We start from the raw sequence: 57671 nt of genomic DNA, 5'->3' as shown, positions 1-57671 counted from the left end.
GAATTCATTGCCGGGTTCTGGGGCCTGATGCTCTACACCGCCGCCTTTATTGCAGAAGAGTTCCGCGCTGGCGTCAGCTCGGTGCGGCTCGAACAGCGGGCGGCCGGTCTGGCCCTGGGCTTCACCCCGGCCCAGGTGTGGCGCTATATCGTGTTTCCCCAGGCAGTACGCACGGCCTTGGGACCGCTGCTGGGGCAATACATGAATGCGCTGAAAAACTCTTCGCTGACCATGGCCATCGGCCTGGCCGAGCTGTCCTACGCCTCACGCCAGGTCGAGACTGAGACCTTCAAGACATTCCAGGCCTTTGGTTTCGCGACCCTGCTGTATGTGGCCAGCATTGCGCTGATCGAGGTGATCGGCCAAGGGCTGGCCCGCAGCAAGTGGTACAAACAGGGAGTGTTGTAGGCCATGGACTTTTCGGTAATTGGCGACAATCTGTCGTACTTTCTGCTCGGCGCCTACCCCGACGGCCCACTGGGCGGCGCGGCACTCACACTGCTATTGAGCCTGCTGTCGGGGCTGATCTCGGCGGTGCTGGGGCTGGTGTTGGGTATCGCCCTGGTGTTGATTGACGGCAAGGTGCGCTGGCTGCTGCTCGGTGTGCTCGGGTTTTTGCGGGCGATCCCGGTGGTCATGCTGATTTTCTGGAGCTACTTCCTGCTGCCCATCCTGTTCAAGGTTGACGTGCCGGCCCTGGCCACCGTGGTGTGTGCCCTGTCGTTGATCGGTGGCGCTTATCTGGCGCATTCGGTACATGCCGGCATCAGCAGCCTGCCCCCCGGGCAATGGGCGGCGGGCAAAGCGCTGGGGCTGAGCACCTGGCAAGTCCTGCGCCTGATCATCCTGCCCCAGGCCTTGCCGATGATGCTGCCCTCTTTCCTCAACCAGTGGATCACCCTGATCAAGGACACGTCGCTGGCGTATGTAATCGGCGTGGGCGAGTTGTCGTTCGTCGCCACCCAGGTGAGCAATCGGGTGATGGTGCATCCCACAGAAATCTTCCTGTTTGTGGGGCTGCTGTACTTCGTGTTTTGCAGCAGTCTGGACCTGATTGCCAACCGCTGGGTCAAGCCCGGAGCCAAGACCCGCTAACCCTGTAGGAGCGAGCTTGCCTCGCGAGCTCTTCGTTGGCCGCTCAAAGGCTCGCGAGGCAAGCTCGCTCCTACCAGGGTCAGGTCAGGGTGCTGATCACTGCCCACACCGGGGCAAATCCCAGGGGTAACCACACCGCCAGCCGCGGCCGGTATGGCAACAGCATCAGCAACCCGAAACCACTCAACGAAAGCATGCCGAACCAGCCGACAGGCCCCATGGCCCAGCCCCAGGCTTGCGCGCAAAAGTACAGGCTCAGCCCCAGGCTCAACCAGCCGGCCCCACGCAAGCCACGGCGCAATCCGGCCGGGGGCAGTTTGTGCCACAACTGCTTGTAGTGGCGTTCAAGGCCCTGACAGAGCGCGAGCATGCCCAGGTAGGCGAATGCCCATCCAGCAAAAAAATCAGCCAGCATTTCAATTCACCTCGGCCATGACTGCAGTCTTTTTACGCGGCACCCGCTCCACCACCGGTTGCGAAACTTTCCAGCACGCCCACAGCAGCATCGCCCCCAGCGCCATGGCCGTCAGTTCGACCCCCATGCGGCTGGGCAATGCCCATGGCCGGTCTACCGTCAAGACACTCAATAACGGCAAGCCCAGGCACATCAACCCGGCCAGCCCCAACTGCTCGCGCCAGGCCTGCATGCGCGGTCTGAGCAAGGCATGCACCAGACTCAAGGCCCATACCCCGAAGAACACGTTCAGCTCTGCATCTGCCCGCTCCTTGAGCCCCACCGGCAACAGGTGATTACCCCACAGCAAGCTGACGCAGGCCAGGCTCAAACCGGCCATGACCGTGACGTTGATGGCCTCCACCAGGCGATAGAACACCTGCCCGGCCCGGCTTTCACTGGCGTATTTACGTCGCCGCTTGACGGTGAACAACACCAGGCCGCTGGCGATCATGGCGCTGCTGATGAGCCCGCAAATGAAGTACAGCCAGCGCATCGGGTAGCCGCCAAACTGGGCGAAATGCAGGCCGGAAATCACCCGATGGGTAAGCACCGTCGCACGCATTTCGGTCGGCCCGGACAGTTGCTCACCGGTGACGCCATCAAAGCGCATGCCCTGGCCCTTGGTCAGGGCAATCCGATTACCCAGAATCGGCCGGATCTGGATCTGGGCATTGCTCTGCCCGGGGTTGCTGATGTTTACCCCGCTCAATGGGCCCATTACCTCACGGGCCTTGGCCAGCAATGGCCCGATTGCCACCAGCGGCGCTGGCCCGGCCACTTGTGGGCGCTGGATCTCAAGGGCCGCTGGCGCAGAGTCCTGAGCCTTGAAAAAAGCTTCACGGTTGCCATCGAACAGCGCGTCCATGGCCGCAGGCATGTAAATCACCAGGAAAATCGCCAGTCCGCTGTAGGTGATCATCAAGTGGAACGGCAACAGCAGTACGGCGCTGGCGTTGTGGGCGTCGAGCCACGAACGCTGGCCCTTGGCCGGGCGGAAGGTGAAGAACTCCTTGAAGAATTTTTTATGAATCACGATCCCGCTGACCAGCGCCGCCAGCATGCCCATCGCCAGAGCGCCCACCAGGTAGATGCCGAGCATGCGCGGCATATGCAACGTGAAGTGGAACAGGAAGAAAAAACGACCACCCACCGTTTCGCGCACCGGCAAGACCTCGCCGGTCACCGGATCAAGGGTCACCGAAACTCCGTCCCGGCGCCCGCCCGTGGAGGCCTGCAACTGTGCAGAACGTTCGTAGGGCAAGCTGATGCCCCACTGTTTGGCGTCGGGCTTGTGGGCGCGCAAGTAATTCAGTGCGGTGTCCACCGCCTGCTCATTGCTCAGGTGGTGGGCGGGTAATTCGGGGTGCATCCAGTTGTCGATTTCCTGATCGAACACCGCGAGGCTGCCGGTCAGGAAGATTACGAACAATAACCAGCCGACCACCAGGCCGCCCCAGGTGTGCAGCCAGGCCATGGATTGGGTCAGAGTCTGCTTCATCCCAGGCGCTCCAGCAGTTGTGGCCAGAAACCGATAGCGCCCAGAGGGACCGCCAGTACGGCGCCCATCCAGGCCGACCATTGCTGGCGGGCAGCAAACGCCCAAAGGATGGCAAAGGTGTAAATCACAAACGACAGCAGGCTGGCGACGACCATCGAGTCCACGTTATCCAGCGGCAACAGGCGCGCCAGTGCCGCAGTAAAGGCATAGGTAAAGACGTAGCCGCCGACCAGTGCCGCCAGCGTACGAGACAGGATCGGCACCCAGGCCGACGTTGTGATGTTCATGTTTTAATCCTTGATCGAACCCCGGGTTTTCACCGGCACCAGATGCGACAACGGCGCGGCACCCGCGTGGGTGTCGCGCCTGTTAATGCCTGCTCGTGCCGAACAGGCCCGGGTTGTTATCAGAACGAACTGGTCACCGAAGCGAAGTAGGCACGGCCTGCCTCGTTGTAGGTTTGTGCGCCGGCTTCGTCAGCGTTGCCCTTGCGGTACAACTGCTTGTCGAACAGGTTGTTGATGCCCACCCGCACGCTGAAGTTTTTGTTGAATTCATAGCCGCTGCTCAACCCCACCAGACCATAGGGATCAACCGGTTGCTGGACCGACTTGTCCAGTTGTTCGTTGGCCCGGTTGTTGCGCTTGGGCGCTTCCTGTTTGCCGTAGTAAGTACCGCTGACCTGGAACGACAGTGCTTCGGTGGCGTACCAGTCCAGCGTGGTGTTGAGCGTGTACTTGGGGATGATGCTCAGCGGGTCGCCGGTTTCCTTGTCCTTGCTTTCGATCATGTAGGTCAGGTTGGTGTTCCAGTCCAGATCCTCGCGCAAGTTGACGAACAGATTGCCTTCGACCCCCTGAACGATGGCCTTGCCACTGTTTTCCCATTGCAGCACGCGACGCCCGTTGGGCAGGCGGAACGCCGACTCGTTGCTGGCGTTGATCTTGTTCTGGTAGTCGTTACGGAAATAGGTCGCGCTGGTACGCCAGGTACCTTTGTCGAACGCCAGGCCGATTTCTTTGTTGATGCTGATTTCCGGCTTCAGGTCCGGGTTGCCCACCAGGTAGCAGCCACCGATGTTGGCCTCGACCACGCTGCAACCGTTACCCCGGCTGTACAGCAGGTAGTTGGGGTTGGACTGGTACAGGTTCGGGGTTTTGTAAGCCCGGGCGATACCGCCCTTGATGCTCAGCTCGTCAGTGATCTGGTGCGAGGCGTTCAGGCTCGGGCTCCAGTTGCCGCCAAACTCATTGTGGTGATCGAAACGTACGCCCGGGGTGACGATGGTTTTGGCGCCGACTTCAATGTTGTCCTCGACGTAGAACGCGTAGCTGTTGGCGGTGGTTTTGGTCTGGCTACGGTCCTGGCCGGGAATCGCAGCATCGCCGTTGGCACCCGGGTCCCAGCTTTGCGGACGCAACGAGCCCGGATCATTCAGTGACTCGTACAGGTATTCGCCACCCACCGTCAGGACCTGGGCGGTGCCCATGGTCAGCGGCAAGTTCACTTCGCCGGTGGCGCGGGTATTGCGCAGGCGTGATTCGAACCGGCCGGCGCTCTCTGAAGGAGCGCCTTCACCATAACCGGCCAGGCCTTCGTTAAGGCGCGCGTTACGGGTCAGGTCGTGGCTCAGCGAGGCGGTGGTTGAGCCCCAGTCAAACGAGCCATTGTGGGTCGCCGAGAAGGTACTGCGCTGCAGCACGCTGGTTTCTTTGCCGGTGAGGCTGTTAACGAAGTCGCCACCGCTGTTGAGCATGGTGTCACCGGCAAAAATATTGCCCTGACGGCTGTAGCTGGCTTCCAGGTCCAGGCTTTGTTCCGGAGTGAACTGCCAGCTGAGCAAGCCGTTGACGTCCTTGTTGCGCACACCTTCGCGCCCCGCTACCACGCTGTCAGGCGAGGCCTGGGCGGCCGTATTGATGCCCGGATCATCGGCGTCGGTCTTGTTCACGCCGCCGTATACGCGGAACACCAGATCATCGGTGATCGGGCCGCTGAGGTTGAAGTTGGTACGCTTGCTGATGCCTTCGGAGTCGTCTTCAGGTGACAGGTAGTAGGCCGTGAGTGAGCCGCTGAGCTTATCGGACGGGCGCTTGGTAATGATGTTGACCACCCCGCCCATGGCCCCGGAACCGTAGCGGGCAGCTGCCGGGCCACGCAGGATTTCAATGCGTTCGACTTCTTCGGCCGGTACCCAGTTGGTTTCGCCCCGGGTGTCACGGTCGCCGCTCCAGCCGTAGCGCTGGGCGTTGCGCGAAGAAGACGGCTTGCCGTCAATCAGGATCAGGGTGTTCTCCGGGCCCATGCCGCGCAGGTCGATCTGGCGGTTGTTGCCGCGACTGCCGCTGGAGCTGTTACCGGTGAGGTTGACCCCGGGCTCTCGGCGGATGATGTCGGAGAGGTCGTTGGCCGGAGGACGCTTTTTGATGTCCTCTGCGGTAATGATCGAGACGCCTGGCGCCTGCTTCAGCTCTTGTGCAGCGGTACCCAGTACCCGGGTTTCCTCCAGTTGCACTGCTTGCCGGGTGCCATCGACCGGCAGGTCGCTGGCTTGCACCGGGACCTCATCGCGATCACGCTCCAGCGCGTCGGCGAGCAAGGTTGGCGAAGCAAGTGCGGCGACTATAGCCAGAGAAAATTGACTGCGTTTGAATCGAGACGACATGTCCAGTTGATCCCTTAACAATGGAGTGTGCTCAGCAGGCCAAAGGCTGGGATCGCGTGTGAACGGTCCGGATGGACCCGTGCTCGATTAGCGCTCCCCGGCACTGCCAGGGTCGCAATGATAAACAATCTCATTTAAGAGTAAAGCGCATTTGATAGTGATACTCATTAAAAAGTTCCCTTGGGCCTTTGTTTTAGAGCCTTTGGCGGACAAAAAATATTAAATCGATTGCCGGATCCCTACCCTCTACAGGGCCAACAGTGCTCATTGCAGCGCCAAGAACATCACGGGCAAGCTCGCTTGGGCAGGGTAAACTGTTGCCCCTCTTCACTTTTTGAGTCCCGCATCATGGCTGACGAACTAAAGATCAATGACCTGGTACTGGGCGATGGCAAAGCCGTGGTCAAGGGCGCCTTGATCACCACCCAGTACACTGGCTGGCTCGAAAATGGCACAGTGTTCGACTCATCGTTCGAACGCGGCAAACCGTTCCAGTGCGTGATTGGCACTGGACGGGTAATCAAAGGCTGGGACATCGGTCTGATGGGCATGCAGGTCGGCGGTACGCGTACCCTGCAGGTTCCGGCACACCTGGCCTATGGTGAAAGAAGCATGGGCGCACACATCACGCCGAACTCGAACCTCAGGTTCGAGATCCAGTTGCTGGAAGTTCTGACCCGGGACGATTAAGTACCTTGCGCCGGGCCATTTTTTGAGGAGTCAAACCCTGTTGAACCGAGTCTTCCTGCAGTATTTGCTGCTTGCTCCATTAGCCGTGCTTGCCGGTTGCAGCAGCCAGGGCACTCAATCATTACCCGACCGGTCCCCGGAGCAGGTGCGGGCCAGGGTCGTGCAGTTGCTGCCGGCCAGCATTGCCGATCGCCAGGGCTGGGCCACTGATATCCAGGCCGCCTTTGCTGCGCAGGGCCTGGCCCCCAGTGATGAAAACCTGTGTTCGGTACTGGCCGTGGCCGAGCAGGAATCCAACTTCCAGGCCGACCCGCCGGTGCCGGGGCTGGCGAAAATCGCCCGCACTGAAATCAATCGCCGCGCCAGCAAATTGCATATCCCCGAATTTGTGGTGCGCAGCGCGCTGAACATCAGCTCGGCAAATGGCAAAACCTACAACCAGCGCCTCGACGCAGCCCGGACCGAGGGTCAACTGAGCGCCATTTTTGACGACTTCATCGGCATGGTGCCGCTGGGTAAAAGCCTGTTCGGCAATCTGAACCCGGTGCACACCGGCGGCCCGATGCAGGTCAGTATCGCCTTCGCACAAAAACAGGCGCGGGATTATCCGTACCCGGTTGCAGGCTCAATCCGCCAGGAAGTCTTCACCCGCCGCGGCGGTATGTATTTCGGTATTGCCCACTTGCTGGACTATCCGGTGGACTACACGCAATCGCTGTACCGCTTTGCCGACTTTAATGCCGGCTGGTACGCCAGCCGCAATGCAGCCTTTCAAAACGCCGTGAGCCAGCTCTCCGGCATACCTCTGGCCCTGGACGGTGACCTGACCGTTCCCGGGTCCTATGCCCTGGGTTCTACCGAGCGGGCGGCGCGCGCACTGGGCAAGCAGCTCGACCTCAGTGACAACGCCATCAGAAACCAGCTGTTAAAAGGCGACCGCCTTGAATTTGACCAGACCGATCTGTACCGCAAGGTGTTCGCCATGGCCGACCGCCAACAGGGCAAACCCCTGCCCCGCGCCGTACTCCCGGGCATTACCCTGCAAAGTCCGAAAATTACCCGCACCCTGACGACTGCCTGGTTTGCCAAACGGGTGGACGAGCGGCGCCAGCGCTGCATGAACCGGGCAAGCGCCTTGAAATCCTGAAGGGCCACGGGAGACTTGTCTCAGCCTGCAGCAGCAAGCCCCCAGACCAATTCGCTTGCGAACATAATGATTGAAAAAGTTCATATGCGGAGTAAGGTAAGTATGACCTTATCCCAGGAGAGCGCCATGGGTCTCGCCGCCAGAAACACCGAACCCGACATCACCACCGGTGATGCCGGCCGCGTCGCCCTGACCTTTTTCTTCAATCTCATGGAGCATTGGGGTTGCAGCAAAGAGCAGCAATGCACGTTGCTGGGGGCAATTGGCAATACCACCTATTTCAAATACAAAAAGCTGCCCAACGTGCGCTTGCCCCACGACACCCTGGAGCGTATTTCGTATCTCATGGGGGTGCACAAAGCCTTGCGCATCCTGTTCAGCAACCAGCCTGAGCGCGCCTACGAATGGGTGCACAAACCCAATGCCGCGGCGCCGTTCAATGGCCTCACGGCCCTGAGCTACATGCTCGGCGGTAAGGTTGTCGACCTGGCTGACGTACGCCGCTACCTCGACGGGGTGCGCGGCTGATGCCCGGGGTTTTGCCCGACTGGGACAAAGCCTGGCGCCTGATCAACAGTGCGTTCCCGCCGATCTCGGTGTTTGAAGACACCCTCGACCCGGCAGACCTCGAACTCGCCTATGCCCTGGAAGGGCTGACCAATGACCGCCTGCGCGATGAAGCTGGCCTGCTCGCCCGGGTCAGGCCTGAAGACCGGCTGTCTGGCCAGGGCTCAACCCCGGTGATGGCGGCCTTTACCCATATCGGCCGGGCCAGCCGTTTTACCGATGGCAGCTACGGGGTGTATTACTGCGCCAGCAGCCTTGAAGCGGCGATCGCCGAGACCTGCTTTCATCAGGAGCAATTCTGGCGAGCCACCCGGGAAGCCAGTATTGAAATCACCCTGCGCACCTATATCAACAAGGTGTGCCGGCCAATGCTCGACGTACGCGCAGAACCCTCCCTGCATCAGCCCTCTCCCGCCACTTACGGCATCCCCCAGGCCTTTGCCCGGCCACTACGGGAAGAAGGGGCATGGGGCTTGCTGTACAACAGCGTGCGCCTCGAAGGCCACGAATGCGTGGCCGCGTTTCGCCCGCCGGCACTGACGTTGCCGGTGCAGGGGCCGCATTTTCGTTATGTGTGGGATGACAAGAAGCAGGCAATCGCCTGGGTATTGCAGGTCAGCGAGGTGGTGTTTTAAACCGCCGGGGGTGACATCCCCCCGGCGTATTCACTTACAAGCCATCGCCAGGCTTGAGGGTGCGCTCGGCAACAGCTTCGGCGCTCTTTTCCTGCCATACCGGCCAGTACTCGGCACGTTTTTTCTCAACGCTGGCCTTGACCCGCTCGTACCAGGCCAGGGACTTGGGCGAGTTGGTCACCAGGTCAGTGTCTTCAACCCAGTCCTTGAAGTTTTTCGACTTCAGACTGTGGGACGCATCCGGGTCGTTGCTGACCGGCCACAGAGAGAAACGGGCTTTCCACAACCCCATACGCGGTGTTACCAGGGCGTAGTAGGTTTTGCCGGCCACCAGGTCAGCTTCCATAAAGTCAGCCGCCTCGGACACCACCATAAAGGTGTGCTTGCCCGCTGTGACCGGGTGCGCGATTTTCGTACCGTTGGCCATCACCCCAATAAATCGGGTCTTGCCATCCGTCACGTCATACAGCGACGAGGTAATCGCCTTACCGGTAAAGGCGTCGCGCATAAAGACCACTTGTGCCATGTCCGGGGCAGCGGCTGGCAGCGTCTGGTCGGCCACCGGGGTCATCGGGTTGCCGGCGCAGCCGGTCAACAACAGGGTGCCCAACAAGGCAAATACATATAACGCGCGCATCTACAGCTCCTTTGAGTCGCTATTTCCTTACCCGGCGTCTGCTAGGCCGGCGGCATTATCGGTACTCGTTGCCTTGAAGGGAACCTGTGAACTCTTCAGGCCGTCGCAACCCGGATCAACGGAGCCAGGGTTTAGGTGATCGCATTCAAATACTGCCCCGTATGCCACTGAAGCCTGCACCCACGGTCGGATTTGCTTTTTCATCCGAAACGTCCGAATAACTGAGCAGCCGCCTACTACGTCTATAGAAACCGTAGTTAATTGTGAACATAGCTATTCAAAAGACTTCCGCGTCTGGGACGAGGGGGTGGATACAGCAAAAAGCAGGTCGAGGAGCCGTTGAATAGAAAGCGCTTATCACTCGCGCTCACAAAACATCGACCCCTGCCATCTTAAACTTACCTGCGTGCAAACCAACGCTTCGACGGTGTCTTTCCGGGAACACACGCGACTTGCAGAACAGCGCCAACAAAAGCAATCCACCTGACTATAGAGTCACCCTCAAAGCAACCCTTGAAAGGCAAATACAATAAAATATAGCCATCGCGTGCCACACCAAGCTGGATGCCTCCCCAAAGTACGAGAAATATAAAGAAAAACCAAAACCTTCGAGGTGTAAGATTAGCACCCGAGAGGCTTCGTGAGATTGAGTAAAAGATCAGAAAGGCGCCCAGGGATAAAAGAAAATACACGACCACTGCAATGAATTGATTACTGGTCACGACTGCTGGCCTCCACAGACAGGGTGTTTATTGTTGTGGCGTTGGAAATAACTTCAAATGTGAGTGCCGCCTTACTTGAGTGTTAATATCCACGCACAAAATCGGCGCGTACATACCTAAACAAGTGCCATGCTTACAGACGGCCGAATAATCGCAGCGACTGGATTTAGAGGTATCCTTTAGTTGACCCATCTTTCACTCCAAACAACGGTACCCGGCGCTCCCTGTCTGACAACCTTATGGTATCGAACAGCAAAGTATTCCTGCAGATTGACGTCATTAGCCAAGAGTGCGTGACCTTTACCGTCGATCGTCATGTAACATTCATTATCCATATGCACCACGTCTTTTAATCAGCGGAGCATTCTATGACACGCAACTCATTCAGACCGTAGGATACATCCGAAAAACAACCTGCATAGTTCGAGATCAATAACAGCATATTATTGAAAGACCTGACCCGGTATTTTGCGGGCACGCTATAAAATTGAATACTCACTTTGTGTTGCACTGTTGCCAAACCCGAAAGGTTTAAAAATGGCGTAAACGGTACCTCTAATACCAGAATACTGATTTTGCTGGTAATCAATCCCCTTGGATATCACTGGCGTTGTATACGACATTCAATGCCTGATTTTCTTGCTCGATGGCAACGCTGAAAGACACCAGGCGAGCGCTGCAGACATGGAGCAGGCGGTGGACAGCAATGCCATTGCCGTCACCGATATCCGGAAGTGAATCCTTCACACAGTGTATTGCTTGAACAGCTCCTCCTTGATAATCAGCAACGCGTCTTCGTAGTAACGCTCGCCCCGGGCCTCGCTGAGCAATACTGAACGCACACTGCCTTCGCCTTCGCCAGGGGTGTGTTCGCAGGTCAGGTAGAACTCGGCCGTTTCGGGCCTGAATTCCAGGTAGTAAAACAACTCGCGGCCTTCGCGGTGCCAGTAGCCTATTTCTCTGCGCATGGGTGTCCCTGGTCGGTGTTTGCGGCTGATCGCGGCGATGCTATCGCGAGCACGCCCGCTCCTGGAGGTTTTTATCCAGGCCGATGATACCGGCGATGCGCTCCAGTGCCACTTTCAGGGTCAGGGCACTTTCGGCAGCCGTCAGGCTGATGCGCACGCCATTGATGGTGGTGGATTTCACCGCAAACACGTCCCCGGGCACTACATCCACACCGGCGCCGCGACAGGCCTCGGCGAGCGACACATCGCCCTGGGCAACGCTGAGCCAGATATGCGGCGACGGAGTGTCGGACTGGTACATGGCCGCCCCCAGCAGTTTTTTCGCCAGACGCCAGCGCCGGGTCACTTCAAGGGTTTGCCACTGCGCGCGCTCATGGGCCGTTCCATCGCTTATCCACTGGCAGGCAATGGCCACGCACAGCGGCGCAACCCCCCAGTGAGCGGACTGGGCATGGGGGTCAATGCGCTCCAGCAATGGCGCACTCGCCACGATCCAGCCCATGCGTACCCCCGCGGCGACAGTCTTGGACAAGCTGCTCACCAGCACCCCGAAATCCGGTAAATAGCGGTACAGCGGCGGACTGTCGGTCAGCGCCCCGTAGACATCGTCTTCGACCACCCAGACCCCGTGGCGCCGGGCGATCCGGGCAATCTCCTGTTTGCGTTCGACACTCATCAGCGCTGAAGTGGGGTTTTGCAGGGTTGGCGTGAGCACTGCAATTCTGGCGCCCGTGGCGCGGATCATGCGGTCAAAATCCTCCGGCACGATACCTTGGCAATCCATCACCACGCCGTGCATCGGCAGGCGTAACTGCGCGCAGGCGGCCTTGATTCCCGGTGCGGTAAAGGCTTCGACCAGGACCGGTTCACCGGCCTGGCATAACGACAGCAACACCGTGAACAGGCCTTGCTGGGCACCGGTGCAGAGCATGATGTTATCTACTGCCAGTTCCAGGCCCCGGCCCTTGAACCACAGCGCTCCCTGCACCCGCGCCCGCAGCAGTTCCGCGGCACTCAGATAACCTTGCAAGCGGATTGCCTGGCCGCTAGCCAGCAAGCCCGACAATGCCTGCGCATCGCTTTGGCCGATGTGATCAATGGCCGGGACATTGGTTCGCAGATCGATCCGGGCAGCCTGCTCGTCGACCTGCTGCAAACGAAACAGGGTCGCCTCCTGACTGCCCGCCAGCACATAGGTCCCGCGCCCGACTTCACCCGATACCAGATGCCGGCGCGCAGCCTCGCGGTAAGCCTGCATGGTGGTGCTGGGGTTCCAGCCCAGGGCCCAGGCCAGCCGCCGTTGCGGTGGCAGGCGCGCCCCCGGCTTGAGATCGCCACAGGCAATGGCCCGGGCAATGGCCTCCACCAGCGCCAGATAGCGCGGTTGCGGGGATTCGCCGAGGTCAGGTATCCACATTTATTGTTGGCCATGCAATATAAGGGTCGGCCCATACAATGCCGCGCGCCTAGAATCGAGTCAAACCCCTGGATGACGGTGCGCCATGTTTGATTTGAACTCCCTTCGCCTCGCCGCTACTGATGTGTACCGCAGCATGGCGCCTACCCCGCAACTGGCCTGGCCGCTGCTGGCCGATCGCCTGGGCTGCACGGTGTGGGTCAAGCACGAAAACCACACCCCCACCGGCGCCTTCAAAGTGCGCGGCGGCCTGTTGTATGTGCAGGGCCTGCTTGCGCGCGAGCCCGCTATCAAGGGGCTGGTTACCGCAACCCGTGGCAATCACGGGCAAAGCCTGGCACTGGCCGCCAGCCGCATGGGGCTGACAATCAGCATCGTGGTGCCCGAGGGCAATTCCCTGGAAAAAAACGCCGCCATGCGCGCCATGGGCGCCACCGTGATCGAGTGCGGCAAGGACTTCGATGAAGCCCGCAGCAAAGCCGCCGCCCTGGCCCAAAACCATGATTTGCATCTGGTCCCGGCCTTCCATCCCGACCTGATTCGCGGAGTGGCGACCTACGCTCTGGAATTATTCGAAGCCGTAAGTGAACTGGATACGGTGTATGTACCCATCGGCATGGGCTCGGGAATTTGCGGGCTGATCCGCACCCGTGATCTGCTGGGGCTCAAGACCAGGATCGTCGGCGTGGTGTCGAGCCATGCCGATGCCTTTGCGCAAAGTTTTGAACAGGGCCGGGTCATCTGCACCGATACCGCGCACACCTTTGCCGATGGTCTCGCTTGCCGCCAGCCATTGCCCGAGTCGCTGGCAATCATCGCCAAAGGCGCGGCACGGGTTATTCGGGTGTCGGACCGGGAAATAGCCAACGCCATGCGCCTGTGCCATGAAACCACCCACAACACCGCCGAAGGCGCAGGTGCCGCCGCGCTGGCCGGCTTGATCCAGGAACAGGCGCAGCAGCAAGGCCGGCGGGTGGCGGTGATTCTGAGCGGAGCCAATATTGACCGCCAGCTGTATGCCGGGATTCTGGACGAAGGTTTTGACGCATAAGCCCCTGATAGCGCTGCGTCTGGACGCCTGAACCGCAGCGCGACTATGCTGGGCCAATGACTCCTTCCCCGGCCGTGCGCTCTCCCTGCCCTCCCGGCGCCTGCAATTGCGAGCGGGAACAGCTGTTGGCGACGCCTGAGACCGACCTGCGCATCCTCAGCCTGACCCGCCAGGCTGAGAAAGTCCTGCTGCAACGACTGGAGAATATTCAAAGCCTCAGCGACCTCGAACATATGCAGCGCCGCATGCACGAGCAGCTGGGCATCCGGGTGGCCATCGAGCCCGGCTTCAATGAGGTGCGGACCATGCGCGGGATCGACATCCGGGTGCTGGAGCAACCCGGCCTGTGCCGCAAAACCCGCCAGGAGATCCCTGCAGCCATCCGCCGCGCACTGCAAAAACACCCCGAAATTGCCTACAAGCTGCTGGATAGCCACGACCTGCTGCGCGACACCTGAGTCGCACCGCCCATGGGCTGTTTGATGGCAAAAAGGCCTTATTTGGTAACAGCACACTGAATTAGCTTGCCATCATCGGCGTAGCACCCTATAAGCGCGTCTTTCAAACCAATTAGAGTCTTAACATGAGCTCCGGATTCACCGAGGACGAAATGCGCAGAGCGCTCGGCCTTGACACTCCTGCCACCCCCGTTGCGCCCCCTGTCGTTGTGAAACCCGAGCCTGTCCCGGTCAAGCCTGCGCTGCTGTCGCCCAAGACACCGACCAAGGAGCCGGTCAAGCGCCGCGGCCCGATGCTGCGCGTCACCCTGCAGGTGAGCAAAGAGTACGACGGAGAAGAAACCCGGTTCGTGCATGATGCCAAGACCCTGAGCCGGTTCGATGCGGAACAGGCCGCCAAAAAAGCCCTGGCCAAAGCCGGGTTTAAATACTTTGTGGTCGAGTCTATTGTTCAGGTTGATTGACTAGCAGACCCCATAGGCAATTGGCTCTGGATTAAAGTCGCGGCAGAAGGCATTCTCCGCGACTTTTTAACGCTCAGCCCTGCGTCCCCAAGATGCGCAACCGGTCAAGGAACCTGCCCATGCAAACTCAACCGCTGAACGACGCCGATTTCGAAATCCTCGACGACATCCTGCTCAAACATGGCGACGACCACTCCGTGCTCAACACCTGCGAGCTGGATGGTTTCTTCACCGCGCTGGTCTCCGGCCCGGCACAGGTCGACATCGCTGACTGGTTCCCGGCTATCTGGGGCGGCCAGAACCCGAACTGGGAAAACACCGGTGAAGCCAAGCAGTTCATCGAGCTGAGTGTGCGCCACATGAACACGCTGGCCCGCCAACTGGCCGATGGCAGCGAAGTATTCGCCCCCCGCTTCGAACAAACCGAGCATAACGGCCAGCCCGTTACCCTTGCCGAAGAATGGTGCTTTGGCTACTTGCGCGGTGTCGCCGTGGCCAACTGGACACCCTTGCCTGTGGTTCAGGCGCAGCTGCTGCAGGGCATTTCCGAATGTGCCGAACAGGACAACTTCGAGCTGCCGCAGGATCTGGACGTGGCCGCCCATCAGCAACAGGTTGCTGAAATCGAGCCGGCAGCACGTGGCCTGCATGACTTCTGGTTGAGCCAGCGCTAAACCCGCCTGCGCAGTAGCAGCAAGCTTGCTCGCGAGTTGTTGAAGAGCTCGCGAGCAAGCTCGCTCCTGCAGATATATTGCGGCACCCGGAGACAATGATTCATGACCACCCTCACCCACTTCGACACCGCCTGCCCCGAGTCCGTCAACGGCCAGATCCTGCAACTGGTGGTCGACCACCTGACCGACATCAGTGCCATGGAGATTGCCCCGAGCAATCTGCTGTACAGCATCTATCAATATGCAATCGGCTTTGAAGTCCATCTGTACCTGGAAGCACTCGGCGGTGGCAAAGGGATAGCCGTTGAGCTGATAGTCGCCACCGATGACCAGGACCCGGAAAAAGTCACCGGTTTCGTGCTGTACCTGCCGGTCAAGGATGACCCGCAAGCCTGCGGCATCGCTTACATGGCAGAGCTGGCCAGTCATCGACACCTGGGAGTGACTCAGGCAATGGTCCGGGAAGTGGTGCGCCGCTACCCCCATTGCGAATTGACCTGCAGCGTGAGCAAGGTCGCAGCTTTTGAACAGTCAGGGTTTCAGGTGCTGGGCACCCGCGGCCCGCAAGTACTAATGAACACCCGCGACCACAGCACTGATGGCCTGATGGGCGTGCTCGACGTGGCCGCCGTCTATAACTCGACCGAAGTGCGGCAGATCCATACCTATCTGCTGCAACGCAACGGCAAAAAAGCCATGCTCGACGCCGAGAAAAAGCGCGACCGCCAGATCGATCAACTGAGCGCCAGGGCCAGGGCTTTTGTGGCACAGGTAAAAGGCTGATAAAGCGATTGCCCCTGCCGGGGTGAAATAACGCATCATGGGCGCACTCCGGACAGAGGAAACCTTTATGCGTGTTCATTTCACCCTGACCCGTTTTGCCGCCCTGGCCCTGGGGCTGGTATTGAGCGGCACGGCTGCAGCCAGCGAAGAGTCGCAACTGGTGGACGCGATCAACGCCTACCGTAGCCAGATCCAGCCCTGTGCAGGCCAGGCCTCGCAAGAGCTGCCGCCATTGGCCGCGGATACCCGCCTGATACTGCCGCCCACCCGCTTTGGTAATCTGCAGGAAGCCCTCGGGCGGGCGGCCTACCCCATGGTTAACGTGCAGGCGATCAATCTCTCCGGGCCACGTGATGCCCAGGCCGCCATGCAGGCCGTCCAGGAAAGCTTCTGCAAAGTGGTGCTGGACCCGCAATTTGTCGATATCGGCGTCAGCCATAACGAGCGCGACTGGCGCATCGTGCTGGCGCGCCCCTTGTTGACCGGGCGCCTGGGCGACGCGCAAGCCGAAGGCCAGAAGGTGCTTGAGCTGATCAACAGCGCCCGTACCCAGCCCCGCCAGTGCGGCACCCAGGCCTTCAGTCCCACGACACCCGTCACCTGGAACGCGACACTGGCCACAGCTGCCCAAACCCATACCCGGGACATGGCCAATAACAACTACTTCGATCACAAGGACCGCACCGGCGGCACGCCGGGGGATCGCGCCGAGATGGCGGGCTATATAGGTCAGCAAATCGGCGAGAATATTGCCGCTGGCCTGGACACACCGCGCAAGGTGGTCGATGGCTGGCTGGCCAGTCCCGGACATTGTGCCAATGTGATGAATCCGCAGTTCCGCGAATTGGGTGCCGCTTACGCGGTAGACCCGAAAAGTGACGCAGGGATTTACTGGACCGCGTTGTTCGGTACGCAGTGAGCTGAGCGAGGGGGATGTTGCGAGGGGGTGATACGAAGAAAACAGCCCCGCCCGACCTGCGTCGGGCGGGGCTGATTTTTTACAGCGCCATGTCGGCCGCTGGATTGCTCGGCGCAGGCTTGGCCTGTGCGTCAGCAGGAGTTGCAGTGTGCGTTGCAGCCGGGATTGCCGGCGGCGGAGTCAGTTGCAGGACTTCGGCGGTGTAGGCCCATTCCTTGGCAACGCGATCCGGATCGCCATTGAGCTTGGTGCCATAGCTCGGCACGATCTGGTGCAGCTTGGCTTGCCACTCAGGGCTCGCAACCTTGTCCTTGAACACAGTTTCAAGCACGGTCAGCATGATTGGCGCGGCGGTCGATGCACCAGGCGAAGCGCCCAGCAGACCGGCGATGCTGCCATCTTTGGCGCTGACAATTTCGGTACCCAGTTTCAGCACGCCGCCCTTCTCTTCATCACGCTTGATGATCTGAACGCGCTGGCCGGCCTGCCACAGGCGCCAGTCTTCAGACTTGGCATCCGGGAAGTACTCTTTCAACGCATTGAAGCGGTCTTCGTCCGACAGCATCAGCTGACCGGCCAGGTATTCAACCAGCGGGTACTGTTCGATACCGACTTTGGTCATTGGCCAGATGTTGTGGGTGGTGGTGCTGGTCAGCAGGTCCAGGTACGAACCTTCTTTGAGGAACTTGGTGGAGAAGGTAGCGAACGGGCCAAACAGAATGACGCGCTTGCCATCCAGCACGCGGGTGTCCAGGTGCGGAACCGACATCGGTGGCGCGCCTACCGAAGCCTTACCGTAAGCCTTGGCCAAATGCTGCTGGGCAACAGTCGGGTTATCGGTCACCAGGAACGAGCCGCCAACCGGGAAGCCTGCGTATTCCTGGGCTTCAGGAATGCCGGACTTCTGCAGCAGGTGCAGTGCACCGCCGCCTGCGCCGATAAATACAAACTTGGCGTCGGTGGCAGTTTCAGAACCGTCTTTCAGATTTTTGTAAACCACATGCCAGGTGCCATCAGCGTTGCGGGTGATGTCCTTGACTTCACTCGACAGCTTCAGCGAGAAGTTGGGCTTGGTTTGCAGGTAAGCCGCGAACTGGCGCGTGATTTCGCCGAAGTTGACGTCGGTACCCAGTGGAGACCAGGTGGCCGCGATTTTCTGGTTCGGGTCACGCCCTTCCATCATCAGCGGAACCCACTTCTTGATCTGAACCGGGTCTTCGGAGTACTGCATGCCGGCGAACAGAGGGCTCGCCTGCAGTGCTTCGTAACGCTTCTTCAAGAACTTGATGTTGTCATCGCCCCACACAAAGCTCATGTGCGGAGTGGAGTTGATGAACGAACGCGGATCTTTCAGTACGCCGTTCTTGACCTGCCAGGACCAGAACTGACGCGATACCTGGAAGGCTTCATTGATTTCAATGGCCTTCGGGATTTCGACGTTACCGTTCTTGTCTTCCGGGGTGTAGTTCAGCTCGGCCAAAGCCGAGTGACCGGTACCCGCGTTGTTCCAGCCATTGGAGCTTTCTAGGGCAACGCCATCGAGACGTTCAACCATCTCCATGGACATGCCGGGTTCCAGCTCATTGAGCCAGACACCCAGAGTTGCGCTCATGATGCCGCCGCCGATCAGCAGAACATCCACCTGTTTGGTCTCGGCAGCCTGCACGGACGTAAGTCCCATGGTCAGCGCCAGGCCCAGTAGCCCCTTATTCATTTTTTTAAACATTTTTGGTACCTAAGATAAAACGCCATCTACCCGGCACGCGGTTCATGACAGAGCTCGACCCGGTGCAGGCATGTGGCCTGCAATCGAACCGGTCTTCAAGCCTTGAACGGGTAGAGTTATAAGGCCTATGTACACTATAGACCTCACTTTTATGTACCTTGGGCGCTGATCTCTTATTGATTTTGGCTTCAGCTACTTGGGTGACATTCATGCTTGCAACTTATGCGATCCCTTTGCTCTGCGACCTGCCCGCAGCTCCTTCCGGGGAGCCTGCGTGGACCTTGTAGCCCTGGGCGGCCAGTCTGAAGCCGCGACATTCTACCTCAGGTGGCACTTTGGACGAAAACCGATATTTCAGCGCTGCGCCAGTGCCCGTATCGCCGGCAAGCCGGCTCCCACAACAACTGCATCAAACCTGTGGGAGCGGGCTTGCCCGCGATGATTTCAGCGCTGCGCCAATGCCCGAATCGCCGGCAGCCAGCCCCCCACAACAACTGCCGCAAACCTGTGGGAGCGGGCTTGCCCGCGATGATTTCAACGCTGCGCCAGTACCCGAATCGCCGGCAAGCCGGCTCCCACAACAGCTGCCTCAAACCTGTGGAAGCGGGCTTGCCCGCGATGATTTCAGCGCTGCGCCAGTGCCCGTATCGCCGGCAGCCAGCTCCCCACAACAACTGCCGCAAACCTGTGGCAGCGGGCTTGCCCGCGATGATTTCAGCGCTGCGCCAGTGCCCGAATCGCCGGCAAGCCGGCTCCCACAACAGCTGCCTCAAAGCTGTGGGAGCGGGCTTGCCCGCGATGATTTCAGCGCTGCGCCAGTGCCCCCATCGCCGGCAAGCCGGCTCCCACAACAACTGCCGCAAACCTGTGGCAGCGGTCTTGCCCGCGATGATTTCAGCGCTGCGCCAGTGCCCGGATCGCCGGCAAGCCGGCTCCCACAACAGCTGCCGCAAACCTGTGGGAGCGGGCTTGCCCGCGATGATTTCAGCGCTGCGCCAATGCCCGAATCGCCGGCAAGCCGGCTCCCACAACAACTGCCGTAAACCTGTGGGAGCGGGCTTGCCCGCGATGATTTCAGCGCTGCGCCAGTACCCGAATCGCCGGCAAGCCGGCTCCCACAACAACTGCCGCAAACCTGTGGCAGCGGGCTTGCCCGCGATGATTTCAGCGCTGCGCCAATGCCCGAATCGCCGGCAGCCAGCTCCCCACAACAACTGCATCAAACCTGTGGGAGCGGGCTTGCCCGCGATGATTTCAGCGCTGCGCCAGCGCCCGGATCGCCGGCAAGCCGGCTCCCACAACAAATGCATCAAACCTGTGGGAGCGGGCTTGCCCGCGATGATATCGCTGTGGTGCATCAGACCAGCCCCGGCACCCGAATCGCCGGCAAGCCGGCTCCCACAACAAGTGCCTCAACCAGACCCAAAACTCCAAACTCACGTATGATTGGCCCTTTGCCCCGCCCGCCAACAGGATTCACCCATGTCTTTAAGCAAAGCCAACCAGGCCAAAATTGAACGCCGCCTGGTTAAAGCCCTGACCATTGCCTGTGAAAAGGCGAAAAATGAAATCCCGGGGTTTGTCTGGCTGACCCACACCGTCAACTATGAGGCCTTCCCTGCCAGCCTGAAGATAGTCTGGGTGTTCGATACCAAGGACAGCAAAGACTTTGCCCTGGCCGATGGCGAGGCGCACTTCATGGTCGAGTTGACCGACAAGGCCCTGGCTGACGCCGATGTGCGGGTGCGCAACGCCGCCACCCACGTGTATTACGATTCCGAAGAAGAATGCCAGCGGGCCTGTGGCGGCAATTGGCCAAAACGCCTGTCGAACAAAGGCTGAGCCCGGTTACGACAGGTACTTGCCAAACCAGTCCAGGGTTCTGCTCCACGCCAGCGTAGCGGCTGCTTCATCGTAGCGAGGCGTGGAGTCATTATGAAAACCGTGGTTTACATTCGGGTAGATAAACGCCTCGTAGACTTTCCCGTTGGCCTTTAAAGCCTGTTCATAGGCCGGCCACCCCTCGTTGATGCGCGTATCCAGCCCGGCGTAATGCAGCATGACGGGAGCCTTGATCCGGCTCACTTCATTGGCGCCAGGCTGACGCCCGTAAAAGGACACCGCTGCCCCCAGCTCCGGATACGCCACCGCCGCCGCATTGGCCACCCCGCCCCCATAACAGAATCCTGTGATCCCGACTTTTCCGGTACCAGCATCGTGCTGTATCAACCATTCAATGGCGGCGAAAAAGTCATTCATCAGCTTTTCCGGGTCCACCGTCTGCTGCAGCGCCAGACCTTTTTCGTCGTTGCCGGGATAGCCCCCCACCGACGACAGGCCGTCTGGAGCCAGGGCGATAAAACCCTGCTTGGCCAGCCGCCGCGCAACATCCTCGATATAGGGGTTGAGCCCGCGATTTTCGTGAACCACTACCACCGCGGGCAACTTGCCCTGCGCCTTGGCTGGACGTACCAGATAACCGCGCACCTGCCCGTGCCCCTTGGGCGAGGGATACGTGATGTACTCGGCCAGGATGTCCGGATCGGTGAAAGCCACCTGCTCGGCAAGGGCATAATCGGGGCTGAGTGCGTTCAGTATCGAGAGTGCTGACACGCCTGCGCAAATGACCGCCGCCCGATCCAGAAACTGGCGCCGGTTGATTTTACCGTGGGCGTAATAGTCATAGAGTTCAAGCAATTCAGGAGCAAAGTCTTTAGCAGTGAGACGGGGCATCTGTGCGCTTCCTTTTGAACCTGGTTGAACGTGCATGAGCAAGCGCATCAACCCTGCGCCGGCAGTTATTTTTTTCTGATGGCCTTGCGCAAAATACGGGAAACCTGATCCGCCGAATACGGCTTGGCTAAAAACTCAACGCCCTCGCAAGCACTGCGGGCCAACTCATCACTGTAGCCCGAGGCCAGAATCACAGGCAGTTCGGCGCGCCGCAGACGCAGCTCCCGGGCCAGCGCCACCCCGCTCATGCCGGGCATGACCACGTCCGAAAAAATGGCATCGAACGCCATTGCGTCCGGGCCCACCATCAACAATGCCTCTTGCCCATTGGCCGCCCATGCGGTTTCGTAGCCCAGATCCTGGAGGATCTGATTGGCAAAACGCCCCACTTCAAGATTGTCTTCTACGATCAGCACCCGGTATTTACCCTCCTCTGCGGACGGCTCTCCCCACTGCTGGCCATCGGCAGGCAGCTCATCGACCCCGCTCCCGTCGACCTGGGGCAGATACAGGGTGAACCGCGCGCCCTGGCCGGCAATACTGGACACATCAACGTTGCCGCCTGACTGCTTGGCAAAACCGAAAACCTGGGACAGCCCCAGCCCGGTACCCTTGCCCACCTCCTTGGTGGTAAAAAACGGCTCGAAAATATGCTCCAGCACCCGGGCGTCAATCCCGCCACCGGTGTCCTGCAAGGAAATGGCGGTGAAGCTGCCCCGGGATCCGGCATGGCCACGGATTGGCGGCAACGCAACATTGTGGTCCAGACGAAGTATCAGGCTGCCCTGGCCTTCCATCGCATCGCGGGCGTTCAAGGCAATGTTGATCAGCGCGGTTTCAAACTGGCTGGAGTCGGCACGGATGTAATACGCCTGCTCGGGCAACTGGACATTCACTTGAATACGCGCCCCCGTGAGCGTATTCAGCATGTCGCCAATATCCTGGATCCGCTGCCCGACATTGAACACCTGCGGGTTCAGCGGCTGGCGCCGGGCGAAAGCCAGCAGCTGGCTGGTGAGCTTGCTGGCACGCTCGACGGTGTCGGAGACCGCACTCATGTAACGCTCCCGGCGTTCGTCCGAGAGGTTGGGCATGCGCAGAAAGTCCACCGAGGAACGAATAATGGTCAGCAAGTTGTTGAAGTCATGGGCCACACCGCCGGTGAGCTGGCCGATGGCTTCGAGCTTTTGCGACTGACGCAGGGCCGCTTCGGCAACCAGCAGACGCGCGCTGCGCTCCTGTACCCGCTCCTCCAGGGTCAGGTTCAAGTGCTCCAGTGCGGCCAGCCCCTCACGCACAGCAGCATCGGCCCGGGCACGCTCAATATGGGCCCAGGAACGCTCGGCCACCTCACCCAGCAAAGCCAGCTCGTAGGGTGACCAGGTACGTGGCGCCTTGTCGTGAATGGCCATCAGGGCCGTCAGCTTGCCGCCCTTGATCAGCGGCAGGCACAGGGCGGAGACAATCCCGAACGCACGGAAAGTGGCTGCAACCCCGGGGGCCAGATCACTTGCAATATCATTGATCACCAGCGGCTGGCCGGCGCGAAGGCTGGCCAGCGGCCCCTCCCCGAAATCACCCAGGCGGTATTGACCGAACAGGCTGGTAGCGTCTTCGACGAGCCAGTTGTCACGAATGAAAAAGCCGTCTTCATCGTCCTCCATGTCCGCATAGGCGCAATGGGTGACCTTCAGATACCCGGCCAGTGTGCCCATGGTGGCCTGCATGATTTCCCGGGGGTCGCTGGTCTCGGTCACGGCACTGCCGATGGCATCCAGCACCGCCAGGCGCTGGGTCATAAGAACCGTGGCTGTGGTTTCAGTCACCGTGTTGAGCATCCCCACCACCTGGCCGAACTGATCGCGGATCGGGCTGTAGCAGAAGGTGAAGTACGCCAGCTCGGGCCGGACGCTGCGCTGAATCACCAGGGGAAAGTTTTCGATATAGGTGGCCTGCCCGGCAAATGCGTCATCGGCGATGCCACTGATTTCGCTCCAGGCCTCTTTCCAGACATCACTGAAGGGCCGCCCCAAGGCTTCAGGCTTGGTCCCGAGAATGGGCACAAACCCATCGTTGTAGAGGGTGATTAAATCCTCTCCCCAGACAATCGACTGCGGAAAGTGCGAGGCCAGCACCAGCGCCACGGTGGTTTTCAATACATCCGGCCACCCATCGAGGGGGCCAAGAGAGGTACTGGCCCAGTCATGATTTCTGATCTTTTGGGCCATTACACCGTCGTGCTGGAGCCAGTCAGCCATTGCGCTCTAATCCTGTTTACCACTGGTTGCCGGAAAGGCACCGCCAATTATGGGGCAGGCCATCAGGCCAGTAGACATATTTTGAAAATACTTGGTTCCACCCTGCACACCTAATGAATGCGCCGCGTCCCTGCCTGTCCGGCTCCGGGCGAACGGGCGCCATGACTTTACCGCTGTCACCGCACCGGTCGCACAGCTACCATCCCCGCCGCGCAGGTCTGATGAGGCGCGAACACACAACCTGAATCAGGAGGGAGTAAACGGTGAAAATTGCACTTGTACTGCTGTTGAGCGCGCTGTCCATGCCGGCTTTTGCCGCCAACATCGGTGATCACCTGACACCCTGGACTCTGCAAGACCAGCATGATCAACCCTATACCCTGGATGCCCAGACCCGCGTGCTCCTGGTGGCGCGCAACATGGACGGTTCCAAGCTGGTGAAAGCCGCGCTGGAAAACCAGCCAAAGGGCTACCTGCAAGCCCGCGATGTTGCCTTCCTTGCAGATGTACAACGCATGCCATCGTTGATCGGCAAATTCATCGCCATCCCGGCCATGCGTGACTACAACTACCGCGTGATACTGGATCGCGATGGCAGTATTGCCGCCAACTACCCTGGCGCCGAAGACAAGGTGCTCTGGATGCAACTGGACAACGGCACCCTGGTCGCACAGCAGGAGTTTGCCGATGCCGATGCGCTGCGCGCAGCCCTGGAACAACTGCCGGCCCGTTGAAGGGGCTAATCGACCCCCGGGCGATAGGCGTCGACGCTGAGCCCGAAGCGCTTGATCTTGTTGTACAGGCCTGCGCGGGACACCTGTAACTGCTGCGCGGCCAGGCGGATATTGCCTTTTGTATCTCGCAGCGCCGCGCAGATCGCATTCGCTTCCACGGCCCCCAAACCCGGCCCGGCGCCAGGCTCGGGCACATCTTCCAGCGCGACCCGCGGTTGCCCCTGAACGATGTCCAGTGGCAGGTCGCCCACCTCGATCTGCGCGGTTGCGGCCAGATTGGTGGCGCGTTCGATCACGTTTTCCAGCTCCCGGACATTTCCCGGCCAGCTATGGGCCGTCAACATGGCCAGAGCCTGCGGGGATATGCCCAGCACCGCCTTGCGCAGTGAACGGGCGCAACGGCCGAGGAAATGCCGGGCCAGCAGCGCAATGTCTTCACGGCGCATGCGCAATGGCGGAACCGTCAGGTTGAGCACATTCAGGCGGTAATACAGATCCTCGCGAAAAGCTCCATCAGCCACGGCCTGACTCAGGTTGCGGTGGGTGGCGGCAATAATCCGCACATCCACCCGTTGCGACTTCTTGGCCCCCACCCGCGTCACTTCACCCTCCTGCAGCACCCGCAACAGGCTGACCTGGGCATCGAAGGACATATCGCCGATTTCATCCAGAAAAATGGTACCGCCATCGGCCAGTTCGAACTTCCCCGCCGAGCCTCCACGCGCCGAGCCGGTAAAGGCCCCTTCGACATGACCGAAGAGTTCGCTTTGCACCAGATCACGGGGGATGGCGCCGCAATTGACCGCCACGAAGGCGCCACTGGCCCGCTCGCTGGCATTGTGGATAGCCTGGGCGAAGAGTTCTTTGCCGGTGCCGCTTTCGCCCAGAATCAGCGTGGTTGAATCGCTGCGGCTGGCAATCCGCCCCAGATGCAAAGCATCTTCAATAGCCCGGGACTGCCCCTCAATGGTGTCAAAGGTATAGGTCGCCTGGGTGCCGATGATGCGCCGGGTGATTTCACGAATTCGTCGGTGCTCGCGCAGCGACACAATGCGTCCGCCCTGCTCCAGGGAACACACCGAGACCAGACAGGCCAGGTGGCTGCGATCAGGCAGTACAAAGGTGCAATCCAGATCGCGCAGGCTTTCCCCTGAGTGGAGCAAAATCTCATCCGTCAGCTCGCTTTGCCCCAGCTGGCGGAACGGGCAACCCAGCACATCCAGCCCGACGCGGAACAATTGCCGGCCATAGCGGTTGATGGCCTTGATCCGGCCTTGACCGTCCAGCACCACCAGCCCCTCGTTGAGTACCTCGAGCACCGCCTGTTGCTGCTCCAGCAGTTCCTGCAGCGCCAACTGCCGCGATACCGCCTCGGCCGCCGCCTGCACCGTGCCCAGGGTGTGAAAGTGGAACCACCCCGGCTCGGCCGTCAGGGTCAGCATGCCCAAGGTCTTGCCCTGGGCATCGCGGATCGGTGCCGCAGCGCAGTGCATGCGGCGCTGGCGCAAAGCCGTGGCAAAATTTTCTTCAGCCAGTACATACACCGGACGGTCCTCGGCGATGGCCAGCCCGGTGCAGTTGGTGCCCTGCACCGTCTCCAGCAGGCGACTGCCGACCGGCGTCAGGTCCAGGCCACAAAAGTGCAAGGTCACGCCCTCGGCATCGGTGAGATTGATGTGCCCGCGGGGGTTGTAGGCCAGCAACCCGGTCATGACCTGTGCTGCGCCGGCAATCAGATGGCGATTGAGTTCCAGCCTGGCGGCCAGCATCTGCGGGTCGACAAAACGGTAGGCGCAATCCTGCGGATCTATCCCGCAAGTCAGGCTGCGCTGCCACGAGTCCCAAATCACCTGCCTAACCCCGGCCGGCCGCGTTGCGCTGCCACTGAGGCAATCCTGCCAGGCCTGCTGCACCTCAACGATGGGGCCCTCCCCCAGTGAGGCAGGCCCCAGGGCGGTAATGTAATTGAGGTCTTCGGAACTAAACACCATCAATTGATCAACCGTCATGTGCGGTCGCTTCCATGTCCATGTTTTAGACATGTCAGCATAGACATGTCTGAAATATGGACATGACTACTTAAGCATTTAATTTTAAATCGTTATTTTTCAATAACTTGAACATTGGCACAGGCTTTGCTCCTGGGTCTGGTGAGCACCTGCGCTTCCAGCTGCTCAGCCAACTGCGAACAACAATAAAAGGAGTCATTACATGAGCACGCTTAAAACTATCCGCCTGGGCCTCATCGGTGCCGGGCGCATGGGCAGTTTTCATGGTCAGACGGCGGCCCTGCATATTCCGGGCGCACGTCTGGTTGCCATCGCCGACCCGACCCCGGGCCAGGCTGCGCGACTGGCCGAGACACTGGGGGTACAACGGGTCTACAGCGATCCGCAGCAACTGCTGGATGATCCGCAAGTCGACGCCATCCTGATTGCCGCCCCCGCCCGCAGCCACGCCGAACTGGTGATCAGCGCCGCCGAGGCCGGCAAAAGCATTTTTTGCGAAAAACCCATGGCCATCACCCTGGAGGAAGCCGACCGTGCCATCGCCGCTGCCGCCAGGGCCAACGTGACCTTGCAGGTGGGTTTCAACCGCCGTTTTGTCCGGGGCTTTCGTGATGCCCACCTGGATGTACTCGCCGGCCGCATCGGCACTGTGCAATTGCTGCGTTCGCTGACCCGGGACCCCGGCCTGAGCAACCCGGCCGGGGTGCCCCAGTGGACGATATTCCTGGAAACCCTGATTCATGACTTCGACACCCTGCGCTACTTGAACCCCGGTGCCGAAGCGGTCGAAGTCTTCGTGATGGCCGACGCGCTGGTCGCGCCCGCCTACAAAAGCAAGGGCCTGCTGGACACCGCAGTGGTGACGATCCGCTTCGACAACGGTGCGATCGCCACCGCCGAGGCCAACTTCCAGGCCGTGTATGGTTATGACGTGCGCGGCGAGGTCTTCGGCAGTGGCGGCATGCTGACCATGGGCAGCATCGCCCGATCGGACAAGGTCGGCTACCTGGGCGACGGGATCCAGATAGAGACCCGGCGCCTCGACACTGAGCTGTTGCGCGATGCCTATATTGCCGAGCTCAATCATTTCGTCGACTGCGTTCGCACGGGCAGCAAACCACTGGCCAGCGGCGAAGACGCCCGCGCCGCGCTGGCCATTGCCCGCGCCTGTATCGAGTCAGTGCAACAGGCCGGACCTGTCCGCCTTTAAGGAGCAACAGCATGGGTTTTATTCCGTTCAAACTGGCGGTGAGTGCCGAAATGGTGTTTCTCGACCTGCCGTTCACCGAACGCGTCAAACGTATTCATGCCCAGGGCTTCAGCGTTGAAATCTGGGACTGGACCAACAAGGACATCGCCGCCCTGATTGCCACCGGCGCCGACTTCACCTCCATGACCGGCTACATCTCGGGCACCCTGACTGAACCCGAAGGCATTCGCCAGTTGCTCGACAGCGCCCGGGAATCACTGGCCGTGGCCGCGCAGCTGAACTGCCCGAGCCTCAACCTGCACGGCACCGGCCTGGGCGACCAGGGCTTGCCGGTCAAGCCGGTCAGCCATACCACTGGCCGCATGTGGCTGAGTGCCTGCAAGACCCTGGAGCAAATTGCCAGGCTGGGGGAAGCGGCCGGCAAGGTGTTCTTGCTGGAAAACCTCAACACACAGGTGGACCACCCCGGCACCCCGTTCGCCCGCGCCGAGGACACCCTGGCGTTGATCGAAGCCGTTGCCAGCCCGCACCTGAAACTGAATCTGGACCTTTACCATGCACAGATCGGCGAAGGAAACCTCATCGAGCTGATCCAGCGCGCGGGGCCGGCCATTGGCGAAATCCAGGTGGCGGATGTTCCGGGGCGCAAGGAACCCGGAACCGGCGAGATCCATTACCCGGCCATCGCCAGAGCCTTGCACGGCATCGGCTACAGCGGCGTGGTGGGACTGGAAGGCTGGGCCTCGGGCGACAGTGAGCTGGCCCTTGAGCGCTTCCGGCAAGCGTTCACCCTGCCCCGCCCGTAGTCGCTGACGAGGAACGATGCTGCGAGCCGTTGCAATCGATGGATTCTATTACGGCTGCGGCGCCCCCGATCGCAGCCTCGCGACTCGTCAACGATTACAGGTTTCAACGTAAAGGCCTGTTCATAACAACAAAAGGAAACCCCCCATGCGCTGCCGCTCTCTTTTTCTTGCCCCGCTGCTATTGCTCGCCAGCTCACTGGCGCTTGCCGATTACCGTATCGGCGTGAGCATCGCCAAGGTCGACGATAACTTCATGACCTATATACGCAGCGGCCTGCAAGACGCCGCCAGGCGGGAAAACATCCAGATCCAGTTCGTCGACGCCCAGGGCGATGTGGTACGCCAGCTCAATCAGGTGCAGGACTTTCTCAGTCAGCAGGTGGATGCGGTGATAGTGCTGCCGGCCGACACCGGCGGTACCGCGCGCATGACCCGGGCGGCCGTCGAAGCGAAGATTCCACTGGTGTATGTCAACCGCCACCCCGACACCAGGGAGCTGCCCGCAGGCGTGGTCACAGTGGCCTCCAATGACATCGAGGCCGGCCAGCTACAGATGCGTTTTCTGGCCGAGAAGCTCGGCGGCAAAGGCAATGTGGTCATCATCAAGGGCGATCTGGCGCAGAACGCCACCCATGATCGTACCGAAGGGGTCAAGCAGGTGCTCAAGGATTATCCCGGGATCAGGATTGTCGAGGAACAAAGTGGCGAATGGACCCGCAACAAAGGGATGGATCTGACCAGTAACTGGTTGCTGGCGGGCATCCCGTTCGATGCCATCATCGCCAACAATGACGAAATGGCCATTGGCGCCGCCATGGCGTTGCAGCAGGCCGGCAAGACCAAGGGCGAGATCCCGGTGGTCGGCATCGACGGCCTGCCCGACGGCCTCGCGGCGATCAAGCGCGGCCAGCTCGCAGCTTCCGTATTCCAGGACCCCAAAGCCCAGTCAAGCAAGGCCGTGGATGTCGCCCTGAAGCTGATCAAGGGCGAGCCCGTCGAGCCTGAAATCTGGGTGCCCTTCAAGCTGATCACCCCGGATCAGGTGGCGCTGTTTGAACAGAACTTCAACTAGGGGGCGCTCTCAATTGTCCGGAAACGGCAGGCTTTGCAGCCATTCACTGAAGGCAATCAGTGACGGCAGGTTCTGGTACCGGTTGGCATAGGCCAGGTAGTAGCTCCTGCCGCTTTCCAGGGGCTCGAACAGTGTCACCAGGGTGCCCGCCCTGATTTCGTCCTGCACCAGCACCCTTGGCACCAGGCCAATACCGATGCCTGCCACTACCGCCTGAATCAGATGCCCCGTCAGCTCGAAACCCGGCCCCGGACGCATCGCCCGATGATCCAGGCCGTGGCGCTCAAACCAGTCCGACCAGGCGTTGGGCCGTGACACCACACTGAGCAGCGAATGACTGGCAGCAAGGTCTGCCGGACTCATCCCGGCGTATTCAGGCAGCGCGGCAGGACTGGCCACCACCACCAGTGTTTCAGTCAGCAGCTTGTGCGAGATAAAGCCCGGCCACGGCCCTGCGCCCGCCACGATGATCGCGTTCATCTCGCCCGCAGCGCTGGCCAGGTCGGCGTGCATGATGCGCGAATGGATATGCACCACGATCTCGGGGTGCCGGGTGTAGAAGTCATTCATGCGCGGCAGCAACCACTTCGAACCGAACGTGGGCAGAACCGCCAGGTGCAGTGTCCCGCCCCGGGAGCTGAAGGCAATGGTCTGCAGCGTCGCGCTACGGATTCGCCCCAGCGCCGCTGCCAGCTCATGTTGATACAGGGCTCCGGCAGCCGTCAGCTCGATACGCCGCCCTTCGCGATGGAACAGATCGACCCCGAGCAAAGCCTCCAGTGCCTGCACCTGGCGGCTGACAGCACTTTGGGTCAGTGACAACTCATCCGCTGCCTTGGTGAAACTGCAATGCCTGGCCGCTGCTTCGAAAGCCACCAGTACCGACATCGAGGGGGTGAGGCGCCTCGGATTCATTCATAAACCTCATGCAAATGCTGCGTGTTTTACGTTTGTCTGCCCAAGTCGTAGCCCTGACAATGGGGTTATACCCAATTTCGCTCTAAGCCCGACTGACAAACAAGCATACGTTAAGCGAATACAGAAACGAATTCACTCAGCAGGAAACGCCGTCAATGATCGCCCGCCTCGCCCCCACGAACAGCCCGCAAGACATCTACCAGGCTTTTGTGCAGCAACTGAAAAACGAAGGGTTCGAGGGCGAGATCGCCAGCGATCATGGTTCACGCACGGTGCTGGCCACCGACAATTCAATCTATCAACGTCTGCCCCGGGCCGCCGTGTTTCCAAAGCATGACGCTGACGTCGGGCGAGTGGCCAGACTCGCAGCCCAGCCCCGGTTCCGCTCGGTGGTACTGACGGCCCGCGGAGGCGGTACCGGCACCAACGGCCAGTCCCTCACCGACGGCGTGATTGTCGACCTCTCAAGGCACATGAACCGGATTCTCGAGATCAACGTTGAGGAGCGCTGGGTGCGGGTACAAAGCGGCGTGGTCAAAGATCAGCTGAACGCTGCGCTCAAGCCCCACGGCCTGTTCTTTGCCCCCGAGCTGTCCACCTCGAACCGGGCCACCATTGGCGGAATGATCAATACCGATGCCAGCGGCCAGGGCAGCTGCACCTATGGCAAAACCCGCGACCACGTGTTGGCGCTGTCCACCATCCTGCTGGGCGGCAACAGGCTCGACAGCCAGGCCGTGGAGGCCGGCCATGCCCGGCAGCAAGCCAGCCGCCAGGACATGATCGGCGAGGTCTATCGCTGCACCCAGGAGATTGCCGACAACCAGCAACAGCTGATCCAGGACATTTTTCCCAAGCTCAATCGCTGCCTCACCGGCTACGACCTGGCCCACCTGCGCGAACCCGATGGCCGCTTCAATCTCAACAGCGTGCTGTGCGGTTCCGAGGGCAGCCTGGGGTTCATTGTCGAGGCCCGGCTCAATGTGCTGCAGATCCCCCGCCATAGCATTCTGGTCAACGTGGGCTACGCCGGTTTCATGGACGCGTTGCGCGATGCCAAGGCACTGATGGCGCTCAAGCCGCTGTCGATCGAGACCGTGGATTCAAAAGTACTGATGCTCGCGATGCAGGACATCGTCTGGCACGGCGTGGCTGAATATTTCCCCCAGGACCCCGCCCGCCCCACCCTGGGCATCAACCTGATCGAATTCAGCGACGATGACCTGCAGCGCCTGGAGCAGCGCGTGCATGACTTCACCCGGCACCTGAAGTCCGACACCAGCGTCAGCCGTCTGGGCCATACCCTGGCCGTCGGCAGCGAGGCGGTGAAACGTGTCTACAGCATGCGCAAACGCTCAGTGGGGCTACTGGGCAATGTCCAGGGCGAAGCCAGGCCCCAGCCATTTGTCGAAGACACCGCCGTGCCACCGGAGAATCTGGCGGACTACATCGCCGAGTTTCGCGACCTGCTCGATAGCCACGGCCTCGAATACGGGATGTTCGGTCATGTGGATGCCGGCGTCCTGCACGTCAGGCCGATCCTTGATATGAAAGACCCGCAGCAGGCGGCACTGATCCGCCCGCTTTCGGACGCCGTCGCGGCACTGACGAAAAAGTACGGTGGCCTGCTGTGGGGCGAACACGGCAAAGGCCTGCGCTCTGAATATGTGCCTGAGTTTTTTGCCGGGCTTTACCCCTCGCTCCAGGCCATCAAGGCAGTATTTGACCCGTTCAACCAGTTGAACCCGGGGAAAATTGCCACACCGGCGACGCTGGCTGCAGCCGCATTGACCCGGGTCGACGAAGTCCCGTTGCGCGGCGACCTCGATCGCCAGATAGATCAACGGGTGTGGCAAAGCTATCAGACCGCCGTTCAGTGCAATGGCAATGGCGCCTGCTACAACTTCGATCCCGATGACGCCATGTGCCCATCCTGGAAAGCCACCCGCAACCGCATCCACTCACCCAAGGGCCGCGCCTCCCTGATACGCGAATGGTTGCGCCTGCAAGGGGCCCAGGGCGTGGACGTACTGGGCAATCAAGCGCCAGCTTCGGCCCTCGGGCACTGGCTTGGCAAAGCCCGCAACACCCTCGCCCGACAGTTGGGGCAAAAGGATTTCTCCCACGAAGTCTACGAGGCCATGAGCGGTTGCCTGGCCTGTAAATCCTGCGCCGGACAGTGCCCGGTCAAGGTCAATGTCCCGGACTTCAGGGCGCGCTTTCTTGAGCTTTATCACAGTCGTTACCTGCGCCCGCTCAAGGATTACGTGGTCGGCTCACTGGAGTTCAGCATTCCCGTTATTGCCCGCTTCCCGAGGCTGTACAACGCCATGCTGGGCGCCAGGCCGGTCAAGTGGATGCTTGAACATGGGGTCGGCATGGTCGATAGCCCGCTGCTGAGCCTGATGAACTTCGAGCAGCTGTGCGCCACATGGAAGGTGCAGACGGCGACGGTCAAAACCCTGTCCCGACTGACCCCGCAGCAGCGCAAGCGCAGCGTCATCCTGGTGCAGGATGCATTCACCCGCTACTTCGAGACGCCGCTGGCCGCACAGTGGATAGAGCTGATCGCGCGGCTTGGCTATCAGGTCTACCTCGCGCCGTTCTCGGCCAATGGCAAACCCCTTCAGGTGCAAGGCTTGCTGGGCGCCTTCAAGAAAGCCGCAACCCACAATGCCCGGGGCCTGCTGGCCCTGCAAAACTGCGGCGTGCCGCTGGTGGGACTGGACCCGGCGATGACCCTGGTCTACCGCCAGGAATATGCCAAGACCCTGGATCACGGCACGGTGCCCCAGGTTGCCCTGGCGCAGGAGTGGCTGGTGAGCGCCATGCCGATCCAGCCACCGGCCGCCGCGCAAAAGGTCTTTCACTTCTTGCCCCATTGCACAGAGCGCACCAATGAGCCCGCGAGCATTGATCTGTGGCAAAAGGTATTCGCAGGATGGGGGCTGAGCCTCAAGGTTTTGCCCAGCGGTTGCTGTGGCATGTCCGGCACTTACGGCCATGAAACACGCAACGTCAAAACTTCGCAGATCATCTACTCGCAATCGTGGCAGCCACTGGTAGAACAGCATCACGGCGACGGTACGCTACTGGCGGACGGGTATTCCTGCAGAAGCCAGGTCAAGCGCCAGGACGGCAAAGAATTGCTGCATCCCCTGCAGGCGCTGCTTGGGCATTTGCGTGAGGGCGATCAGCCCCCCCGGTAAGCGCCGGCCGGCGATGATCGACGATAAAACCCGTGACTGCTGTTGGACGCGGCGTTTTTCAGATCATCGCCAGGCAGGCCCGCTTCGACCCGGGCCCGGGCAAAAAATCACGGGCAAAAAAAAGCCGCTATCGCTAGCGGCTTTTTTACTATCTGGCTCCACGACCTGGACTCGAACCAGGGACCCAATGATTAACAGTCATTTGCTCTACCAACTGAGCTATCGCGGAATGGCGTCTATCTTACTGATATAAAAAGAGAAGTCAACACTTTCGATGACTTCTCAGGGATTATTCAGATGACCTGAACAATCGCATCGGTAACCGCTTCAATGTTGCGCTGATTCAAAGAAGCGACGCAGATACGGCCGGTGTCGAGGGCATAGATACCGAACTCGGTACGCAGACGCGCCACTTGCTCAACGGTCAGGCCGGAGTACGAGAACATGCCACGCTGACGCGCAACAAAGCTGAAATCGCGCCCCGGAGCCTTCTTCGACAGCAGCTCTACCATTTGCAGACGCATGCCGCGAATGCGCAGGCGCATTTCAGCCAGCTCTTCTTCCCACATTGCACGCAGCTCAGGGCTGTTGAGCACCGCTGCGGCGATGGTTGCACCGTGGGTCGGCGGGTTGGAGTAGTTGGTGCGGATCACACGCTTGACCTGGGACAGAACCCGGGCGCTCTCATCCTTCGACTGGGTGATGACCGACAATGCACCCACGCGCTCGCCGTACAGCGAGAACGACTTGGAGAACGAGCTGGAAACGAAGAAGCTCAGGCCCGACTCGGCGAACAGGCGCACTGCTGCGGCGTCTTCGTCAATGCCGTCACCAAAACCCTGGTAGGCCATGTCCAGGAACGGGATCAGGCCTTTGGCCTTGACCACGTCCAGCACGTTCTGCCAGTCGGCCGCCGTCAGATCGACGCCGGTCGGGTTGTGGCAGCACGCGTGCAGCACAACCACGGAGCCAGTCGGCAAGGCGTTGAGGTCTTCGAGCATGCCGGCACGGTTTACGTCATGGCTGGCAGCGTCGTAGTAGCGATAGTTCTGCACCGGGAAACCGGCAGCTTCGAACAATGCGCGATGGTTTTCCCAGCTTGGATCGCTGATGGCGACCACAGCACCCGGCTGCAGCTGCTTGATGAAGTCGGCACCGATTTTCAGTGCACCGGTGCCACCCACGGCCTGGGTGGTGATCACACGGCCAGCGGCCAGCAGCGGCGATTCGGCACCGAACAGCAGCTTTTGCACGGCTTGGTCGTAGGCGGCGATGCCATCGATCGGCAGGTAGCCACGGGATGCATGCTGAGCAACCCGGATCGTTTCGGCTTCGACAACGGCACGCAAGAGTGGAATTCGTCCCTCCTCGTTGCAGTAAACACCGACCCCCAGATTCACTTTGCTGGTACGAGTATCGGCGTTAAATGCTTCGTTGAGGCCCAGGATAGGATCGCGTGGTGCCATTTCGACAGCGGAGAACAGGCTCATTATTACGGCGGCTCTGAATGGGGAATGGAGGGGGTGACAACGCTCCAGCCGATTGCACTAGAGCGGTGCACAAACGGGGAGCAAGTATAAAGGCGATAGCGATTCGGGCAACAGGGGATTCCCGGTTTTGGCCAAGTATTTGCCTTTATTTTCGAGCCACTGGTCCAATTGCATGCTTTGCTCCGATGTCCATGTCAGAACGGCGCCTTGAAACAGTCAGTCACGACCTCCATATTTAGCCGTATCCTGTTTTCTCCTGCGGCTTGCGTCGCATGCAGTCTTTCTCGATCTACCAAGGTCCAAGCCTTTGATAGATGCGACCCAGAGGTCCGTTATGCCCGATTTCCAGCTAGTTACCCGCTTCGAGCCCGCAGGCGATCAACCCGAAGCCATTCGCCAGATGATCGAAGGCATCGAGGCCGGGCTGTCGCACCAGACCCTGCTCGGGGTAACGGGTTCGGGCAAGACCTTCAGCATCGCCAACGTGATCGCCCATGTGAATCGCCCGACCCTGGTGCTGGCTCCCAACAAAACCCTCGCGGCGCAGCTGTATGGCGAGTTCAAGTCGTTCTTCCCGAACAACGCGGTGGAATACTTCGTCTCGTACTACGACTACTACCAGCCCGAAGCCTACGTGCCCTCCTCCGATACCTTTATCGAGAAGGACGCCTCGATCAACGACCACATCGAGCAAATGCGCCTGTCTGCAACCAAGGCGTTGCTGGAGCGCAAGGACGCAATCATCGTCACCACGGTGTCGTGCATCTACGGCCTGGGCAGCCCGGAAACCTATTTGAAGATGGTCTTGCACGTCGATCGTGGCGACAAACTCGACCAGCGTGAACTGCTGCGCCGCCTGGCTGACCTGCAGTACACCCGCAACGACATGGACTTCGCCCGCTCGACGTTTCGGGTACGCGGCGATGTGATCGACATCTACCCGGCCGAATCCGACCTCGAAGCCGTGCGCATCGAACTGTTCGATGACGAAGTCGAAAGCATCAGCGCCTTTGACCCGCTGACCGGCGAAGTCATCCGCAAGATGCCGCGCTTTACCTTCTATCCGAAAAGCCACTACGTGACGCCCCGGGAAACCCTGCTGGACGCAGTCGAAGGAATCAAGGAAGAACTCAAGGAACGCCTGGAGTACCTGCGCGCCAACAATAAACTGGTGGAAGCCCAGCGTCTTGAACAACGCACCCGCTTCGATCTGGAAATGATCATGGAGCTGGGCTACTGCAACGGTATCGAAAACTACTCGCGCTACCTCTCCGGTCGCGAGTCCGGAGCGCCGCCGCCGACCCTGTTCGACTACCTGCCGGCCGACGCCTTGCTGGTGATCGACGAGTCCCACGTCAGCGTGCCGCAGGTGGGCGCCATGTACAAAGGCGACCGTTCGCGTAAAGAAACCCTGGTGGAGTACGGCTTTCGTTTGCCGTCGGCCCTGGATAACCGGCCGATGCGTTTTGACGAATGGGAACGCATCAGCCCGCAGACCATTTTCGTCTCGGCTACCCCCGGCAACTATGAGGCCGAGCATTCGGGCCGGGTCGTGGAACAGGTGGTGCGTCCTACCGGCCTGGTGGACCCGCAAATCGAAATCCGCCCGGCACTGACCCAGGTCGACGACCTGCTGTCCGAAATAGCCAAGCGCGTGGCGCTGGAAGAGCGGGTGCTGGTCACCACCCTGACCAAGCGCATGTCCGAAGACCTCACCGACTACCTGGCCGACCACGGCGTGCGCGTTCGCTACCTGCACTCGGACATCGACACCGTGGAGCGGGTCGAGATCATCCGCGACTTGCGCCTCGGGGTATTCGATGTGCTGGTGGGGATCAACCTGCTGCGTGAAGGCCTGGACATGCCCGAAGTGTCGCTGGTGGCGATTCTCGATGCCGACAAGGAAGGCTTCCTGCGTTCCGAGCGTTCATTGATCCAGACCATTGGCCGTGCCGCCCGTAACCTCAATGGCCGGGCGATCCTGTACGCCGACCGCATCACCGGTTCGATGGAACGGGCGATTGGCGAGACCGAGCGCCGTCGCGACAAACAGATCGCCTTTAACCTGGCCAACGGTATTACGCCCAAAGGCGTATTCAAGGATGTCGCCGACATCATGGAAGGCGCAGTGGTGCCCGGCTCGCGCAGCAAGAAGCGCAAAGGCATGGCCAAGGCGGCCGAGGAAAACGCCAAGTACGAAAACGAACTGCGTTCGCCGAGCGAAATCAGCAAACGCATCCGCCAGCTGGAAGAAAAAATGTACGCCCTGGCCCGCGACCTGGAGTTCGAGGCCGCGGCACAAATGCGCGACGAAATCGGCAAGCTCAGGGAGCGGTTGCTGCAGGTTTGAGCCCCGCCCAACCCTGACCCTGACCTGTAGGAGCGAGCTTGCCTCGCGAGCTTTTGATCTTGAAAGAGCTCGCGAGACAAGCTCGCTCCTACAGGTTGTGGTGTTTGCGGTGCCTCAGTCAGCCACCGCCGCCACCGCTTCTACCTCAAACAGCATCGCCTCCAGCGCCAGGCGCGGCACCGGAATCAAGGTGCAGGCCGGCGCCGGTAGCGCTCCCCAGACCCGCGCAATTTCCGCCCCCAGAATATGCAAGCGCTCCTGACTGTGATCAACGATCAGTACCGTCAGCTTGGCCACATCCTTGATCTGCGCATCGGCAGCGGCCAGGGCAATCTGCAGGTTGGCGAACGCCTGTCGTACCTGCCCGGCGAAATCCGCCGCAAGCTCACTGTCGGCGTTCTCTCCCCCCTGACCCGCGGTGTAGACCAACCGCACATTCGGCGCCAGGCGGGCCACATGGGAATAGCCATTGCCCGAAGGGTCATACAGACCGGCAGGGTTCAGCAGTTGCACGGCGGGGTGAAGATTCTTGTCCATAAAAGTCGCACCTTGGGCAGTTGAATTTGCAAGCGCGCCATTCAACCACTGCCGCCCGTGCCTGTACCAGTGCCCTCGCGGCACAGGTCGCAAATATGTCAGGATGATGCGCAGCTGCGCGACACAGACCCGACACCCAAGGATGAACATGACCGCCATCAACACTCAGACGCCTTTTGTTCCAGGGCGCCTCGAACAAATGTCGACCCGCATCGCCTTTTTTATCGCCGGTTTCGGACTGGCCGCATGGGCGCCACTGGTGCCCTACGCCAAGGCCCGGGCCGGGCTCGATGAAGCCACCCTTGGCCTGTTGCTGCTGTGCCTCGGTGCGGGCTCGATTCTGGCAATGCCCATCGCCGGCCTGCTGGCCACGCGCTTTGGCTGTCGCCGGGTGACGATTGGCGGCACCCTGCTGATTTGCCTGGCGCTGCCGCTCCTGGCCACCGCCAGCTCCATACCGCTGCTGATCGCCACATTGTTTGTATTCGGCGCAGGCCTGGGGGTCGTTGATTCCACCATCAACCTGCAAGCGGTGATCGTCGAGCGCGCCAGCGGCCGCAACATGATGTCGGGCTTCCACGGCCTGTTCAGTGTCGGCGGGATTGCCGGTGCGGCCGGTGTCAGCGCCCTTCTGGCGCTGGGGATGACGCCGCTGTGGGCGATTATGGTGGTGATTGTGCTGACCCTCGCCGCCTTGCTCAAGGCTGCGCCGCACCTGCTGTCTTACGGCAGTGAGAGCACCGGCCCGGCGTTTGCAGTGCCCCACGGCGTGGTGCTGTTTATCGGGCTGCTGTGTTTTACCGTGTTCCTGGCCGAAGGCGCGATGCTCGACTGGAGCGCGGTGTTCTTGACCACCGAGAAACAGATCGGCGAAGCCTATGCCGGGCTTGGCTATGCCGCCTTTGCCGTGACCATGACCGCTGGCCGCTTGACCGGCGACAGCATCGTCAGACATCTGGGGGCGCGCCGGGTGATAGTCCTGGGCGGTCTGTTCGCCGCAGCCGGGCTGGCCCTGGCAACCCTGGCGCCGGGCTGGGAACTGGCCCTGGCCGGCTATGCCCTGGTGGGTATCGGTTGTTCCAATATCGTGCCGGTGCTGTACACCGCCGTCGGCAAACAAACCGTAATGCCCGAGAACATTGCCGTACCGGCCATCACCACCCTGGGCTATGCGGGGATACTGGCGGGCCCGGCGGCCATCGGCTTTGTCGCCCATGCCAGCAGCCTGAGCATTGCCTTCCTGTTGATCGCCGCCATGCTGGTGGCCGTAGCCATCAGCGGACGGATCCTGAAGGTCTAAAAATAACCCCGCCCTCTGCAGGAGCGAGCTTGCCTCGCGAGCTTTTGATCTTGAAAAGCTCGCGAGGCAAGCTCGCTCCTACAGGGGAAATCCCCGTGCATTGGCTGAAGGTCCAAAAATGGCCCCGCCCAGGTTGCCGGCTGGGCGGCCAGTGTCACTGCTGTCGTGGTAATGAAAATCAGGCTTGTCGACCTGAAACATCCACCACGATTTTCCCCAAGTGGTTGCCTTGAGCAAGGGCCTTCAGCGCCTCTGTGGCCTGCTCAAAGCCAAAGACGCTGTCAATTATCGGATGAAGCCTGGCTATGCCTGCAAAGGCATTGAGTGCTTCGAACATCTCTCTGGAGCCCACCATCATCCCTCGCACAATCGCACTCGTTTGTAAAAGGCTCAGGGCATTGATCGTTTCGCCGGGAGGCACTCCAAGCAGACTGACAATACCCCCTGCGCGGGCACTTGCAATTGATTGAACGAGGCTTCCCGGCGCCCCCGTCTCAACAACATAGTCAGCGCCCATGCCGCCTGTAAGTCGCAGAACTTCCTTGCTCCACTGCGGCGTCGTACTCGTATTGATGGTCTCTATCGCACCTAACTTGCGAACTTGAACGAGTTTTGCTTCTTTCGACGATGTAGTGATAACCCGGGCACCTGCGGCAAGGGCTATCTGGGCCGCAAAGATTGAGACTCCACCAGTACCCAGGGTCAGTACCGTCTGGCCGGGTTGTAGCGCTTTGAGGCCATATAGCGCGTTCCACGCCGTCACACCTGCTACCGGCAAGGTTGATGCCTCGCGATATGACATGTGCTCAGGGATCGCCACAACGCCTTGTTGATCGAGAACGACGATCTCCGCCAGCATTCCATCGAGCGAGCCGCTGAGCATGTTGTCAAAGGCATCGTCTGGTTGTCGTCCGCCAAACCAATTCTGTACAAAGATTCCAGCCACACGGTCGCCGACTTCCCAGCGCGTTACACCTTCTCCGATTGCGATGATTTCACCCGCGCCGTCAGAAGCCGCTATAGCCTGAGGGCTATGGACAGGGAATCCGTAGCCCTTGCTTGCCAGCAGCACATCGCGAAAATTGAGTGACACCGCGTGTACTCGAATCGCAACCTGTCCACGACCAGGCTCGGGATCGGGACGCTCTACCAGCTTCCAGGTATCAAGACCGCTTTGATCGCCAATTTCATAAGCTCGCATTTTTGAATCTCCTAACAATCAATCATCAATCGAAGGAGAGTCTACCCGCCCCGGGGTAGAATTTATGGCTCAACACATTTGATCCAATGGTGAGGAAAATTCAACATGAAAGCGAAGATGAGCGAGCTGTCTGCTTTCGTTGCTGTCGCCACACACCTCAGCTTTCAAAAGGCAGCAATTGAGCGCGGAGTCACACGTTCGGCGATAAGCCATGCAGTCAAAACCCTAGAGCAACATCTAGGCGTCAGACTGCTCAACCGCAACACCAAAGCTGTGAGCTTGACCGAACCGGGTGAGGAATTACTGCAACGCCTCAAGCCTGCTTTCGATGAGGTTGCCAGTGCACTGGACGATCTTAATAAATTTCGCGGTACGCCCTCTGGCACGGTCAAGCTAACGGTGCCCCGGGCCGTAGCGCACCTGATTCTTGGTGGGGTCCTGGCCAAGCTCTTGCGTGAGAACCCCGGTCTTTGTGTTGATGTATCGTGCGACGACAGTCTGATTGATATCGTGGCAGGAGGTTTTGACGCGGGCATCCGATTTGGCAGGAGCTTGAGGCCTGACATGATCGCCATACCCTTGAAGCAAACCCTCGAATTTGTGGTTGTTGGCTCGCCGGAATATTTTCAAGGACATGACGTACCGAAAACGCCGGAAGACCTCTTGGCTCACAGTTGCATTCGCTACCGCCTCGCCAGTGGTGTGGTTTTTCCGTGGGAGTTTGCCAAGGGGAAAGAACAGCTAAGCGTCGAAACCAACGGCAGGCTGACGCTGGACGACCAGCGAATGATGATCGAGTCTGCCCTGGCGGGATCAGGATTGGCCCTGGTTTTTTCAGACCTTGTAAAAGCTGAAATTGAGAGCGGCCAGCTTGTCCGATGCTTGAAAGGGTGGACATGCTCAATTGGTGATCTTTACGTTTATTACAGCAATCGACGTCACGTCCCCGCAGCGTTGAGGGCACTGATCAACGCCCTGAAGGAATAGTAAGCATGGGGCATAAATAGCCCCGCATTCCGTAGGAGCGAGCTTGCTCGCGAGCCTTTCAAGATCAAAAGATCGCGAGCAAGCTCGCTCCTACAGGGGTAAATCCCGTGCCCTGCCCGGGGTCCAAAAATAGCCCCGCATTCCGTAGGAGCGAGCTTGCCTCGCGAGCTTTTCAAGATCAAAAGCTCGCGAGACAAGCTCGCTCCTACAGGGGTAAATCCTGTGCCCTGCCCGAAGATCCAAAAATAGCCCCGCATTCTGTAGGAGCGAGCTTGCCTCGCGAGCTTTTCAAGATCAAAAGATCGCGAGACAAGCTCGCTCCTACAGGGGTAAATCCCGTGCCCTGCCCGAGGTCCAAAAATAGCCCCGCACTCTGTAGGAGCGAGCTTGCTCGCGAGCTTTTCAAGATCAAAAGATCGCGAGCAAGCTCGCTCCTACAGGGGTAAATTCCGTGCCATGCTCGAAGATCCAAAAATAGCCCCGCATTCTGTAGGAGCGAGCTTGTCTCGCGAGCTTTTCAAGATCAAAAGATCGCGAGACAAGCTCGCTCCTACAGAGACGGGCGGGTTTCAGAAGCCCACGCTTGCCTGGACGAAGAAGGTGCGGGGTTCTCCGAGGTAGATCCCGGAGTTGTTGTCGCTGGAACGGGTGAAGTACTGCTGGTTGAACAGGTTCTTGATCCCCGCACCCACTTTCAGGTTCGACGCCTCAGGCCCGAAGTCGTAGCCCACGCGCGTGCTCCAGGTCGCATACCCCGGAATGTCTCCGTATTGACCGTCCGCGGTCGGGTCGGTGATGTAGGTGCCGCCGGTACCCGGCGCATGCTGTTTGGACTGGGCAAACATGTCGAGGTTGTAGGTCCAGCGGTTGACCGCATAACGCGCCCCCAGGTTGGCCACCTGACGCGAATACAGCGGCAGGTCGCGGCCCTTGAAGTTCATGATGTCACCCTCGGCCACCGCCTTGGTGTAGGTGAACCCCGCATTGACCGACAGCCCGTCAAGACGGGCATCCAGCGCCGCCATGTCGTAGTGGATCGAGGTCTCGATACCCTGGTGCCTGGTGGCTCCGAGGTTGGTCCAGCCCACATCGTTGCTGATGTATTGCAGCTCATCGGCAAAGTCGATGTAGAACAGTGTCACTTCACCGCCCCACACCCCATTGTCATAGCGCGTCCCCAGTTCATAGGTCTTGGCTTTTTCCGGACGCAAACCTGCCGCCGTCTGGTCCCCCGTGCCACCCTGCCCCAACTGGAAGTACTGCAGGCTGCCAAACGAAGTCTCGTAGTTGGCAAACAGCTTCCACGCGTCTGAGAGGTGGTACATCACGCTCAGGGCCGGCAGCGCTTCGCTACTGTCGATGCTGCGGTTTTTCTCCGGCACCGGCACACCCTTGCCATCCAGCACCGGGCGGTCGTGCCAGTTGGTGCTGATGCGCTCGAAACGGATCCCCGGAGTGACCGTCCAGTTACCGACATCGATCTTGTCATCGATATAGAAGGCGTTGGCCTCCGTGCCCCCGGTTCGGTCCTGATACACATGACCGTCGCCTTTGGGCCCCGGCACCGGCACGTTATCCACCAGTTCCAGCATGCTCGCCTGCTCGTGCATCGCTTCCTTGAGGTAGCGATAACCGACCCCGACCTCCTGGGTCACCGGCCCCAGCGTGAAGACATGGGACACCCGTGGCTCGATGCCGAAGGTGTGATAGTTACGCGGGTAGGCCGACAGGGTTTGCAGGTTGCGCGCGGCAATATTGCTGCCACGGAAACTGTCGGTGTAATAGGTCAGGACTTCAAACTGGGTCTGGTCGTCGATCTGGCGCAGGTACTTGAAGGACACGTCCTTGCGCCGTCCGCTGAAGTTGTCGTAGTCGCGCACCGACTGGTACGGATCGGCGTCGAACTGCGCCTGGGTCAGGCCGCCGGGCATGTCCGCCGTGGCGTCGTAATAATGGAAGTTGAGGCTGAAATCATCCTGATCGGTGGGCGCCCAGTGGGTCTTGAGCAACACGTCAGTGATGTCGTTGTCATTGTTGCGTGCCCGATAGCCATCACCCTTGACCCCGGAGTACAGCAGCGCCGCACCGATACCATTGTCGGCGGTACCGCCCAAAAAGGCCGACTCCATGTGCTTCCAGCCACCACGCTCGGAGGTCTCCAGGGTGGTGCCGACTTCACCGGCAAAGGTTTCGGGAATCGCCCGGGTCACAAAGTTGATCACCCCACCCACGTTCTGTGGTCCGTAACGCACCGAACCGGCACCGCGCACCACGTCGATGCTGTCCAGGTTGCCCGAGGAAATCGGCGCCATTGCCAACTGTGGCTGGCCATAAGGGGCGAAGGCCGCGGGCACTCCGTCAATCAACACCGTGGAGCGCGGCGACAGGCGCGAGGTCAGGCCACGCACCCCCACGTTCAGGGAAATATCACTGCCACCGGTACCATTGGGCGCCTGTACCTGGACCCCGGGGATCTTCTTCAGCACGTCGCTGACATTCATCGCGCCCTGCTCGACCATCGCTTCGCGGCGCACCACGGTACGGGCGCCGGGATGGTTCTGCACCACCGCCGCATTAGCATCACCCAGCCAGTCGCCCACCACTTTCACATCCACCGGGCCCAGTTCCAGCGGGCCGGAAGCCGCTGAAGCACTGACCGCAGGTGCTGCCTGCAGGATCACCGCATCGCCGTTCAATTCGTAGCTCAGGCCGCTGCCCTGGAGCAATGCGTGCAATGCCTGCTCCGGCGACAAGTTGCCATCGACCGCCGGGGCCTGTTTGCCGACCACCAGCTGCGGGCTGAAGAACACCTGCAATGAAGTCTGGCGGGCCAGCTGGCTCAGCGCTGCGCCCAAAGGCTGGGCCTGAATATGGATGGTACTGGAGGCAGGCTCACCGGCAAACGCAGCCGGCAACCCCGCACTGACGGCCAGGGCCAGTGCCAGCGGCAACCAGCGGCCTGGTTTAATCGAAAAAGAGCAGCTCAAAGGTGTTTCAAGCGCAGAAAGTCGCCCACGGAGATTGTTATTTTTCACGTCGAGTCTTGCCCTGTAGATCGCACTTGAGTGCGACTGTTAATGCAAACCAGTTGCAGTTGATCTAGAAGACGAAGAACTCGGAAAAAACCTGAATCCACCAGCCAATTATTATCGGGCCACTATTTCCTGACTGCCGTCCGCACGGGTGTTAATGGCCACCGGCAAGATTCGCGGCAAGGCCTTGAGCAAGGCATCGGTGTCAGCGGTTTTGAACACGCTGGTCAGCCGGAGCCGAGCCACGGCCGGATCGGTCACGTGCAACGGCTGCTGACGATAGCGCGAGACCTCGGCGGCCACTTGCGCCAGGCTTGCATCATTGAACTGCAGTTGCCCCGTGCGCCACGCCGTCAGCGCCCGGGTATCCACCGCCAGCGGTGCGTCTACCTGCCCCTGTGCATCGACCCGGGTGCCAAGCCCCGCGGTCAGGCTGACCGCGCCCGAGGCATCGCTGCCCTGCACCCGGACATGCCCCGACTCCACCGCAACCCGGGCCTGATCACCGTCGCGACGGACATCAAAGCGGGTGCCGGTAACCGTCACCTGCCCGGCACCGGCGCGCACCACAAAGGGTCGGGACGTATCATGGGCAACGCTGAACATCACCTCGCCCTGCTCGAGCTCGACCCTGCGCTGCTGCCCCTCAAAGCTGACCTTGACCCGGCTGCGACTGTTGAGCTCGATCGATGAGCCGTCGGGCAACTGCACTTCACGGTATTCGCCCGCCAGTGTGGAAAATTCGCCGTGATAAGCACCCGGCTCCTGCCATTGCAGGCTTAAACCGGCCCCCAGCGCCAGCAACAGGCTGGCGGCCAGCCCCCAGGCCATGACCGAACGGCGTTTGGGCGCTCTGTCCGGCAGTTCGCACAGCGCCTGCAAGCGGGCTTTTGGCAGCAGATCGGTGGCCGACCACAGGCTTGCCAGCCATTGGTACTCAGCCTCATGGCTGGCATCCCGGGTGCGCCAGGCCTCGAATTCGGCCTGCTCGGCAGGGCTCAGGGACTGTGCCTGCACCCGCGCAAACCAGGTCGCGGCGGCATCGCGCACGCTCGCGCTGTCACCCGTACAGTCACGGCTATCCATCATCCTGTCCTTATCCGATGTCGTCACGGCGCCTCCACCCGCTCACGCAGATGGCGCAGCGTGCGGATCATATACTTTTCCACCATGTTCCTGGACAGCCCCAGGCGCTCGGCAATCTCGGCCTGGGTCAGGCCTTCGATCTTTTGCCAGACAAACACCTTGCGGCAATTGAGCGGCAGTTCCTGCAAGGCTCTTTCAACCGCCTCGGCCAACTGGTAAGCGCGCATGTACTGCTCCGGATCGCCCGTTTCGCACGAGCTTGGGGGAACGGCAGCCTGCTCCTTGGCATCGCGTAACTCTTCCCGGCGAAAACCGTCGACCGCGATATTGCGCGCGGTCTGATGCAAATAGGCACGGGGCTGCTCGACCGCATCCGGGCCGGATTCGAACACCCGTACAAAAGTGTCATGAGCCAGATCCTGCGCCTGCTGACGATTGCGCAGACGGCGGGTCCAGGTCCCGATCAACTCATCGTAATATTCAAGAAAACCCGCCCGGCGGGGCGCTTTACGAGTCATCGCTCTGGACTACAAAGGTGGGGGTGCGAATAGTAATGCTTCCTATTAATGCAGGCAATGACTTGCCCATGGCGCTGCCGCCCCCGCCTGCCCGACAACCGCCACCGGCAGCGGTTTGCGCCATACAATCTTTGATAATGGTTCTTATTTGCTCTAGATTAGGCTCCTTTTGCCCCAGGACCCTCCCATGTTCGAGTTGCAGGCCGTCTCTTTCGACATTCCCGAGCGCACCCTCCTGTACCCGCTGGACCTGACCCTGCCCCATGGCCAGATCATCGGCCTGATCGGGCATAACGGCTCGGGGAAATCGACCCTCATCAAGTTGCTGGCCCGCCAGCAAGTCGCGAGCCAGGGCACAGTGAAACTCGATGGCGTGCCGTTGCCGGCCTGGAAAAACCGCGAATTCGCCCGCCAGGTGGCCTACTTGCCGCAACAACTGCCGGCCGCCGACGGCCTCACCGTGCGCGAACTGGTGCGCTTTGGCCGCTATCCCTGGCATGGCGCCCTGGGACGCATGAGCGAGGAGGATCACGCCCAGGTCGAACAGGCCATGGCACTGACCCACACCGGCGCCTATGCCGAGCGCCTGGTGGACAACCTCTCCGGCGGCGAACGCCAGCGGGTCTGGCTGGCCATGTTGCTGGCACAGAACAGCCGCTACCTGCTGCTCGACGAACCGACCTCGGCACTGGACATCGCACATCAGGTAGAGGTGCTGGGGCTGATTCGCGAACTGAGCCACAAACTGGATCTGGGGGTGGTGGTGGTGCTGCATGAAATCAACATGGCGGCGCGCTACTGCGACCACCTGGTGGCGTTGCACAGCGGCCGTTTACTGATCCAGGGGCCACCGGCAGAGCTGATGAACAGTGCCGTGCTGGAATCCATCTACGGCATCCGTATGGGCGTCATGCCCCACCCCCACGACGGCTCGGCAATCAGTTTTCATTACTGAACCGGTGGCGGATTTTTATCCCGCACGCACGCAAGAAGGCTTGCCGGACGGCTTGACCTTCAACGGGCAGTTGCCGCACAGCTCGAGTTCCGGCAGCAGGTAGCGCACGCAACAGACCTTGCGCTCGCGGCGCATGGTCGGCTGGCCCTGTTCGTCGGTGACCGGCAGGTACTGCACCGGCTGGAACAGCGGGTTGCGGCTGCCATCGGGGCGGACCCGGGTTTCCAGCAGCGCACGCCCCGCAGCCAGTCGTTCGGCGGGCATGCCGGCCCTGGCCATCAGGTTGAGCAGATTTTCGAAGTAGTTACCGGCATTGCTCCACAGCACCTTGGGTGAAACCTTGACCTGGCTGGCCATGGCCTGGAACAGCGGCTGCAAATGGTCGTCCAGCAAGCCCGCGAACAGCTCGAACGGATCACTCACCTGGGGCGCGAACGGCTCGCCCTTGCCCGACAGGCGAAAGCCCTGGGGCAGATGCCCCTCGTCCAGCAGCACGGCGGTGTCGGCGAGAGCCAGCGGCAGGCGCCAGCGCAGCAATAACGTGGCGCCCATCACCGGCGGCAACAGCTTGACGATGTAGTGCTTGGCCCACAAAGACGCCAGGGCCCGCCGGTCGTCGCCGTTATAGCGCTGAGCAAAACCGCCCAGCACGTCGCTGAAGGCCGCAGGCGCCAGGAGCGCGTCACAGGGAATGGCCGGACGAGGATCGTCGGCCAGCACCAGCACCTCCCGGTAGGCTTCAAAATCACCGCGAAACAGCGGTGCAAGCACGTCGATCATCAGCCCCTGGCACCCTGTTCAAAAAGGTAAATGAGAAACAGCATCATTCACCCAGCATACCCGAACCGCCGCCGGGATTCAGCCATCAGGCCGAAACGCTGTGCAGGGGCCGTGCTTCCTGGCCCGAACGGGGCTGGCGAATGCCATCCAGACGTTGCTCCAGGGCGGCGGCAATTTCCCCCGAACGGGCCGGCAGCACGGACAACAGGGTGTCGCTCAGGCCATGGGAATGCTGGCTGAAGCCCTGGATAAACACCGGGGTTTCCAGTTCCGGGCGCGCCAGCAGTTGATAGTCGCGATCGACCCGAAAATCGTCCAGATAGTCCTTGAGCGGAGCCAGCAGCTCGCGATGGGAGCGACGTTCGTAGCCGGTCGCCAGGATCACCGCATCGTAACGCCGCGCCTCGCTGCTGCCGGTGGCCAGATCCCGCAGTTGCAACTGCACGCGGCCATCCACATCAATGGCGCTTTCGATCATGCGCCGGCAGAGGAAGGCGTGGCGCTCGCTGCCACTGACTTTCTGGCGATAGAGAATGGCGTAGATGCGCTCGATCAGGTCCAGGTCCACCACCGAGTAGTTGGTGTTGTGGTACTCGCGGATCAACCGCTCGCGCTCGGTTTCCGGCTGATTGAACACCAGGTCGGTGTAATCGGGGCCGAAGATCTCGTTGACGAACGGGCTGTCGTCGGCGGGCTTGAGCACGGCCGCGCGCAGGATCATGTCGACCTGCACGTTCGGGTAGTTGTCACTGAGGTCGATAAAGGCCTCTGCGGCGCTCTGCCCGGCGCCCACCACGGCAATCCGCATTGACTCGCCACGGTTGCACGCCTGGGTGGCCATGGCCGACAGGTAGCGCGCATGGTGAAACACCCGGGGGTCGTCCTTGAACCCGGCAAAGGCCGGGGGAATCTTCGGCGTACCGCCGGTGCTGACGATCACCGAGCGGGTCTGGCGGCTCACTTCACGGCCTTGCTGGTTCTGGCTGATCACATTCAGCCGCTGCACCCGGCCGTCCGCTTCCACCACCGGCTCGACGCGCAGCACTTGCTCGCCATAGCGGCTCTGCTCGGCGAACTGCACGGCGACCCAGCGCAGATAGTCGTTGTACTCCATGCGGCACGGATAAAAGGTGCCCAGGTTGATGAAGTCCACCAGTCGGCCATGGGCCTTGAGGTAGTTGACGAACGAGAAGCGGCTCGACGGGTTGCGCAGGGTCACCAGGTCCTTGAGGAACGAAATCTGCAGTTCGCTCTGGGCCACCAGGGTATTGCCATGCCAGTTGTAGTCGGGCTGGCGCTCCAGGAACAGCGCGTCGAATGCCTTGCCGCCCTGCTCCGCGCGCTCTTGCAGGGCAATGGCCAGGGCCAGGTTGGAAGGGCCGAAGCCGATGCCGATCAGGTCGTGGGTGGCCGTCGGGTTGAAGTGCTGGGTCATGGGACCGATTCCTTCCTGTAGAGAGTGAGAGAGCGGTGGCCGGACCCGGGTCCGGCCGCTGGAGAAAGTGTCTTTAGAAGACGCTTGCGGCCTCGGCGAATTTAACCCCCTCTGCCTGGCCATTGAGCTCAAGAGCCGCCAGAGCCCGGGCAAAATCGGCCATGAAGACCGGGTGACGGATGATGTCCAGATGGTGCGCATCGGCCACACAGCTGTGCTCGATCACCTCCACCAGCGCGCTCCAGTCCCGCAGACGCTCGCTGCGGGTCAGGGAATCGGCGGCCTGCCAGACATGGGCCGCCACCGGCAACGGCACGTGCACATGGCGGGCGGCTTTCAAGCGTTTGTCGAGCAAGGCCCATTGTTCGAATTCCCGGGACAGCAAGTCCGGTCCGTCGCTGGGCAATTGCCCGTCGTGGGCCAGCACATGCTCGGTCAGGGCATCACGCTCGCGCTCGTCCATCAGCGCGAACAATTGCCGCCACTGTCTGGCCATGGCCGAGCGTGCCAGCCAGCTTTCCAGCAACGGTTGTGCCCGGGCATGTGCGCCCTCGTCGAGGGCCTGGCGCGGGTGAAACGGCACCGACTCAAATACATCCACCAGGCCAAGGAACTCGACCTGCGCCCGTCCTTGCAGCAGGCGCGCGGTTTCCAGCGCCAGCTCGCCCCCGGACGACCAGCCGAGCAAAGCGCAGCGCCCGCCCTTGACCGTGCGCGCGATGTAGTCGGCGTACTCCCGGGCCAGCGCGGGCAGATCATAGCCACGCCAGCGTTGCTCGGTGTAGACGTGGCTGACGAATCCATACACCGGCCGTGAGCCGCCCAGGGCATCCACCAGCGGCTTGAATTCACTGCTGTTGACGATCAGCCCCGGCAGGCAGAACAGCGGCACTCCACGCCCCGAACGCGACAGGAACACCACCTCCGGGTCGTTCACCGGCGGTGGCGCCAGACGTTCGGCCAGCGCCGCCAGGCTCGGGGCATTGAGCAAGTCGGCCAGGGTCAGCTTGCGCTCACCCTGCAGGCCTTGCTTGCGGATGCGCGCCAGTAACTTGAGGCTCAGCAGCGAGTCGCCCCCCAGTTCGGTAAAGGAGGCGTCGCGGCAAATAACCGCCTGCCCCAGCAAATCGCTCCACAGCTGCGCCAGCGCCTCTTCCACCGCACCGCGCGGGCCCTCGCCCAGGGGCCGGACCGTTTGCGCCAGGGTCAGGGCGTGCCGGTCAAGCTTGCCGTTGGCAGTCAGCGGCAGCTGCTCCAGCACTGTCCAATGGGACGGCACCAGGGCGTCCGGCAATTGCCTGGCCAGGGACTCGCGCAGGGCTTGCACAGCCATGCCTGGCTCCAGCACCAGACAGGCATGCAGTTGATCGCCGCCCTCTTCCCCGGGCATGGCGATCACGGCCGCATCCCGCACCCCGGCCAGACGCCGCAGCGCGGCACTGACTTCGCCGGGCTCGACCCGATAACCACGGATTTTCACCTGGTCATCGCTGCGGCCCAGGTATTCCAGGCTACCGTCATCCAGCCGGCGTACCCGGTCACCACTGCGATACAGGCGTGTACCGGGTGCGCCGAACGGGTCCGGCACATAGCGCTCGGCAGTCAGCCCCGGGCGGCCCGCGTAGCCCTGGGTAACACCCGGGCCGCCCAGGTACAGTTCACCGCTCACCCCTCGCCCCACCGGGTTCAGATAAGCATCCAGTACCCGGGCCACGACGGCGGCCAGCGGAGTGCCGACGGGCAAGGTGCGGGCGCGCAGCGGGTCGGCCGCGGCGGCGTCCTGGCACAGCGCCCCCACAGTCGTCTCGGTGGGACCGTAGTGGTTGAACACCCGCAACTGCGGGGCCAGCTGGCGAATCTGCTGCAGCAGCCCCCAGGACGTGGCTTCGCCGCCGAGGATCAAGCTGTGCCGCGGCAGCACCCGGGCCGGGTCGCGGGCGTTGAGCAAGGCCTGCAAATGACTGGGGGTGATTTTCAGCACGTCGGCTCCCTGTTCGCTTTGCCATTGGGCAAAGGCATCGGGGTCGAAGGCCTGATCATCGTCGGCCAGGTGCAGCACCCCGCCCTGGCTCAGGGCGCTGAACAGCACCGTGTGCCCGAGGTCGGCGGCCACCGTCGAGACCATGGCGAAGCTGCTGCGGGCCGGCAATTGCAGGCGCTGGCTGAGCCCCGCGACATAGGCGGCCAGGTTGCCGCGACTGGCGACCACGGCCTTGGGCGTGCCACTGGAGCCTGAGGTGTAGATCAGGTACGCGGGCAACTGCGGCACCCGGGCTGGCCAGGCCCTCAGCACCGCGGGCAGGGTCGAATCCGTCTCCAGCGCCAGCCAGTCCAGACCCGGCACCCCGGGATCGGCACCCAGCACCAGACACGCCCCGCTGTCGGCCAGGACTGCCGAGCGGCGTTCGGCCGGCCAGCGCGGGTCCACGGGCACATAGGCGGCGCCACATTTGAGGGTGGCCAGAATGCCGGTCACCAGCCCCGCTGTACGTCCGGTCAACAAGGCCACCCGGTCACCGGGACCTACGCCCCGGGCCAGCAGCTGTTGGCCAAGGGCCTCGGCGGCGCGGTCAATATGCCCGCGGCTGAAAGTCAGACCGTTGCAGGTCACGGCTGCGGCGTCAGGGCTGAGCAGATGCTGGCGCTGCCAGGCATCAAGCACATCCTCAGTGGCGATTGCCGGTGCATCGGCGCGGTATTCAGGCTTGACGGCAAGTTCCAGCAAGGGTTGCTCCGGCGCCAGACTCACGGCTTCGGCCAGCACTCGCAGCTCATCCGCCAGGGCTTCGATGCGCCCGGCATCGAACAGGTCGCAGGCATAGGCGATCAGCACTTCGATGCCATCGGCGCGGTCTGTGAAGTCCACACTCAGGTCGAAATGCACTTCCCCCGCCACCAGCCCGTCCAGCCCCATGGACAGATCGGCGAAGCGCTGCGGGCGGCTGGCCGACTGCTCGGTGCACTTGACCTGGAACAGCGGGTGAGTGCCCGCCTCGCGGGGTGGCGCCAGCGCTTGCAAGAGCTGGTCGAACGGCAGTTGGGAATGTTCCTGGGCCTGGAGCAAGGTGCCGCGCACCTGATGCAGCAGCGCAGTAAAACTGCAGCGCTCATCGACCCGGTTGCTCAACACGCTGAGGGTGGTGAAGTAGCCCACCACCCGTTGGGTTTCAGCCCGCGAGCGGTTGGCCAGCGGCGAACCGATGCGCACGCTGTCGGCGCCGCTGTGGCGGGCGAGCAACAGGTTGAGCAGCGCCAGCATGGCCATGAAGGTGGTGGCGCCGCCGGCCTTGGCCAGGTTGCGCAAGCGTTGGCTGGTATCGCCGGGCAATTGCACGCGCACACTGGCACCGCGTGACTCGCGAACCGCGCTGCGGGGGCGGTCCAGCGCCAGCGCCAGGGGCGTGTGATCGTCCCCCAGTTGTTTGCGCCAATAATCCAGTTGCCGGGTTTGCTCCCCCGCATCCAGCCAGCGTTGTTGCCAGCCGGCGTAATCGGCGTATTGCACGGTCAGCGCCGGCCATTGCGCGGCCTGCCCCTGACAGCGCGCGGCATAGGCCGTGGCCAGATCTTCGATGATCAGGCCGATGGACCAGCCATCGGCAAGGATGTGATGCAGCACGATCACCAGCCGGTGCTGCTGGGTATCAAGGCGATGCAGTTCCAGTCGCAGCGCCGGTTCGGCCAGCAGGTCAAACGCCTGGCACGTCAGCGCCTGGGCCCGTTGCCGCGATGCGCCCTCGTCCAGTTCCAGGCAGGCCAGTGGCTGGAACTGCTGCGGGTTGACCCGTTGCTGCGGTTCGCCGTCGGCGTCCTGGGTAAAGGAGGTACGCAGCGCTTCGTGACGGGCGCGCAAGTCGTTGCAAGCCTGCTCCAGGGCCTCGACATTCAGCAGCCCCCCCAGACGCAGGCCCCCCGCCAGGTTATAGGCCGGGCTGTCCGGCTCGCGCTGCCAGGCAATCCACAGGCCGCGCTGGGCGGCGGACAGCGGTGAGGCATCCGGCCGGGGCAGCGCGACCATCGGCAGGTCGGTAAAGCGGATGCCGTTTTCCTCGAGCCTGGCGAGAAAAGCCTGGCGCCGCTCAGGGGACAGTTCGGCGAAACGCCGGGCGATTTGGTGCGGATCAATACTCATCTCAAACCTCGATTTCATCCAGCCAGCGGGCCATGTCATCCAGGCGCTCGCGATGCTCGACCGCCGCAGCGAACAAATCGCCCGGCAGTTGTAGGGCCAACTTCTGCACGGTGACGTGATCGAAGAAGGCGTTGATCGGCAGGTGACAACCGTGGCGCTGCTGCAGTTGGGCACGCACTTGCATGACGCTCAGGGAGTGCCCGCCCAGTTCGAAGAAACTGTCGGTGACGCCGATCTGCTCCAGCCCCAGTACTTCGAGCCAGATGGCCACCAGCGCCCGTTCGGCATCGCTGCCCGGCGCTACATGGCCGCTGCTCGCGCCCTGCCCTTCGGGTTGCGGCAACTGCTTGCGATCCAGCTTGCCGTTGGCCGACAGCGGCATTGCCGGCAATTGCAGCAGGCGCCACGGCACCATGTATTCAGGAACGTGCTGACCCAGATGAAATTTAAGTGCCGCTTCGTCGATCTCAGTGCCGACCCAGTAACCGAGCAGTTGATTGTCCCGGGCTATCACCACGCATTCGTGCACCGCGGCATGGGCCAGCAACACTGCTTCGATCTCTCCCAGCTCGATTCGCTGGCCGCGCAACTTGACCTGATGATCGAGACGGCCCAGGTAGTCGATGGCACCGTCGGCGCGCCAGCGCGCCAGGTCGCCACTGCGGTACATGCGCTCGCCGGGAGCACCGTAGGGGTTGGCGACAAAGCGTTCCCCGGTCAACCCGGGACGACCCAGATAACCCCGGGCCAGATTGACCCCGGCGATGTACAACTCGCCGGCCACCCCCACCGGCACAGGATTGAGATCGACATCGAGAATATGGATTTGCGTATTGGCGATCGGGCGCCCGATCGGCACGCTGTTGCCGTCCTCGCGGCAGGCCCATGACGTGACGTCGATGGCCGCTTCGGTCGGGCCATAGAGGTTGTGCAACTGGCTGGCAGTTTGCCCCAGCACCTGACGCTGCAACTCGGCCGGCAAGGCTTCACCGCTGCAAATAATCCGCTTCAGTGAGGTGCAAAGGGGCAGTTCGCCGGCAGACACAAAGGCCTGCAACATCGACGGCACGAAGTGCAGCGTGGTGATGCCGTGCTCGACGATCAATTCGCGCAATATCTGCGGATCACGGTGGGCACCGGGGGGGGCCATCACCAGGGCCGCGCCGCTGAGCAGCGGCCAGAAGAACTCCCAGACCGAGACGTCGAAGCTGTAAGGGGTTTTTTGCAGCACCCGGTCGCCGGGGTTCAGGCCGTATTCGGCCTGCATCCATTGCAAACGATTGAGCAGCCCGGCATGACGATTACCGACGGCCTTGGGCTTGCCTGTGGAACCCGAGGTATACAGGCAGTACACCAGGTTTTCCGGGCCGATATCGACCTTGGGTGCAGTCTGCGGCTGAGTCGCCAGCGCCAGGTTTTCCAGTGCATGCATCGGTACCCCGGCAGCGCCGGACCAGCTGTCCAGCAGGTGCGCCTGGGTCAGTAACAACGGGCTGCCACTGTCGGTCAGCATCCCTTGCAACCGCTCCCGCGGGTGGTCCGGGTCCAGCGGCAGATACGCGCCACCGGCCTTGATCACCCCCAGCAGTGCCACCACCAGCTCCACCGAGCGTTCGGCGCACACCGCCACCGGTACATCCGGGCCAACGCCCTGAGTTTGCAGCCAGTGGGCCAGTTGATTGGCCCGGGCATCCAGTTCGCCATAGCTCAGTTGCATGTCTCCATACACCAGTGCCAATGCATCGGGGGTGGCGCGCACCTGTTCGCCAATCATCGCCGCCAGGTGCGGATGCTCGGGGTAGCGGTTGGCGGTGGCATTCCACGTCTGAATCTGGCGGGTCTCGCCCGGGCTCAGCAATGTCAGGCTGGCCAGGGCCCGGGTGCTGTCTTCGAACTGTTGCAGCAAACCGCCAAGGTGCTCGCTGAAGCGCACCACGTCGGCTTCGGCAAAGGCGTCCCGGCGATAGCTGAATTCGATCTGCAACTGCGCACCGGCATGGATCACCAGGGTCAGCGGGTAGTGCGTGGTTTCGTGGCGCTGCAGCGGCGAGAAAGCCAGACCGCTGGCTTCGCCAAGGGCCTGTTCCACCGGATAGTTTTCGAACACCAGCAAGGTGTCGAACAGGGCCTGCCCGCCCTGCCCGGCCCAGCCCTGAATCTCGAACAGGGGCGTGTGTTCATGCTCGCGCAACGCGCTGTTGAAGGCCTGCAACTGGCGCAGCCAATCCCCGAGGGGCTGTTGCGCCGGCGGCGTCTGGATCACCGGCAAGGTGTTGATGAACAGCCCCAGGGTACGTTCGGCATCCACCAGTTGCGCCGGTCGCCCGGCCACCGTGGCGCCAAACGCCACCGTGGCCTGGCCGCTGTAGCGTTGCAGCAACAGGCTCCAGGCACCTTGCACCAGTGTGTTGAGGGTCACCCGCTCGCGACGGGCGATGGCCACCAGCCGCGCGGTCTGCTGCGCATCGCACTGCCAGTGGTGCTGGCGGTGACCACTGCCCACGGCTGCACCCTCGACGCTATTGGCCAGCAGGGTCGGCGCGTCCAGCCCGGCCAGACGCTCACGCCAGAAGGCCTGACGCTGGGCCGGGTGACGCTGTTGAAGCCACTGCAGGTAATCGACGAAACGCCCCGCCACTTCGGCGGGCGGTGTGCCCCGGTAGTGCTGCAAGACCTCGGCGATCAGCCGCGACGAGCTCCAGCCATCGAGCAACAGGTGATGACTGCTGAGGATCAATTGGTAGCGCTCATCCTCCAGGCGCACCAGCAACACCCGCAGCAAGGGCGCCCGGGCGAGGTCGAAACCGTCCTCGCGCTCTTCCCGGGCCAGATCCTCCACCGCCGTGACCCGGTCGCTGCGCTCGCGCCAGTCGAGCAGGCGCACCGGCGACGGCACGCTGCGGCGCACAGCCTGCAATGGCTGGTCCAGTCCTTCCCAGAGGAACCCGGTACGCAATACGTCATGCCGGGCCACGGTGCTGTCCCAGGCCTGGGCGAAGCGCGTGGCGTCGAGGCCGTCGATGGCCAGGCTCAACTGGTTGAGATAATGACTTTCGCCGGGGGCCTGCAAGGCATGGAACAACATGCCCTGCTGCAAGGGCGACAGCGGATAGAGCAACTCGGTATCGGCGGGCAGTTGCAGGCGCTCCAGGGCCTCCTGATCCAGCGCCGCCAGCGGGAAGTCCGACGGCGTGAAGCGTTGCGCGTCGGGGTTCAGGCAATGTTCGATCAAGCCTTGCAACTCATCCCGGCAAGCAGCGGCCAGACCCTCGACCCAGGCCCTGGACAGCCGCGCGCCGCTGTATTGCCAGTTCATCTGCAATTCACCCTGGCGCACCTGGGCATTGATGATCAATTCGTTGCCCAACGGTGCATCGGCCGCCTGATCGTCACCGCCGCGCTCGGCAGCGATGCTGAACAAGGCCTGGTGATCCAGGCCGCGATCGGTCTGGCCCAGGTAGTTGAAGGTGATCGACGGTTGCGCGGCATCAGCCAGCTCGGCGCGCACCCCGGGCTCGCCGAGATAGCGCAGCAAGCCGTAGCCCATGCCCTGGTCGGGCACCTGGCGCAGTTGTTCCTTGATCCCGCGAATCGCCACCCCCGCAGCCACGCCCGGGTCGGTTTGCAGACGCACCGGATACAGGCTGGTGAACCAGCCCACGCTGCGGCTCAGGTCCACATCGCTACAGCCCGCCGGCACTTCGCGGCCATGGCCCTCGAGGCCGACCAGCAGGCTTTCGCCACCGGTTTCGCGCAGCACCACCCGGGTCAGAGCGGTGAGCAGCAGTTCATCGACGCGACTGCGATAGGCCAGCGGTGCGCGGGTCAGCAACTGCCGGGTCAACGACTGGTCAAGCCGCACCTGGCACTCGCGCACCTGATCGCGGCGGCGACTGCCCGCCGGGTCCAGCAAGGGCAGACTGACCGCCCCCGGGGCCAGGGTGGCGCGCCAGAAGTCCAGCTCGGCCAGACGTGCTGGTACCTCGGCCTGCAGCACTTCGCCCCAGCGCTGGAAAGCACTGCTTTTGTTGCCAAGATCCAGCGCCTGGCCGGCCTGCAGCTGGCCATAAGCGCGCTGCAAGTCTTCCAGCAGAATGCGCCAGGACACGCCGTCCACCACCAGGTGATGGGCGGCCAGCAACAGCCGCTGGCCATCCCCGGTGTCCAGTAACAGACCGCGCAACAGCGGCCCCTCACTCAGGTTCAAGCCGGCCTGAACAATGCTGCAAACGCTGGCCAGTTGCGCCGGGGCGCTGACCCGTACCTGTTCAAGGGGTACCGCCGCCGTGTCGGCGTGACTTTGCTGCCACACCCCCTGGGCGTCCCGGGTAAAGCGCAGGCGCAAG

At 61.4% G+C, this 57671-nt stretch carries 46 protein-coding genes and 1 tRNA gene (2 of these 47 running past the window's edge); 22 read left to right on the top strand and 25 right to left on the bottom strand.

Annotated features, from left to right (window positions below; all coding sequences use genetic code 11):
• A protein-coding gene (locus WG29040_RS14795) for an amino acid ABC transporter permease (RefSeq protein WP_127196433.1) crosses the window boundary here: on the top strand, positions 1–408 show its 3' portion. Its footprint begins 321 nt before the window's first position; 408 of the gene's 729 nt are visible here — the last part of the coding sequence; its start codon lies off the left edge, out of view; its stop codon occupies positions 406–408.
• A 3-nt stretch (positions 409–411) separates the two neighbouring features.
• Complete coding sequence (locus WG29040_RS14790; RefSeq protein ID WP_003446221.1) at positions 412–1095, top strand: amino acid ABC transporter permease; 684 nt, start codon at positions 412–414, stop codon at positions 1093–1095.
• 79 nt (positions 1096–1174) lie between these two features.
• Here the strand turns inward: WG29040_RS14790 and WG29040_RS14785 are convergent, their stop codons facing one another.
• The 4 genes from WG29040_RS14785 to WG29040_RS14770 form a co-directional block, all read right to left on the bottom strand.
• A complete protein-coding gene (locus WG29040_RS14785) occupies positions 1175–1510 on the bottom strand; it encodes a DUF3325 domain-containing protein (protein ID WP_127196432.1) in 336 nt (111 codons plus the stop codon).
• A gap of 1 nt (position 1511) precedes the next feature.
• Positions 1512–3050, bottom strand: a complete 1539-nt coding sequence (locus tag WG29040_RS14780) for a PepSY domain-containing protein (protein ID WP_003446224.1) — start codon at positions 3048–3050, stop codon at positions 1512–1514.
• A complete protein-coding gene (locus WG29040_RS14775) occupies positions 3047–3337 on the bottom strand; it encodes a hypothetical protein (protein ID WP_003446231.1) in 291 nt (96 codons plus the stop codon). The genes WG29040_RS14780 and WG29040_RS14775 overlap by 4 nt, the downstream gene beginning before the upstream one ends.
• 119 nt (positions 3338–3456) lie before the next feature.
• Positions 3457–5715, bottom strand: a complete 2259-nt coding sequence (locus tag WG29040_RS14770) for a FepA family TonB-dependent siderophore receptor (RefSeq protein ID WP_003446233.1) — start codon at positions 5713–5715, stop codon at positions 3457–3459.
• 348 nt (positions 5716–6063) lie between these two features.
• On the opposite strand from WG29040_RS14770, the gene WG29040_RS14765 reads away from it, so the two are divergent.
• The 4 genes from WG29040_RS14765 (at position 6064) to WG29040_RS14750 (ending at position 8754) form a co-directional block, all read left to right on the top strand.
• A complete protein-coding gene (locus WG29040_RS14765; RefSeq protein WP_003446235.1) occupies positions 6064–6405 on the top strand; it encodes an FKBP-type peptidyl-prolyl cis-trans isomerase in 342 nt (113 codons plus the stop codon).
• A gap of 40 nt (positions 6406–6445) precedes the next feature.
• The gene (locus WG29040_RS14760; protein WP_127196431.1) at positions 6446–7552 is read left to right on the top strand and encodes a DUF1615 domain-containing protein; all 1107 of its coding nucleotides are present in this window, start codon (positions 6446–6448) and stop codon (positions 7550–7552) included.
• Between the two features lie 126 nt (positions 7553–7678).
• Positions 7679–8080 carry an MbcA/ParS/Xre antitoxin family protein gene (locus tag WG29040_RS14755; protein WP_127196490.1) on the top strand — a complete coding sequence of 134 codons (402 nt, stop codon included), beginning with the start codon at positions 7679–7681 and terminating at the stop codon, positions 8078–8080.
• Positions 8080–8754: an RES family NAD+ phosphorylase gene (locus WG29040_RS14750; RefSeq protein ID WP_003446243.1), complete on the top strand. Its 675-nt coding sequence runs from the start codon at positions 8080–8082 to the stop codon at positions 8752–8754. The genes WG29040_RS14755 and WG29040_RS14750 overlap by 1 nt, the downstream gene beginning before the upstream one ends.
• A gap of 34 nt (positions 8755–8788) precedes the next feature.
• Here the strand turns inward: WG29040_RS14750 and WG29040_RS14745 are convergent, their stop codons facing one another.
• The 4 genes from WG29040_RS14745 to WG29040_RS14735 all read right to left on the bottom strand — a co-directional run bounded on the left by WG29040_RS14745 (position 8789) and on the right by WG29040_RS14735 (position 12498).
• Complete coding sequence (locus tag WG29040_RS14745) at positions 8789–9391, bottom strand: hypothetical protein (RefSeq protein WP_003446245.1); 603 nt, start codon at positions 9389–9391, stop codon at positions 8789–8791.
• Positions 9392–10698: 1307 nt separating this feature from the next.
• Positions 10699–10860 carry a hypothetical protein gene (locus WG29040_RS24350; protein WP_156428477.1) on the bottom strand — a complete coding sequence of 54 codons (162 nt, stop codon included), beginning with the start codon at positions 10858–10860 and terminating at the stop codon, positions 10699–10701.
• Positions 10857–11081 (bottom strand): hypothetical protein, encoded by a 225-nt coding sequence (locus WG29040_RS14740; protein ID WP_003446247.1) that lies wholly within the window; start codon positions 11079–11081, stop codon positions 10857–10859. The genes WG29040_RS24350 and WG29040_RS14740 overlap by 4 nt, the downstream gene beginning before the upstream one ends.
• Positions 11082–11121: 40 nt before the next feature.
• Complete coding sequence (locus WG29040_RS14735; protein WP_127196430.1) at positions 11122–12498, bottom strand: PLP-dependent aminotransferase family protein; 1377 nt, start codon at positions 12496–12498, stop codon at positions 11122–11124.
• A gap of 85 nt (positions 12499–12583) precedes the next feature.
• Here WG29040_RS14735 and WG29040_RS14730 point away from each other — a divergent pair, with 85 nt between their 5' ends.
• The 6 genes from WG29040_RS14730 (at position 12584) to WG29040_RS14705 (ending at position 16847) form a co-directional block, all read left to right on the top strand.
• Positions 12584–13549 (top strand): threonine dehydratase, encoded by a 966-nt coding sequence (locus WG29040_RS14730; protein WP_003446249.1) that lies wholly within the window; start codon positions 12584–12586, stop codon positions 13547–13549.
• 56 nt (positions 13550–13605) lie between these two features.
• Entirely contained in the window at positions 13606–14007 is a 402-nt protein-coding gene (locus WG29040_RS14725) for a hypothetical protein (protein WP_003446250.1), read from the top strand.
• A 125-nt stretch (positions 14008–14132) separates the two neighbouring features.
• Entirely contained in the window at positions 14133–14471 is a 339-nt protein-coding gene (locus tag WG29040_RS14720; RefSeq protein ID WP_010656936.1) for a hypothetical protein, read from the top strand.
• A gap of 119 nt (positions 14472–14590) precedes the next feature.
• The gene (locus WG29040_RS14715; protein WP_127196429.1) at positions 14591–15145 is read left to right on the top strand and encodes a UPF0149 family protein; all 555 of its coding nucleotides are present in this window, start codon (positions 14591–14593) and stop codon (positions 15143–15145) included.
• A 102-nt stretch (positions 15146–15247) separates the two neighbouring features.
• Complete coding sequence (locus WG29040_RS14710) at positions 15248–15928, top strand: GNAT family N-acetyltransferase (RefSeq protein ID WP_127196428.1); 681 nt, start codon at positions 15248–15250, stop codon at positions 15926–15928.
• A gap of 67 nt (positions 15929–15995) precedes the next feature.
• Positions 15996–16847, top strand: a complete 852-nt coding sequence (locus tag WG29040_RS14705; protein WP_127196427.1) for a CAP domain-containing protein — start codon at positions 15996–15998, stop codon at positions 16845–16847.
• A 79-nt stretch (positions 16848–16926) separates the two neighbouring features.
• Here WG29040_RS14705 and mqo read toward each other — a convergent pair whose 3' ends face one another.
• Together mqo and WG29040_RS14695 are read right to left on the bottom strand one after the other, a co-directional pair.
• Positions 16927–18573 carry a malate dehydrogenase (quinone) gene (gene mqo / locus WG29040_RS14700; protein WP_003446255.1) on the bottom strand — a complete coding sequence of 549 codons (1647 nt, stop codon included), beginning with the start codon at positions 18571–18573 and terminating at the stop codon, positions 16927–16929.
• A gap of 323 nt (positions 18574–18896) precedes the next feature.
• Positions 18897–19931, bottom strand: a complete 1035-nt coding sequence (locus WG29040_RS14695) for a hypothetical protein (RefSeq protein WP_127196426.1) — start codon at positions 19929–19931, stop codon at positions 18897–18899.
• 124 nt (positions 19932–20055) lie between these two features.
• Here WG29040_RS14695 and WG29040_RS14690 point away from each other — a divergent pair, with 124 nt between their 5' ends.
• Positions 20056–20415 carry a hypothetical protein gene (locus WG29040_RS14690; protein WP_003446259.1) on the top strand — a complete coding sequence of 120 codons (360 nt, stop codon included), beginning with the start codon at positions 20056–20058 and terminating at the stop codon, positions 20413–20415.
• A 6-nt stretch (positions 20416–20421) separates the two neighbouring features.
• Here the strand turns inward: WG29040_RS14690 and yghX are convergent, their stop codons facing one another.
• Both yghX and WG29040_RS14680 read right to left on the bottom strand, forming a co-directional pair.
• The gene (gene yghX, locus WG29040_RS14685) at positions 20422–21306 is read right to left on the bottom strand and encodes a YghX family hydrolase (protein WP_127196425.1); all 885 of its coding nucleotides are present in this window, start codon (positions 21304–21306) and stop codon (positions 20422–20424) included.
• Between the two features lie 65 nt (positions 21307–21371).
• Positions 21372–23564 (bottom strand): GAF domain-containing protein, encoded by a 2193-nt coding sequence (locus WG29040_RS14680; protein WP_127196424.1) that lies wholly within the window; start codon positions 23562–23564, stop codon positions 21372–21374.
• 263 nt (positions 23565–23827) lie between these two features.
• Between WG29040_RS14680 and WG29040_RS14675 the strand changes: the two genes are divergently transcribed.
• Positions 23828–24298 carry a hypothetical protein gene (locus WG29040_RS14675; RefSeq protein ID WP_010657436.1) on the top strand — a complete coding sequence of 157 codons (471 nt, stop codon included), beginning with the start codon at positions 23828–23830 and terminating at the stop codon, positions 24296–24298.
• Between the two features lie 5 nt (positions 24299–24303).
• On the opposite strand, the gene WG29040_RS14670 is transcribed toward WG29040_RS14675, so the two are convergent.
• The gene (locus WG29040_RS14670) at positions 24304–26307 is read right to left on the bottom strand and encodes a sigma-54-dependent Fis family transcriptional regulator (RefSeq protein WP_127196423.1); all 2004 of its coding nucleotides are present in this window, start codon (positions 26305–26307) and stop codon (positions 24304–24306) included.
• A 202-nt stretch (positions 26308–26509) separates the two neighbouring features.
• Between WG29040_RS14670 and WG29040_RS14665 the strand changes: the two genes are divergently transcribed.
• From WG29040_RS14665 to WG29040_RS14655, 3 genes are all read left to right on the top strand, one after another.
• Positions 26510–27517: a Gfo/Idh/MocA family oxidoreductase gene (locus tag WG29040_RS14665; protein ID WP_127196422.1), complete on the top strand. Its 1008-nt coding sequence runs from the start codon at positions 26510–26512 to the stop codon at positions 27515–27517.
• 11 nt (positions 27518–27528) lie between these two features.
• Entirely contained in the window at positions 27529–28323 is a 795-nt protein-coding gene (locus tag WG29040_RS14660; RefSeq protein WP_003446276.1) for a TIM barrel protein, read from the top strand.
• A gap of 145 nt (positions 28324–28468) precedes the next feature.
• A complete protein-coding gene (locus tag WG29040_RS14655) occupies positions 28469–29395 on the top strand; it encodes a sugar ABC transporter substrate-binding protein (protein WP_010657438.1) in 927 nt (308 codons plus the stop codon).
• A 9-nt stretch (positions 29396–29404) separates the two neighbouring features.
• Here the strand turns inward: WG29040_RS14655 and WG29040_RS14650 are convergent, their stop codons facing one another.
• Positions 29405–30310: a LysR substrate-binding domain-containing protein gene (locus WG29040_RS14650; RefSeq protein ID WP_003446278.1), complete on the bottom strand. Its 906-nt coding sequence runs from the start codon at positions 30308–30310 to the stop codon at positions 29405–29407.
• Positions 30311–30468: 158 nt separating this feature from the next.
• Between WG29040_RS14650 and WG29040_RS14645 the strand changes: the two genes are divergently transcribed.
• Positions 30469–33522, top strand: a complete 3054-nt coding sequence (locus WG29040_RS14645; RefSeq protein ID WP_127196421.1) for an FAD-binding and (Fe-S)-binding domain-containing protein — start codon at positions 30469–30471, stop codon at positions 33520–33522.
• Between the two features lie 153 nt (positions 33523–33675).
• Here WG29040_RS14645 and WG29040_RS14640 read toward each other — a convergent pair.
• Together WG29040_RS14640 and WG29040_RS14635 are read right to left on the bottom strand one after the other, a co-directional pair.
• Positions 33676–33751: transfer RNA gene (locus WG29040_RS14640), tRNA-Asn, on the bottom strand.
• 64 nt (positions 33752–33815) lie between these two features.
• The gene (locus WG29040_RS14635; RefSeq protein WP_010657441.1) at positions 33816–35012 is read right to left on the bottom strand and encodes an amino acid aminotransferase; all 1197 of its coding nucleotides are present in this window, start codon (positions 35010–35012) and stop codon (positions 33816–33818) included.
• A gap of 334 nt (positions 35013–35346) precedes the next feature.
• Between WG29040_RS14635 and uvrB the strand changes: the two genes are divergently transcribed.
• Positions 35347–37362 carry an excinuclease ABC subunit UvrB gene (gene uvrB, locus WG29040_RS14630; RefSeq protein ID WP_003446281.1) on the top strand — a complete coding sequence of 672 codons (2016 nt, stop codon included), beginning with the start codon at positions 35347–35349 and terminating at the stop codon, positions 37360–37362.
• A 114-nt stretch (positions 37363–37476) separates the two neighbouring features.
• Here uvrB and WG29040_RS14625 read toward each other — a convergent pair whose 3' ends face one another.
• Positions 37477–37899: a RidA family protein gene (locus WG29040_RS14625; protein WP_003446282.1), complete on the bottom strand. Its 423-nt coding sequence runs from the start codon at positions 37897–37899 to the stop codon at positions 37477–37479.
• Between the two features lie 148 nt (positions 37900–38047).
• On the opposite strand from WG29040_RS14625, the gene WG29040_RS14620 reads away from it, so the two are divergent.
• Positions 38048–39199: an MFS transporter gene (locus WG29040_RS14620; RefSeq protein ID WP_010657443.1), complete on the top strand. Its 1152-nt coding sequence runs from the start codon at positions 38048–38050 to the stop codon at positions 39197–39199.
• 178 nt (positions 39200–39377) lie between these two features.
• Here the strand turns inward: WG29040_RS14620 and WG29040_RS14615 are convergent, their stop codons facing one another.
• Complete coding sequence (locus tag WG29040_RS14615; RefSeq protein WP_127196420.1) at positions 39378–40400, bottom strand: NAD(P)-dependent alcohol dehydrogenase; 1023 nt, start codon at positions 40398–40400, stop codon at positions 39378–39380.
• Between the two features lie 105 nt (positions 40401–40505).
• Between WG29040_RS14615 and WG29040_RS14610 the strand changes: the two genes are divergently transcribed.
• Positions 40506–41387, top strand: a complete 882-nt coding sequence (locus WG29040_RS14610) for a LysR family transcriptional regulator (RefSeq protein ID WP_127196419.1) — start codon at positions 40506–40508, stop codon at positions 41385–41387.
• Positions 41388–41956: 569 nt separating this feature from the next.
• On the opposite strand, the gene WG29040_RS14605 is transcribed toward WG29040_RS14610, so the two are convergent.
• The 3 genes from WG29040_RS14605 to WG29040_RS14595 all read right to left on the bottom strand — a co-directional run bounded on the left by WG29040_RS14605 (position 41957) and on the right by WG29040_RS14595 (position 46023).
• Complete coding sequence (locus tag WG29040_RS14605; RefSeq protein ID WP_127196418.1) at positions 41957–44374, bottom strand: TonB-dependent receptor; 2418 nt, start codon at positions 44372–44374, stop codon at positions 41957–41959.
• Positions 44375–44533: 159 nt separating this feature from the next.
• Positions 44534–45505, bottom strand: a complete 972-nt coding sequence (locus tag WG29040_RS14600) for a FecR family protein (RefSeq protein ID WP_003444895.1) — start codon at positions 45503–45505, stop codon at positions 44534–44536.
• A gap of 23 nt (positions 45506–45528) precedes the next feature.
• Complete coding sequence (locus tag WG29040_RS14595; RefSeq protein ID WP_010657397.1) at positions 45529–46023, bottom strand: sigma-70 family RNA polymerase sigma factor; 495 nt, start codon at positions 46021–46023, stop codon at positions 45529–45531.
• A gap of 187 nt (positions 46024–46210) precedes the next feature.
• Here WG29040_RS14595 and WG29040_RS14590 point away from each other — a divergent pair, with 187 nt between their 5' ends.
• Complete coding sequence (locus WG29040_RS14590; protein ID WP_003444899.1) at positions 46211–46978, top strand: ATP-binding cassette domain-containing protein; 768 nt, start codon at positions 46211–46213, stop codon at positions 46976–46978.
• Between the two features lie 15 nt (positions 46979–46993).
• Here the strand turns inward: WG29040_RS14590 and fhuF are convergent, their stop codons facing one another.
• From fhuF to WG29040_RS14570, 4 genes are all read right to left on the bottom strand, one after another.
• Positions 46994–47758, bottom strand: coding sequence for a siderophore-iron reductase FhuF (gene fhuF / locus WG29040_RS14585; RefSeq protein WP_003444901.1), 765 nt, complete (start codon positions 47756–47758; stop codon positions 46994–46996).
• An 85-nt stretch (positions 47759–47843) separates the two neighbouring features.
• The gene (locus tag WG29040_RS14580) at positions 47844–49193 is read right to left on the bottom strand and encodes a lysine N(6)-hydroxylase/L-ornithine N(5)-oxygenase family protein (RefSeq protein WP_127196417.1); all 1350 of its coding nucleotides are present in this window, start codon (positions 49191–49193) and stop codon (positions 47844–47846) included.
• A 73-nt stretch (positions 49194–49266) separates the two neighbouring features.
• A complete protein-coding gene (locus WG29040_RS14575) occupies positions 49267–53325 on the bottom strand; it encodes a non-ribosomal peptide synthetase (RefSeq protein WP_127196416.1) in 4059 nt (1352 codons plus the stop codon).
• Position 53326: 1 nt separating this feature from the next.
• Positions 53327–57671, bottom strand: the final stretch of a protein-coding gene (locus WG29040_RS14570; RefSeq protein ID WP_127196415.1) for a non-ribosomal peptide synthetase. It continues 7970 nt past the right edge of the window; the window shows 4345 of its 12315 coding nt (coding positions 7971–12315); its start codon lies off the right edge, out of view; its stop codon occupies positions 53327–53329.

This window comes from Pseudomonas sp. PAMC 29040, from assembly GCF_003994535.1.
In the GTDB taxonomy this organism is placed as follows: domain Bacteria; phylum Pseudomonadota; class Gammaproteobacteria; order Pseudomonadales; family Pseudomonadaceae; genus Aquipseudomonas; species Aquipseudomonas paraversuta.
This window is presented reverse-complemented; position numbering and strand designations above follow the sequence as displayed.

Excerpts from the sequence above, each read along its gene's own strand:
- WG29040_RS14730 (WP_003446249.1), top strand. The coding sequence starts at position 12,584 with ATGTTTGATTTGAACTCCCTTCGCCTCGCCGCTACTGATGTGTACCGC.
- WG29040_RS14580 (WP_127196417.1), bottom strand. The coding sequence starts at position 49,193 with ATGACCCAGCACTTCAACCCGACGGCCACCCACGACCTGATCGGCATC.
- WG29040_RS14625 (WP_003446282.1), bottom strand. The coding sequence starts at position 37,899 with ATGGACAAGAATCTTCACCCCGCCGTGCAACTGCTGAACCCTGCCGGT.
- WG29040_RS14590 (WP_003444899.1), top strand. The coding sequence starts at position 46,211 with ATGTTCGAGTTGCAGGCCGTCTCTTTCGACATTCCCGAGCGCACCCTC.
- mqo (WP_003446255.1), bottom strand. The coding sequence starts at position 18,573 with ATGTTTAAAAAAATGAATAAGGGGCTACTGGGCCTGGCGCTGACCATG.
- WG29040_RS14600 (WP_003444895.1), bottom strand. The coding sequence starts at position 45,505 with ATGGATAGCCGTGACTGTACGGGTGACAGCGCGAGCGTGCGCGATGCC.
- WG29040_RS14740 (WP_003446247.1), bottom strand. The coding sequence starts at position 11,081 with ATGCGCAGAGAAATAGGCTACTGGCACCGCGAAGGCCGCGAGTTGTTT.
- WG29040_RS14575 (WP_127196416.1), bottom strand. The coding sequence starts at position 53,325 with ATGAGTATTGATCCGCACCAAATCGCCCGGCGTTTCGCCGAACTGTCC.
- WG29040_RS14750 (WP_003446243.1), top strand. The coding sequence starts at position 8,080 with ATGCCCGGGGTTTTGCCCGACTGGGACAAAGCCTGGCGCCTGATCAAC.
- WG29040_RS14720 (WP_010656936.1), top strand. The coding sequence starts at position 14,133 with ATGAGCTCCGGATTCACCGAGGACGAAATGCGCAGAGCGCTCGGCCTT.
- uvrB (WP_003446281.1), top strand. The coding sequence starts at position 35,347 with ATGCCCGATTTCCAGCTAGTTACCCGCTTCGAGCCCGCAGGCGATCAA.
- WG29040_RS14690 (WP_003446259.1), top strand. The coding sequence starts at position 20,056 with ATGTCTTTAAGCAAAGCCAACCAGGCCAAAATTGAACGCCGCCTGGTT.
- WG29040_RS14765 (WP_003446235.1), top strand. The coding sequence starts at position 6,064 with ATGGCTGACGAACTAAAGATCAATGACCTGGTACTGGGCGATGGCAAA.
- WG29040_RS14735 (WP_127196430.1), bottom strand. The coding sequence starts at position 12,498 with ATGTGGATACCTGACCTCGGCGAATCCCCGCAACCGCGCTATCTGGCG.
- WG29040_RS14660 (WP_003446276.1), top strand. The coding sequence starts at position 27,529 with ATGGGTTTTATTCCGTTCAAACTGGCGGTGAGTGCCGAAATGGTGTTT.
- WG29040_RS14725 (WP_003446250.1), top strand. The coding sequence starts at position 13,606 with ATGACTCCTTCCCCGGCCGTGCGCTCTCCCTGCCCTCCCGGCGCCTGC.
- WG29040_RS14780 (WP_003446224.1), bottom strand. The coding sequence starts at position 3,050 with ATGAAGCAGACTCTGACCCAATCCATGGCCTGGCTGCACACCTGGGGC.
- WG29040_RS14705 (WP_127196427.1), top strand. The coding sequence starts at position 15,996 with ATGCGTGTTCATTTCACCCTGACCCGTTTTGCCGCCCTGGCCCTGGGG.
- WG29040_RS14645 (WP_127196421.1), top strand. The coding sequence starts at position 30,469 with ATGATCGCCCGCCTCGCCCCCACGAACAGCCCGCAAGACATCTACCAG.
- WG29040_RS14745 (WP_003446245.1), bottom strand. The coding sequence starts at position 9,391 with ATGCGCGCGTTATATGTATTTGCCTTGTTGGGCACCCTGTTGTTGACC.
- WG29040_RS14595 (WP_010657397.1), bottom strand. The coding sequence starts at position 46,023 with ATGACTCGTAAAGCGCCCCGCCGGGCGGGTTTTCTTGAATATTACGAT.
- WG29040_RS14695 (WP_127196426.1), bottom strand. The coding sequence starts at position 19,931 with ATGCACCACAGCGATATCATCGCGGGCAAGCCCGCTCCCACAGGTTTG.
- WG29040_RS14710 (WP_127196428.1), top strand. The coding sequence starts at position 15,248 with ATGACCACCCTCACCCACTTCGACACCGCCTGCCCCGAGTCCGTCAAC.
- WG29040_RS14655 (WP_010657438.1), top strand. The coding sequence starts at position 28,469 with ATGCGCTGCCGCTCTCTTTTTCTTGCCCCGCTGCTATTGCTCGCCAGC.
- fhuF (WP_003444901.1), bottom strand. The coding sequence starts at position 47,758 with ATGATCGACGTGCTTGCACCGCTGTTTCGCGGTGATTTTGAAGCCTAC.
- WG29040_RS14715 (WP_127196429.1), top strand. The coding sequence starts at position 14,591 with ATGCAAACTCAACCGCTGAACGACGCCGATTTCGAAATCCTCGACGAC.
- WG29040_RS14680 (WP_127196424.1), bottom strand. The coding sequence starts at position 23,564 with ATGGCTGACTGGCTCCAGCACGACGGTGTAATGGCCCAAAAGATCAGA.
- WG29040_RS14785 (WP_127196432.1), bottom strand. The coding sequence starts at position 1,510 with ATGCTGGCTGATTTTTTTGCTGGATGGGCATTCGCCTACCTGGGCATG.
- WG29040_RS14670 (WP_127196423.1), bottom strand. The coding sequence starts at position 26,307 with ATGACGGTTGATCAATTGATGGTGTTTAGTTCCGAAGACCTCAATTAC.
- WG29040_RS14650 (WP_003446278.1), bottom strand. The coding sequence starts at position 30,310 with ATGAATCCGAGGCGCCTCACCCCCTCGATGTCGGTACTGGTGGCTTTC.
- WG29040_RS14635 (WP_010657441.1), bottom strand. The coding sequence starts at position 35,012 with ATGAGCCTGTTCTCCGCTGTCGAAATGGCACCACGCGATCCTATCCTG.
- WG29040_RS14790 (WP_003446221.1), top strand. The coding sequence starts at position 412 with ATGGACTTTTCGGTAATTGGCGACAATCTGTCGTACTTTCTGCTCGGC.
- WG29040_RS14610 (WP_127196419.1), top strand. The coding sequence starts at position 40,506 with ATGAAAGCGAAGATGAGCGAGCTGTCTGCTTTCGTTGCTGTCGCCACA.
- WG29040_RS14665 (WP_127196422.1), top strand. The coding sequence starts at position 26,510 with ATGAGCACGCTTAAAACTATCCGCCTGGGCCTCATCGGTGCCGGGCGC.
- WG29040_RS14620 (WP_010657443.1), top strand. The coding sequence starts at position 38,048 with ATGACCGCCATCAACACTCAGACGCCTTTTGTTCCAGGGCGCCTCGAA.
- WG29040_RS14770 (WP_003446233.1), bottom strand. The coding sequence starts at position 5,715 with ATGTCGTCTCGATTCAAACGCAGTCAATTTTCTCTGGCTATAGTCGCC.
- yghX (WP_127196425.1), bottom strand. The coding sequence starts at position 21,306 with ATGCCCCGTCTCACTGCTAAAGACTTTGCTCCTGAATTGCTTGAACTC.
- WG29040_RS14775 (WP_003446231.1), bottom strand. The coding sequence starts at position 3,337 with ATGAACATCACAACGTCGGCCTGGGTGCCGATCCTGTCTCGTACGCTG.
- WG29040_RS14615 (WP_127196420.1), bottom strand. The coding sequence starts at position 40,400 with ATGCGAGCTTATGAAATTGGCGATCAAAGCGGTCTTGATACCTGGAAG.
- WG29040_RS14755 (WP_127196490.1), top strand. The coding sequence starts at position 7,679 with ATGGGTCTCGCCGCCAGAAACACCGAACCCGACATCACCACCGGTGAT.